This window comes from Acetobacter okinawensis JCM 25146, assembly GCF_000613865.1.
In the GTDB taxonomy this organism is placed as follows: domain Bacteria; phylum Pseudomonadota; class Alphaproteobacteria; order Acetobacterales; family Acetobacteraceae; genus Acetobacter; species Acetobacter okinawensis.
The window spans coordinates 1-57,671 of the sequence record NZ_BAJU01000007.1 but is presented as its reverse complement, the minus strand read 5'-3'; the positions used below and the strand labels follow the sequence as shown (position 1 = coordinate 57,671).

46 protein-coding genes, 1 tRNA gene, 13 pseudogenes and 1 riboswitch (1 of these 61 running past the window's edge) are annotated in these 57,671 nt (G+C 56.5%); of the genes and pseudogenes, 40 read left to right on the top strand and 20 right to left on the bottom strand.

The features are described from left to right. A protein-coding gene (locus JCM25146_RS05315) for an ankyrin repeat domain-containing protein (protein WP_025826412.1) crosses the window boundary here: on the bottom strand, positions 1–128 show its 5' portion. The gene continues 445 nt to the left of window position 1, outside the view; the window shows 128 of its 573 coding nt (coding positions 1–128); its start codon is at positions 126–128; the stop codon falls past the left edge of the window. Between the two features lie 299 nt (positions 129–427). On the opposite strand from JCM25146_RS05315, the pseudogene tkt reads away from it, so the two are divergent. The 8 genes and pseudogenes from tkt to JCM25146_RS05275 form a co-directional block, all read left to right on the top strand. Further along, a pseudogene (tkt, locus tag JCM25146_RS17425) lies at positions 428–2,520 on the top strand (transketolase); the annotation flags it as partial. Between the two features lie 98 nt (positions 2,521–2,618). Continuing rightward, positions 2,619–5,473: pseudogene (locus JCM25146_RS17420) on the top strand (bifunctional transaldolase/phosoglucose isomerase). Positions 5,474–5,500: 27 nt separating this feature from the next. Continuing rightward, positions 5,501–6,498 (top strand): annotated as a pseudogene (gene gnd, locus JCM25146_RS17415) (phosphogluconate dehydrogenase (NAD(+)-dependent, decarboxylating)). Between the two features lie 54 nt (positions 6,499–6,552). After that, the gene (locus tag JCM25146_RS05295) at positions 6,553–7,464 is read left to right on the top strand and encodes a Cof-type HAD-IIB family hydrolase (protein WP_025826410.1); all 912 of its coding nucleotides are present in this window, start codon (positions 6,553–6,555) and stop codon (positions 7,462–7,464) included. A gap of 17 nt (positions 7,465–7,481) precedes the next feature. Further along, positions 7,482–8,240, top strand: a complete 759-nt coding sequence (gene pgl / locus JCM25146_RS05290; RefSeq protein WP_025826408.1) for a 6-phosphogluconolactonase — start codon at positions 7,482–7,484, stop codon at positions 8,238–8,240. An 8-nt stretch (positions 8,241–8,248) separates the two neighbouring features. Next, a complete protein-coding gene (gene rpiA / locus JCM25146_RS05285) occupies positions 8,249–8,974 on the top strand; it encodes a ribose-5-phosphate isomerase RpiA (RefSeq protein WP_025826406.1) in 726 nt (241 codons plus the stop codon). Continuing rightward, positions 8,965–9,543 carry a gluconokinase gene (locus tag JCM25146_RS05280; protein WP_025826404.1) on the top strand — a complete coding sequence of 193 codons (579 nt, stop codon included), beginning with the start codon at positions 8,965–8,967 and terminating at the stop codon, positions 9,541–9,543. Before rpiA ends, JCM25146_RS05280 begins: the two co-directional genes overlap by 10 nt. A gap of 13 nt (positions 9,544–9,556) precedes the next feature. Continuing rightward, complete coding sequence (locus JCM25146_RS05275; RefSeq protein ID WP_025826402.1) at positions 9,557–9,784, top strand: hypothetical protein; 228 nt, start codon at positions 9,557–9,559, stop codon at positions 9,782–9,784. Positions 9,785–9,810: 26 nt separating this feature from the next. On the opposite strand, the gene JCM25146_RS05270 is transcribed toward JCM25146_RS05275, so the two are convergent. Continuing rightward, positions 9,811–10,023, bottom strand: coding sequence for a hypothetical protein (locus JCM25146_RS05270; protein WP_025826400.1), 213 nt, complete (start codon positions 10,021–10,023; stop codon positions 9,811–9,813). 104 nt (positions 10,024–10,127) lie between these two features. Between JCM25146_RS05270 and JCM25146_RS23505 the strand changes: the two genes are divergently transcribed. From JCM25146_RS23505 to JCM25146_RS05230, 9 genes and pseudogenes are all read left to right on the top strand, one after another. Then, entirely contained in the window at positions 10,128–10,529 is a 402-nt protein-coding gene (locus JCM25146_RS23505) for a TroA family protein (RefSeq protein ID WP_242400944.1), read from the top strand. Next, positions 10,484–11,164: a TroA family protein gene (locus JCM25146_RS17410; RefSeq protein WP_242400943.1), complete on the top strand. Its 681-nt coding sequence runs from the start codon at positions 10,484–10,486 to the stop codon at positions 11,162–11,164. Before JCM25146_RS23505 ends, JCM25146_RS17410 begins: the two co-directional genes overlap by 46 nt. A gap of 89 nt (positions 11,165–11,253) precedes the next feature. Further along, the gene (locus tag JCM25146_RS05260) at positions 11,254–13,023 is read left to right on the top strand and encodes a chloride channel protein (RefSeq protein WP_025826397.1); all 1,770 of its coding nucleotides are present in this window, start codon (positions 11,254–11,256) and stop codon (positions 13,021–13,023) included. A gap of 124 nt (positions 13,024–13,147) precedes the next feature. Continuing rightward, the gene (locus tag JCM25146_RS05255; RefSeq protein WP_025826395.1) at positions 13,148–14,173 is read left to right on the top strand and encodes an NAD(P)H-quinone oxidoreductase; all 1,026 of its coding nucleotides are present in this window, start codon (positions 13,148–13,150) and stop codon (positions 14,171–14,173) included. Between the two features lie 62 nt (positions 14,174–14,235). After that, on the top strand, positions 14,236–14,925 hold the full coding sequence (locus JCM25146_RS05250) for a YggS family pyridoxal phosphate-dependent enzyme (protein ID WP_025826393.1): 690 nt from the start codon (positions 14,236–14,238) through the stop codon (positions 14,923–14,925). 121 nt (positions 14,926–15,046) lie between these two features. Further along, on the top strand, positions 15,047–17,038 hold the full coding sequence (locus JCM25146_RS05245) for a potassium transporter Kup (RefSeq protein WP_025826391.1): 1,992 nt from the start codon (positions 15,047–15,049) through the stop codon (positions 17,036–17,038). A 4-nt stretch (positions 17,039–17,042) separates the two neighbouring features. Beyond that, complete coding sequence (hemW, locus tag JCM25146_RS05240) at positions 17,043–18,197, top strand: radical SAM family heme chaperone HemW (protein WP_025826389.1); 1,155 nt, start codon at positions 17,043–17,045, stop codon at positions 18,195–18,197. Between the two features lie 44 nt (positions 18,198–18,241). Beyond that, positions 18,242–18,672, top strand: a pseudogene (locus tag JCM25146_RS17405) (DUF1489 family protein). Between the two features lie 149 nt (positions 18,673–18,821). Beyond that, positions 18,822–18,897: transfer RNA gene (locus tag JCM25146_RS05230), tRNA-Glu, on the top strand. A gap of 418 nt (positions 18,898–19,315) precedes the next feature. On the opposite strand, the pseudogene JCM25146_RS17400 reads toward JCM25146_RS05230, so the two are convergent. The 5 genes and pseudogenes from JCM25146_RS17400 to JCM25146_RS05195 form a co-directional block, all read right to left on the bottom strand. Then, positions 19,316–20,549 (bottom strand): annotated as a pseudogene (locus JCM25146_RS17400) (MFS transporter). Between the two features lie 29 nt (positions 20,550–20,578). Next, positions 20,579–20,977 (bottom strand): GlcG/HbpS family heme-binding protein, encoded by a 399-nt coding sequence (locus JCM25146_RS05220; protein WP_025826387.1) that lies wholly within the window; start codon positions 20,975–20,977, stop codon positions 20,579–20,581. An 88-nt stretch (positions 20,978–21,065) separates the two neighbouring features. Then, positions 21,066–21,797, bottom strand: a complete 732-nt coding sequence (locus JCM25146_RS17395) for an IclR family transcriptional regulator (protein ID WP_035372025.1) — start codon at positions 21,795–21,797, stop codon at positions 21,066–21,068. 51 nt (positions 21,798–21,848) lie between these two features. After that, the gene (locus tag JCM25146_RS05200) at positions 21,849–22,493 is read right to left on the bottom strand and encodes a LysE family translocator (RefSeq protein ID WP_025826383.1); all 645 of its coding nucleotides are present in this window, start codon (positions 22,491–22,493) and stop codon (positions 21,849–21,851) included. Between the two features lie 120 nt (positions 22,494–22,613). After that, positions 22,614–23,387: a class I SAM-dependent methyltransferase gene (locus JCM25146_RS05195; protein ID WP_242400942.1), complete on the bottom strand. Its 774-nt coding sequence runs from the start codon at positions 23,385–23,387 to the stop codon at positions 22,614–22,616. Positions 23,388–23,472: 85 nt separating this feature from the next. On the opposite strand from JCM25146_RS05195, the gene JCM25146_RS05190 reads away from it, so the two are divergent. From JCM25146_RS05190 to JCM25146_RS05180, 3 genes are all read left to right on the top strand, one after another. After that, positions 23,473–24,282, top strand: coding sequence for a helix-turn-helix transcriptional regulator (locus tag JCM25146_RS05190; protein WP_025826379.1), 810 nt, complete (start codon positions 23,473–23,475; stop codon positions 24,280–24,282). Between the two features lie 148 nt (positions 24,283–24,430). Continuing rightward, on the top strand, positions 24,431–26,596 hold the full coding sequence (locus tag JCM25146_RS05185) for a TonB-dependent siderophore receptor (RefSeq protein WP_081774762.1): 2,166 nt from the start codon (positions 24,431–24,433) through the stop codon (positions 26,594–26,596). A 155-nt stretch (positions 26,597–26,751) separates the two neighbouring features. Beyond that, positions 26,752–27,378 (top strand): LysE family translocator, encoded by a 627-nt coding sequence (locus tag JCM25146_RS05180; protein ID WP_025826375.1) that lies wholly within the window; start codon positions 26,752–26,754, stop codon positions 27,376–27,378. 18 nt (positions 27,379–27,396) lie between these two features. On the opposite strand, the gene JCM25146_RS05175 is transcribed toward JCM25146_RS05180, so the two are convergent. From JCM25146_RS05175 to JCM25146_RS05165, 3 genes are all read right to left on the bottom strand, one after another. Further along, the gene (locus JCM25146_RS05175; RefSeq protein WP_025826373.1) at positions 27,397–28,293 is read right to left on the bottom strand and encodes an NAD(P)-dependent oxidoreductase; all 897 of its coding nucleotides are present in this window, start codon (positions 28,291–28,293) and stop codon (positions 27,397–27,399) included. Next, positions 28,290–28,733: a hypothetical protein gene (locus JCM25146_RS05170; protein ID WP_081774761.1), complete on the bottom strand. Its 444-nt coding sequence runs from the start codon at positions 28,731–28,733 to the stop codon at positions 28,290–28,292. The genes JCM25146_RS05175 and JCM25146_RS05170 overlap by 4 nt, the downstream gene beginning before the upstream one ends. Positions 28,734–28,770: 37 nt before the next feature. After that, positions 28,771–28,980: riboswitch (cobalamin riboswitch) on the bottom strand. A 48-nt stretch (positions 28,981–29,028) separates the two neighbouring features. After that, positions 29,029–29,685 (bottom strand): histidine phosphatase family protein, encoded by a 657-nt coding sequence (locus tag JCM25146_RS05165; protein WP_025826369.1) that lies wholly within the window; start codon positions 29,683–29,685, stop codon positions 29,029–29,031. A gap of 31 nt (positions 29,686–29,716) precedes the next feature. Between JCM25146_RS05165 and JCM25146_RS05160 the strand changes: the two genes are divergently transcribed. From JCM25146_RS05160 to bfr, 3 genes are all read left to right on the top strand, one after another. Next, positions 29,717–31,678, top strand: a complete 1,962-nt coding sequence (locus JCM25146_RS05160; RefSeq protein WP_051544042.1) for an esterase/lipase family protein — start codon at positions 29,717–29,719, stop codon at positions 31,676–31,678. Beyond that, on the top strand, positions 31,675–32,682 hold the full coding sequence (locus JCM25146_RS05155; protein ID WP_025826365.1) for an Lnb N-terminal periplasmic domain-containing protein: 1,008 nt from the start codon (positions 31,675–31,677) through the stop codon (positions 32,680–32,682). The genes JCM25146_RS05160 and JCM25146_RS05155 overlap by 4 nt, the downstream gene beginning before the upstream one ends. A gap of 166 nt (positions 32,683–32,848) precedes the next feature. After that, a complete protein-coding gene (gene bfr, locus JCM25146_RS05150) occupies positions 32,849–33,334 on the top strand; it encodes a bacterioferritin (protein ID WP_025826363.1) in 486 nt (161 codons plus the stop codon). Positions 33,335–33,391: 57 nt separating this feature from the next. On the opposite strand, the pseudogene JCM25146_RS22825 reads toward bfr, so the two are convergent. Beyond that, positions 33,392–33,750 (bottom strand): annotated as a pseudogene (locus JCM25146_RS22825) (ArsC family reductase). 15 nt (positions 33,751–33,765) lie between these two features. Next, positions 33,766–34,209, bottom strand: a pseudogene (locus tag JCM25146_RS24825) (HIT family protein); the annotation flags it as partial. 100 nt (positions 34,210–34,309) lie between these two features. Between JCM25146_RS24825 and JCM25146_RS05140 the strand changes: the two are divergent. From JCM25146_RS05140 to JCM25146_RS05125, 5 genes are all read left to right on the top strand, one after another. Further along, positions 34,310–34,621 carry a YtcA family lipoprotein gene (locus tag JCM25146_RS05140; protein WP_242400941.1) on the top strand — a complete coding sequence of 104 codons (312 nt, stop codon included), beginning with the start codon at positions 34,310–34,312 and terminating at the stop codon, positions 34,619–34,621. A gap of 3 nt (positions 34,622–34,624) precedes the next feature. Next, a complete protein-coding gene (gene mdtN, locus JCM25146_RS05135) occupies positions 34,625–35,674 on the top strand; it encodes a multidrug transporter subunit MdtN (RefSeq protein ID WP_025826357.1) in 1,050 nt (349 codons plus the stop codon). A 143-nt stretch (positions 35,675–35,817) separates the two neighbouring features. Then, positions 35,818–36,933, top strand: a complete 1,116-nt coding sequence (locus JCM25146_RS17385) for a hypothetical protein (RefSeq protein ID WP_148298980.1) — start codon at positions 35,818–35,820, stop codon at positions 36,931–36,933. An 8-nt stretch (positions 36,934–36,941) separates the two neighbouring features. Then, on the top strand, positions 36,942–37,451 hold the full coding sequence (locus JCM25146_RS20625; RefSeq protein ID WP_051544037.1) for an FUSC family protein: 510 nt from the start codon (positions 36,942–36,944) through the stop codon (positions 37,449–37,451). Then, the gene (locus tag JCM25146_RS05125; RefSeq protein WP_025826354.1) at positions 37,448–39,058 is read left to right on the top strand and encodes a TolC family protein; all 1,611 of its coding nucleotides are present in this window, start codon (positions 37,448–37,450) and stop codon (positions 39,056–39,058) included. Before JCM25146_RS20625 ends, JCM25146_RS05125 begins: the two co-directional genes overlap by 4 nt. Here the strand turns inward: JCM25146_RS05125 and JCM25146_RS17380 are convergent. The 3 genes and pseudogenes from JCM25146_RS17380 to JCM25146_RS05110 form a co-directional block, all read right to left on the bottom strand. Then, positions 39,031–39,611 (bottom strand): annotated as a pseudogene (locus JCM25146_RS17380) (DNA-3-methyladenine glycosylase I). The gene JCM25146_RS05125 and the pseudogene JCM25146_RS17380 overlap by 28 nt on opposite strands. A 33-nt stretch (positions 39,612–39,644) precedes the next feature. Then, positions 39,645–40,039, bottom strand: a pseudogene (locus tag JCM25146_RS17375) (ArsR/SmtB family transcription factor). Beyond that, positions 40,036–40,695, bottom strand: coding sequence for a peroxiredoxin (locus JCM25146_RS05110; RefSeq protein WP_025826353.1), 660 nt, complete (start codon positions 40,693–40,695; stop codon positions 40,036–40,038). The pseudogene JCM25146_RS17375 and the gene JCM25146_RS05110 overlap by 4 nt, the downstream one beginning before the upstream one ends. A 107-nt stretch (positions 40,696–40,802) precedes the next feature. On the opposite strand from JCM25146_RS05110, the gene JCM25146_RS05105 reads away from it, so the two are divergent. Together JCM25146_RS05105 and JCM25146_RS17370 are read left to right on the top strand one after the other, a co-directional pair. After that, the gene (locus JCM25146_RS05105) at positions 40,803–41,729 is read left to right on the top strand and encodes an MBL fold metallo-hydrolase (RefSeq protein ID WP_025826352.1); all 927 of its coding nucleotides are present in this window, start codon (positions 40,803–40,805) and stop codon (positions 41,727–41,729) included. 42 nt (positions 41,730–41,771) lie between these two features. Beyond that, positions 41,772–42,564: pseudogene (locus JCM25146_RS17370) on the top strand (sulfite exporter TauE/SafE family protein). A gap of 31 nt (positions 42,565–42,595) precedes the next feature. Here the strand turns inward: JCM25146_RS17370 and JCM25146_RS05095 are convergent. Next, complete coding sequence (locus tag JCM25146_RS05095; RefSeq protein WP_277909551.1) at positions 42,596–44,287, bottom strand: SulP family inorganic anion transporter; 1,692 nt, start codon at positions 44,285–44,287, stop codon at positions 42,596–42,598. 121 nt (positions 44,288–44,408) lie between these two features. Between JCM25146_RS05095 and arsC the strand changes: the two genes are divergently transcribed. Then, positions 44,409–44,759, top strand: a complete 351-nt coding sequence (gene arsC, locus JCM25146_RS05090; protein WP_025826350.1) for an arsenate reductase (glutaredoxin) — start codon at positions 44,409–44,411, stop codon at positions 44,757–44,759. A 94-nt stretch (positions 44,760–44,853) separates the two neighbouring features. Here arsC and JCM25146_RS05085 read toward each other — a convergent pair whose 3' ends face one another. Beyond that, positions 44,854–47,295: a membrane-bound PQQ-dependent dehydrogenase, glucose/quinate/shikimate family gene (locus JCM25146_RS05085; protein ID WP_035372020.1), complete on the bottom strand. Its 2,442-nt coding sequence runs from the start codon at positions 47,293–47,295 to the stop codon at positions 44,854–44,856. A 509-nt stretch (positions 47,296–47,804) separates the two neighbouring features. Here JCM25146_RS05085 and JCM25146_RS17365 point away from each other — a divergent pair. Beyond that, positions 47,805–49,480: pseudogene (locus JCM25146_RS17365) on the top strand (alpha-keto acid decarboxylase family protein). A 169-nt stretch (positions 49,481–49,649) separates the two neighbouring features. Here the strand turns inward: JCM25146_RS17365 and JCM25146_RS05075 are convergent. Continuing rightward, positions 49,650–49,985, bottom strand: coding sequence for an acyl-CoA thioesterase (locus tag JCM25146_RS05075; RefSeq protein ID WP_051544043.1), 336 nt, complete (start codon positions 49,983–49,985; stop codon positions 49,650–49,652). A 341-nt stretch (positions 49,986–50,326) separates the two neighbouring features. Here JCM25146_RS05075 and JCM25146_RS05070 point away from each other — a divergent pair, with 341 nt between their 5' ends. Together JCM25146_RS05070 and JCM25146_RS17360 are read left to right on the top strand one after the other, a co-directional pair. Beyond that, the gene (locus JCM25146_RS05070; protein ID WP_148298978.1) at positions 50,327–50,536 is read left to right on the top strand and encodes a hypothetical protein; all 210 of its coding nucleotides are present in this window, start codon (positions 50,327–50,329) and stop codon (positions 50,534–50,536) included. Between the two features lie 244 nt (positions 50,537–50,780). Continuing rightward, positions 50,781–52,156, top strand: a pseudogene (locus JCM25146_RS17360) (NRAMP family divalent metal transporter). A gap of 182 nt (positions 52,157–52,338) precedes the next feature. Here JCM25146_RS17360 and JCM25146_RS17355 read toward each other — a convergent pair. Continuing rightward, entirely contained in the window at positions 52,339–53,178 is an 840-nt protein-coding gene (locus JCM25146_RS17355) for a sulfite exporter TauE/SafE family protein (protein ID WP_081774760.1), read from the bottom strand. Between the two features lie 462 nt (positions 53,179–53,640). Between JCM25146_RS17355 and JCM25146_RS05050 the strand changes: the two genes are divergently transcribed. The 4 genes from JCM25146_RS05050 to JCM25146_RS24820 all read left to right on the top strand — a co-directional run bounded on the left by JCM25146_RS05050 (position 53,641) and on the right by JCM25146_RS24820 (position 56,352). Beyond that, entirely contained in the window at positions 53,641–54,339 is a 699-nt protein-coding gene (locus tag JCM25146_RS05050) for a response regulator transcription factor (protein WP_025826344.1), read from the top strand. A gap of 112 nt (positions 54,340–54,451) precedes the next feature. After that, on the top strand, positions 54,452–54,883 hold the full coding sequence (locus JCM25146_RS20620; RefSeq protein ID WP_148298977.1) for a hypothetical protein: 432 nt from the start codon (positions 54,452–54,454) through the stop codon (positions 54,881–54,883). Between the two features lie 14 nt (positions 54,884–54,897). Then, a complete protein-coding gene (locus JCM25146_RS17350) occupies positions 54,898–55,725 on the top strand; it encodes a sensor histidine kinase (RefSeq protein WP_051544030.1) in 828 nt (275 codons plus the stop codon). 279 nt (positions 55,726–56,004) lie between these two features. Further along, on the top strand, positions 56,005–56,352 hold the full coding sequence (locus JCM25146_RS24820; RefSeq protein ID WP_148298976.1) for a helix-turn-helix domain-containing protein: 348 nt from the start codon (positions 56,005–56,007) through the stop codon (positions 56,350–56,352). Here JCM25146_RS24820 and JCM25146_RS05040 read toward each other — a convergent pair. Further along, positions 56,303–56,863, bottom strand: coding sequence for a cytochrome b (locus tag JCM25146_RS05040; protein WP_025826342.1), 561 nt, complete (start codon positions 56,861–56,863; stop codon positions 56,303–56,305). The two genes, JCM25146_RS24820 and JCM25146_RS05040, sit on opposite strands and share 50 nt — an antisense overlap. Positions 56,864–57,057: 194 nt before the next feature. Between JCM25146_RS05040 and JCM25146_RS17345 the strand changes: the two are divergent. After that, positions 57,058–57,330: pseudogene (locus JCM25146_RS17345) on the top strand (VIT1/CCC1 transporter family protein); the annotation flags it as partial. 75 nt (positions 57,331–57,405) lie between these two features. Beyond that, positions 57,406–57,671, top strand: a 266-nt coding sequence (locus JCM25146_RS05030; protein ID WP_148298975.1) for a transposase, incomplete at its 3' end; no start/stop codon positions are given.

Below are 57,671 nucleotides of genomic sequence, written 5' to 3'. Positions count from 1 at the left end.
TCCCCTTCTCTGGCAGCGTTAATGAACAGAGCTTCCACCTGCTCGCGCGTAAAAGCCTGCCCGCCTGCTCCGGCTGCCGGATTGGCGGGGGCCTGCCCGGACTGTGTCCGTTGAGACTCTTCTGTCATGGCTGACCTCCGGAAAAACGGTTGATGTGGCAAAAAAGCGTAACCCTGCCACACACTCCAAACTGGCCTGATGGCATAAGGCCCGCGGGTGCACATGGCAGAAAAACAACTCTTTTGATATAATGGGTCCAACTGGATAACTCCGCAAGGGTTCCACTGCGGGCAAGCTCGTCTCTTGCCGAAAAACGCGGAACCGTGGAATTGTGCAAAAACTTCTTTTAACGGAGCCTCATACGCAGGCTCCGCCCTTATTATTTGCGGGCTTTGGCACTAAAGCCCAGCTGGAGGACAGGCCCGCTATGCGCGTTTCTTTTTCTACCCCCCTTCGTGCACCAGCCGGCGCACAGGCCGGTAGCGCAAACAACCCAGACACCCTGTGCATCAACACCATCCGCACACTGGTCATGGATGCCGTGCAGAACGCCAACTCCGGGCACCCCGGTGCTGCCATGTCCATGGCACCCATTGCCTACACCTTGTGGCAGAACGCCCTCAGCTACGACCCCACAGCCCCGCTGTGGCCTAACCGTGACCGTTTTGTGCTGTCCATCGGCCACGCCTCCATGCTGCTGTACGCACTGATCCATGTTGCAGGTATCCGGCAGGTTACGGACGGCAAAGTCACGGATGAACCGGCCCTGAGTGTGGAAGACCTCAAACAGTTCCGCCAGTTTGGCTCCAAAACCCCCGGCCACCCCGAATATGGCCACACCACGGGGGTAGAAACCACAACAGGCCCGCTGGGTGCTGGCTGTGGCAACTCTGTAGGCATGGCCATTGCCGAAAAATGGCTGGCCGCCCGCTACAACAAGCCCGGATTCACCCTGTTTGACCACCATGTGTACACGCTGTGTGGTGATGGGGACATGATGGAAGGGGTCTCCAGCGAGGCCGCATCCCTTGCCGCGCACCTTGAACTGGGCAACCTGACCTGGATTTACGATTCCAACCGCATTTCCATTGAAGGCTCGACCGAAGTCGCTTTTACCGAAAATGTGGCCGAACGCTTTGCGGCCTACGGCTGGCAGGTGCTCGAACTCAAGGACGCAAACGACACCACTACCTTTATGGACCTGCTGGCCAACGCCAAAGCGGAAACGCGTAAGCCGACCCTGATTATCGCACACTCGGTTATCGCATGGGGTGCGCCGCACAAGGCTGGCAAGGCCTCCGCCCACGGTGAACCGCTGGGTGCTGAAGAAGTGCGTGAGACCAAAAAATTCCTCAACTGGCCAGAAGACAGCAATTTTGCCGTGCCAGATGCCGTTCTGCCCCACATGCGCGCAGGACTTGGTGCGCGTGGCGCTGCGGCCCGCACCGCATGGGAAGCGCTGTTTGCCAGCTACCGCACGGCCCACCCGCATGAAGCGGGCGAATTGGACGCTATTTTCAGCGGCTCCCTGCCCGAAGGCTGGGACGCGGACATCCCGCTCTACCCTACCGATGCCAAAGGCACAGCCTCACGCGCAAGCTCTGGCGAGGTACTGAACGCGGTTGCTGGCCGCCTGCCATGGCTGCTGGGTGGCTCGGCCGATCTGGCCCCTTCCACCAAAACCCTGCTCAAGGGGGAAGAGAGTTTTCAGCCCGCCCAGTGGGGTGGCAGCTATGCCGGGCGCAACTTCCATTTTGGTGTTCGCGAACACGCCATGGGCGCTATAGTCAACGGCATGGCGCTGTATGGGCTGCGCCCGTACGGTGCAGGGTTCCTGATCTTCTCGGACTACATGAAGGCGCTATCCGCCTGTCCGCCCTGATGGGACTGCCGGTAACCTATATTTTCACCCACGATTCCATTGGCGTGGGGGAAGATGGCCCGACCCACCAGCCCATTGAACAGCTTGTGCAACTGCGCGCCACCCCCGGTCTGGTCACCCTGCGCCCTGCGGATGCCAACGAAGTAGCCGAAGCATGGCGCTACCTTGTTGCCAACCGTTCCGGCCCGGCCGCACTGGCGCTGAGCCGCCAGAACCTGCCCACGCTGGACCGCACGCGCTATGCACCCGCCTCCGGGCTGGCCAAGGGCGCGTATGTGCTGGCCAGCAGCGAACAGACCCCCAAGGTCATCCTGATCGCAACGGGGAGCGAGCTCTCCCTTGCTGTGGAAGCTTACGAAACCCTGAGTGCTCAGGGCGTGCCCGCCCGCGTAGTATCCATGCCAAGCTGGGAACTGTTTGAAGCACAGCCACAATCTTACCGCGAAAGCGTCCTACCCTCCATTGTAACGGGGCGCGTGGTAGTAGAAGCGGGCTCCCCCATTGGATGGGACCGTTACGCTGGCCCTACGGGCGCGATTATCGCCATGGGCGGGTTTGGTGCATCTGGCCCGGCGGGTCAGTTGCTCAAGCACTTTGGCTTTACGGTGGACGCCGTTCTCAACGCCGCCCGCAAACAGTTGGCTGAACCAGACAGCCCAATCTGGCGTAACGGTTACAGGATGAAGCCCGGCATGCTCCTTGGCAGAGAAGCCGGGCAGGATAAGGATATGCACGTATGACCGCCTCAGTGCCCACAGGCAGCAACCCATTACAGGCCCTGGCCACGGTTCATCAGTCCCCATGGCTGGACTTTATCCGCCGCGCATTTGTGGAGGACGGGTCACTGGCCCAACTGGTGAACAGTGGGGACATACGTGGCGTAACCTCCAACCCCGCCATTTTTGAAAAAGCCATGGGCGAAGGCACGGAATATGACCCGCAGATGCGCGATATTCTGGCGCATGAAACTCTCTCCCCCGGCGCCTTGTACGAGCGGCTGGCTGTTACCGACATTCAGGCCGCAGCCCGCGTTCTGGCCCCGGTTTATGAGCAGACCAAAGGACGGGACGGATTTGTCAGCCTTGAGGTCTCGCCCTACCTTGCACGGGACGAGGCAGGAACAGCGCATGAGGCCGCACGGCTGTGGGCAGATGTAAACGCCCCCAACCTGATGATAAAAATACCCGCCACACCGCAGAGCATTCCGGCTATCCGCCAGACAATTGCTGCGGGTATTAACGTCAACGTCACACTTATTTTCTCGCTCGCCGCCTACCGCGATGTGGTGGAAGCCTGGCTGAGCGGGCTGGAAGACCTCAAGGCCCGTGGGGGTGACCTGTCCCGCGTGGCGTCTGTTGCCTCGTTCTTTGTCAGCCGTATTGATGGCAAGATTGATGCCGCCATAGACCGCCGCATCAACGCCGGGGACAAGGACGCCCAGAGCCTGCGGGACCTGCGCGGCAAAGTCGCCATTGCCAATGCAAAAATGGCCTACGCTACTGGCAGGACATCATGCAGACCCCGCGCTGGAAAGCGCTGGAAGATGCCGGAGCACAGACCCAGCGCCTGCTGTGGGCCTCCACCGGCACCAAGGACAAAACCTACAGCGACGTCTTGTATGTAGACACGCTGATTGGCCCGCAGACCGTCAACACCCTGCCGCCCGCCACCATGGATGCCTTCCGTGACCACGGCACGGTCAGCGAGACCCTGACAAAAGGCGTAGCCGAAGCCCGCGCGGTCATGGAGAGTGCCGAACGCCTTGGGCTGGACCTGAACACCGTCACCACAACCTTGCTCAACAATGGCGTAAGCGCCTTTGAAGATGCCTTTGATGCGCTCCTGGGCTCGGTTGCTGCCAAGCAGATTGCTCTTATGGGCACCAAGCTGACCACCCTTAAAACCAGCCTGCCCTCCGACCTGCAATCCGCACTGGATGCCGGGCTGGAAGACTGGCGCAAGGCTGGCACCATCCGCCGCCTGTGGCGCAAAGACGCCGCAGTATGGACCAGCCAGTCAGAAGCAGACTGGGTCAACTGGCTGGATGTGGTGGACGAACGGCTGACCCATGTGGAAGAGCTAGAGGCTTTTCAGGCCGAAGTCCGCGCACGCGGTTTTCAGCAGGTGCTGCTCATGGGCATGGGCGGCTCCAGCATGGGGCCGGAAGTGCTGGCCATGACCTTTGGCAAGCACGAAGGGTTTGGCCACCTGTATGTGCTCGACAGCACGGACCCGCAGCAGGTTGCCGCCTTTGAACGCAAGATAGACCCCGCGCATACGCTGTTCATCGTTGCCTCCAAGTCCGGCACAACGCTTGAACCCAACATTATGCTGGCCTACTTCCACGATCTGGCCAAGCGCGCACTCAAGGACAAAGCAGGCGCGCATTTTGTGGCCATTACCGACCCCGGCTCCAAGCTGGAGGCTCTGGCCAAAGAAGAAGGGTTCTGGAAAATTTTTGCAGGCGACCCCAAAATTGGTGGCCGCTATTCCATTCTCTCCAACTTCGGGCTTGTACCTGCCGCAGCCGCTGGTGTGCCTGTACGCCTGTTTTTGGAAGATGCCCTACGTGGTGTCCGCCTGTGTGATGCCAGCGTGCCGCCAGCACTGAACCCCGGCGTACAGCTTGGCGCCCTTATGGGAGTTGCTGCTACACAACTGGGCCGCGACAAGCTCAGCATTATCGCCACACCGCAGATTGCGGATTTTGGCGCATGGCTGGAGCAGCTGGTGGCAGAATCCACCGGCAAGCACGGCAAGGGCATTATCCCCATTGATAACGAAACACTGGGCGGCCCCCACCGCTACGGCCACGACCGGCTGTTCGTTTACCTCCGCCTGAGCACCGAGCACCGCCATGAGCAGGATGAGGCCATTGCCACCCTGATTGCGGCAGGCCAGCCGGTTGTGACCATCAACCTGCACAGCAAACGCCAGATTGCGCAGGAGTTTTTCCGCTGGGAGGTCGCCACTGCTGTTGCGGGGGCTTTTTTGGGCATAGACCCGTTTGACCAGCCCGATGTGGAATCCACCAAGGTGGAAACCCGCAAGCTGACGGAAGCCTACGAAAAAACAGGCGCCCTGCCCACGCAGACCCCGTTTGCGGAATTTGGCCCCCTTGCCTTCTTTACCGACCCTGACAATGCTGCTGCGGTAAAGGCCGAAAGCGCGTCAGCCATCCTCAAAGCCCACTTTGACCGTGTCCAGCCCGGTGACTACGTGGCCCTGCTGGCCTTTATCGAGCGCAACCGCGAGACGGCGGAATGGCTCCAGCACACCCGCCTGCATGTGCGCAATGCCAAAACCATTGCCACCTCCACAGGTTTTGGGCCGCGCTTCCTCCACTCCACAGGTCAGGCCTACAAAGGAGGCCCCAACACCGGCGTGTTCCTCCAGATTACGGCGGACAATGCGCGGGACCTGCCCGTACCCGGCACCAGCTACACCTTTGGCGTGGTCGAGAGCGCACAGGCACGTGGTGATTTTGACGTGCTGAGCGAGCGCAAACGCCGTGCCCTGCGCGTGCATATCCGCGGCGATCTCAAGCAGGGACTTGCAGCACTTGCAGCCGCCCTGCATGACGCCGTGTAATCAGAGACTGAAGGCAAGAGAAACATCATGCAGATTGGCATTGTTGGGCTGGGCAGGATGGGGGGCAACATTGCCGTCCGCCTGACACGATTTGGGCACGACGTTGTTGTTTACGACAATGACAGCGCGGCGGTCGCAAAAACGGTAGAACGGGCAGAAACCGGGCACGCATCGGGGGCGAACAGTCTGGCCGATGTAGTAGCGCAGCTCCATGGCCCAAAAAAATCGTGTGGTCTATGCTACCCGCGGGTGAGATTACGGAGCAGACCGTCATGTCGCTCGCCGGGCTCATGGGGCGTGGGGATATTGTGATCGATGGTGGCAATACCTACTACAAGGACGACATCCGCCGCGCCGGAGTGCTGGCCGAAAAGGGGATTGATTACCTCGACATCGGCACATCAGGCGGGGTGTGGGGGCTAGAGCGCGGCTACTGCATGATGTACGGCGGCGCAAAAGAGGCTGCCGATCATATTGACCCCATTCTGGCAGCCCTTGCTCCGGGCATGGGGGATATTCCCCGCACACCCGGACGCGACCGGGACGGGCTGGACCCCCGTGCCGAGCAGGGTTACCTGTATTGCGGCCCTGCCGGGTCGGGCCATTTTGTCAAAATGGTGCATAACGGCATTGAATACGGCATGATGCAGGCGTTTGCCGAAGGGTTTGACGTGATGTACCGCAAGGACTCACCCCTGCTGGCGGAAGAGGAACGCTTCTCCCTCAACATGGCAGACATTGCCGAAGTCTGGCGGCGGGGGAGCGTGGTCTCCTCCTGGCTGCTGGACCTGACCGCACAGGCTCTGGCCAAAAATGGCGAATTGGCCAGCTTTAGCGGGGAAGTCAGTGATTCGGGCGAGGGACGCTGGACCATTGAGGCCGCCATTGAGGAGGCCGTGCCTGTGCCGGTCATGACAGCCGCACTGTTCACGCGCTTTCGCTCACGCAGCGACAATACCTTTGCCGAAAAAGTGCTCTCCGCCATGCGCTTTGGCTTTGGTGGCCACGTGGAAAACAAGGGCTGACACAAGCCGCATAGCCCTGCCAGCACACTGGCAGGGCCACACCGGGAGCACGCAATGGCAGGTTTAGGGCAGAACAGGCATGGTCCCGAACGCGCCCCAGCCCGCCACATTCGCCTTGTTGTGTCCGACATGGATGGCACGCTGCTCACCCCGGATAAGCAGGTCACAGACCAGAGCCTGTCCGCCATCCGTGCGCTGGAGCGGGCAGGAGTTCCACTCTGCCTTGTCAGCAGCCGCCCAGCTGGCGGCATGGAAATGTATTTTGACCAACTGGGGATCCGCACCCCTTATGGCGCTCTCAACGGGGGAACGCTCTTTAACCCCGACAGAAGCATACGCTCTAGCCTGTCTCTGGACCCGCAAACGGTGCTAGAAGCGCTGAACATGCTGGAACGCCAGAATGTGGATGCATGGTTGTTCCGTGGCCATGACTGGCTTGTACGCAACGCGCAGGACCCTCTAGTGCTGGCAGAAAGCCGAACCGTACAAACCATACCCACGCAGGTCGCTGACCTAAGCACATGCGTGCAAAACATTGGCAAGGTTGCGGGCTCAACCGCTAACCACGCCGCATTGCAGGCACAGGAAGCAGACATTGCCCGCAAACTGGCCGGGCGGGCCTGTGTGGCGCTGTCCAGCAAATGGTTTTTGGATATTACACCCCTGCACGCCAACAAGGGGCATGCGGTGCGCCAACTGGCAGACTACTACAACATAAGCGTGGATGAAGTAGCCTGCATTGGGGATATGAACAACGATATTCCCATGCTGTCCATTGCCGGGCTGTCTATTGCCATGGGGCAGGCCACCCCCGATGTGCAGGCCTGCGCGCATTTTGTAACCAGCGCCAATACGCAGGAGGGATGGGCCCGCGCCATAACGGACGTTGTGCTACCACGCACCACTCCGGCGGGTAACATGCCACACCCCAGCCCAGCCACACCCGGCGCGCCCTGCCCCCAATGACCACAAAGGAGCCAAACATGCCCGGACAGACAACCGCCACCGGCACCATGCGCGTTTTTCCCACGCGGGAGGCGCTGATCACAGGGCTGGCGGACTGGATGCTTGCCCGCAGCCTTGCCAAAGCCCCCCACACACCATTCCGGCTAGCACTCAGCGGTGGCTCCACCCCCCAGCACCTGTATGCCCTTATGGCCAGCGCACCTTATGTGGAGCGTTTTCCGTGGCATAATATGCAGTTCTTTATTGGGGATGACAGGTTTGTGCCGCACGATCACGCGGACAGTAATTTTGGCATGATGCAGCGCCTGCTGTTTTCCAAAGCGCCCATTCCGGCTTCCAACATTTTTCCCATGCCTGACCATGGCACGGCAGAAGATGCTGCCAGAACATACGAACACACGCTCAAAACCCTTTATGGCGCACCAGAGTTTGTGCCCGAGAGGCCTTTTTTTGATGTTCAGCTCCTCGGCATTGGCACCGATGGGCATACCGCATCGCTCTTTCCCGGCCAGCCGGTGCTGCACAACCATACGGCATGGGTTGCCCCCTGCGTGCCCCCTGCCGCACCCCATACCCGCCTGACGCTTACCTACCCTGCTATCCACGCCAGCCAGCATGTTGTTTTTCTGGTGGAAGGTGCCGCCAAACGGGATATTCTCGCCCGTATTCGCGCGCAGGACCCGAACTGCCCCGCCAGTGCCATTACCGCGCAGGGCGATCTGACATGGTTTACAGACCAGGCCGCCGCGCCATTGGTGCAACAAGAACAAGGATAAACAGACGAATGACCGCCACACAGCCCGACCCCGCAGCCGCATTTAAGCAGCAATCCGCCATTCAGGCTGCGTCCTTGGTGCAGACCGGCATGGCCGTGGGCCTTGGCACCGGCTCCACCGCCAAATTTGTCGTGGCTGAACTGGGCCGCCGCATCCGCGAGGAAGGGCTGCGCATTACGGCCATTCCCACCTCCATCGTAACCGAAAAACAGGCGCGCGAGGAGGGTATCCCCCTCACCACCTTCGGCCAGCAGCCCGAGTTGGATATTGCCATTGATGGCGCGGATGAAATTGAACCCACAACCCTTAACCTGATCAAAGGGCTTGGTGGCGCCCTGCTATGGGAAAAAATTGTGGCAGCAGCAGCAGCTCAGTTTGTTGTGGTAGCAGATGCCAGCAAATACGTGGACCATCTGGGCCTGCGTTGCCCACTGCCTGTGGAGGTCATTCCCTTTGGTTGGGAAAACGCCGCGCGCAAGCTGGGCCATTTAGGCGCACAGGTTACACCGCGGCGCATACGCGATGGGTCTTTTTTCCTCACGGATGAAAAAAACCTTATTCTGGACTGCGTTTTCCCGGCCATTATGGAGCCGGAAAAACTCAGCGCTGACCTGCACGCCATTGTTGGCGTGGTGGAGCATGGCCTGTTCCTGCACATGGCAACCCAGACCATTACAGCAGGGCCGGAGGGCATTCGTGTGCTCACACCCCAAGGAGGGCGGGCATGCCCCTGAACAGCTCCTCTTTTCCACCCGACCATGCGCTCCCCGCCCAGCCTGCCGCACACGGCATTACCCGGCAGCTTGTAGTGGTTATGGGGGTCTGCGGCAGTGGCAAAACAACCATTGCCGAGGGTCTGCACAACGAACTGGGCTGGCCATGGCTGGATGCGGACACACTGCATGAGCCAGCCAGCATTGCCAAAATGCGCGATGGCATTCCCCTGACCGATGCAGACCGCAGCGCGTGGCTGGAGCGCTGCCACGCGTGGCTTCGCGGCTGCGCTGAACGGAACACGGGAGGCATTCTGGCCTGTTCAGCCCTCAAACACGCCTACCGCAACCGGCTACGGGCGCAGGGACTGGCTGTGCAGTTCGTGTATTTACATGCGGATGAAAACATCCTGCATACGCGGGTAGAGGCGCGCACGGGGCATTTCATGCCCTCCTCCCAGCTCCCCAATCAGCTGGAAACACTTGAACCCCCGCACCCGGACGAGGCTGCATGGTCCCTTTCAACCCTGCACCAGCCAGCGGAAACCATTGCCCAGATCATGGGGCTGCTCAAAGCCAAAAAAAGCTGAAAGACTGGCAGATATGGGTCATAATTACGCCAAACCCCTTACCACCGGGCAAAAAATGGAGCGCCTGCTCGGGCGCATTCCTCCATCATGGCATGTGACTGTCGAGCGGCAGGCTGGGGAGGCACTCTGGCGTGCCCTGACCCACGCCCCCGGCCAGAGCGGTGCATGGAGTGACCCGCACCCCGACCCGGCCGATGCGCTGGAAGATAGCTGGCGGCGTAACCGCACGGTTACGGTCTGAACTTAACATTCCGCCCGCGTGGTGGGTTACGGCGCGCGCCTGCCCGTGCTCGGCCTGTTATAGGGCTGTCCGGTCAACGGGTTCATGCGCACCTTGCGCGCCGGGCGGGGTGTCTGGTCAGGCACGACATACGCATCCATCCCCTCCGCCCTGCGTGCCTGCGCAAAACGCTTGGCGTGTGAGAGCTGTGCTGCGTAATACAACACCCTGCTCCCCACCATCACACTATGTTTTCGCATATCCCCTCCTGTGCTTGAGCGCAGGGCCTGTGCACTCCGTGTTGCCAATCCGCCTTGCAAGCACTCTGTCCATATTTTAATATATATAAAATTAGGATGACCGCATGACCCTCCCTCACCCCCGACGTTCTGGCCTGCAGCACCTTGTGGCGGGTGTGACCGCTGGTCTTCTACTATGCGCTGCGCCGCTGCATGCGCAGGCACGCCTTGTAACGGATATGAGCGGCGCAACTGTCGAGATCAAGGATGATGCGCCCCCCATTGCGGACCTGTGGTATGCGCATAACGAAATCAGCGTGATGCTGGGTGCCGCCCCACGCATACGGGTTACGGCAGAAAATGCGGCAGATAACCCATGGCTTTTTAAAATTGCACCGGTTCTGTACATGGCGCATATGGCGTCAAGCCTGATACGGTCAGTGCGGAATACCTGCTGGCCAACAAAATTGGGCTTGTGTTTGTGCCGACCGCCGCCAAAGCGCAGGAACTGCGACGCGCCGGTGTAACCGCCCTTGCAGCCGAATACATGACCATGCCGGACATGCTGGCATCGCTGGACATGAGTGCGGAGGCCATTGGCACGCTGGAGGCGCACAATACCGCCAAACGCTACCATCAGGAAATGGAGCGGGTGCTGGAACTGCTCAAATTCCGCACCGCACAGCTCCACGAAACGGAGCGCCCGCGTGTGCTCCATATCGCGCGCTTCTCCCCCCTGCAGGTCGATGGCGAAAAAACCCTGATTGATGCATGGATTCAGGCTGCGGGGGGCACCAATGCCGCCAGAGTTACCGGCAACCACAGACCCGTTAGCTTTGAGCAGATTGCAGTCTGGAACCCCGATGTGGTGATTGTGGACTCCTCCGCCGGAGAACTCCCCGCCACCTCCCCCCTGCGGACACTCAGCGCCTTCAAACAGCAAAAGTGGTGGATCAACCCCAAGGGCGTTTTTGCATGGGACCGCTATGGCTGCGAGGAGCTGCTGCAAGTCCAGTGGGCTGCCAAAATGCTCCACCCCACGCTGTTCGCTGATCTGGATATACGGACAGCCATGCGCAATTTTTACAATATCTTCTTCCATTACCACCTGAGCGAGGATGACATCTCGCGCATTCTGGCAGCAAAACCACCGGCACCCTGACCTCTGGCAAGGCACGCCCTCTCCATAAACAGTATGACATTCATACAACATGTTGGACGGCCTGCCCCCTTGCTGATATGCCATAAAGCATGACAGCGCTGCTGGAACACCTGCGTACCCATAAGACACCGGCCCGGTGGCTTGCGGCCCTGAGGGCACTGGTACGTACGGATTCCCTGTGGTTGATTGTACTGGCAGCCGTAACCGGCATACTGGCCGGGCTGGCAGTCAGCCTGATTACCTTTACCACCCTGCTGGCCCACAACCTGCTGGCCCCCGGTTACAAACGCCTGTCCGGGCTGGAGCACGTAGCGCCATGGCGCGCTTTGCTGGTGCCCGCCATGGGTGGGCTGCTGCTGGGTCTGTGGCACTTTTATTTGCAACGCCACAACCGCCACCGCCCTGTTGACCCGATTGAGGCCAATGCCCTGCATGGCGGGCGCATGTCCCTACGCGACAGCCTGATTGTCACGGGGCAGACCATTCTTTCCAACGGATGTGGCATTTCTCTTGGGCTGGAGGCCGGGTTCAGCCAGATTGGTGCGGCATTTGGCTCGCGTATTGGCCGCAACCTGCGCATGCACCGGGCCGATGTGCGCCTGCTGGTCGGCTGTGGCGCCGCAGGGGCTATTGGCGCTGCTTTTGACGCACCGCTGGCCGGAGCATTTTACGCATTTGAACTGATTATTGGCTCCTATGCTTTTCCCCTCCTCGCACCTGTTGCATGCGCATCCCTTTGTGCGCTGGCGGTTGTGCATCTGAGTGGGGAAACCCTGCCCGCCATCGCAGTGCCCCTCCCCCAAAGCGTGCCGGTGCTGGCTTACCCCTTGCTGGCGGTGCTGGGGGGGCTTTGTGCCCTGATAGGCGTCTCACTCATGAAAAGTGCGGCCTATATGGAGCAGGTTTTTGCCACCTGCATAAAACCCGTGTGGCTGCGCCCAATGGTTGGCGGCCTGCTGGTGGGCGGGCTTGCCATTATCTCCCCCACCGTTTTGTCCTCGGGTCATATTGCCATGCGCGAAGGACTGGTTAGCCCCCCACTGCTAGGTGCTGCTCTGGGACTGCTGGTGCTCAAGGCGGCGGCCTCTACCTTGTCCATTGGTTCGGGGTTCAGGGGGGGGCTGTTCTTTGCGTCTCTTTATCTGGGCGTGCTGGGCGGTGCGGCCTTTGCCAGCCTGGTTGCCCCTATTATGGACCTGCCTCTGGGCCTTTGCACGGTAGCGGGCATGTGCGCACTGGCCACTGCCATTATTGGCGGCCCCCTAACCATGATCCTGCTGACACTGGAGACAACGCACAGCGCCAACCTGACCGCAGCCGTCGCCCTGACAGCCCTTGTGGCCTCCTTTACGGTCAAACGTATTTTTGGCTACTCCTTTGCCACATGGCGCTTCCACCTTCGGGGGGAAAACATTCGCTCAGGCGTGGATGTAGGCTGGATGCGTACCTTGACCGTAGGCCGCATGATGCGCACGGAACTGGACATCCTGCCCGCAGACACAACCGTTGCCTCTGCCCGTACAACCTTTGCCGGACGCATGCCCCGCTACATTGTGCTGCACGATAACCAGAACCATTATGCCGGTCTACTGGAAAGCAACCTGATCCAGTCCATTACCATTGCCCCCGACCAGCCCCTGTCCGCTCTGGTGGACACAAACATGGAGGTGCTGGCCGCTGATTTTTCCATAGGGCATGCGGTGGCCGCCTTTGAACGCACAGCCCGGCCCGCCCTTGCCGTAACCGACAGGAACAACCACGTATTGGGCATTCTGAGCGAGCGCTACGTGCTACGCCGCTACGCAGAAGAGCTTGAACGCACCCGCCGTGAACTGGCCGGGGAGAAGCACGGCCGGTAACACCTTAGCGCGCTCGCTCCTTCCGCCTTGTAGCACGGACGTGATCGCCCGCCCTCTTTTACCCCTTTGCCACACACGCCATAATCAGAGCCTGTGTTCTCCATCCCAAATACGGCGGTGTCCCATGACTGCTGCACCTGTTGTTCCCTCTTCCATGCAAGCCGTATGTTTTACCGAACCTGGCGGCCCGGACGTGCTGCATCTGGAATCCCTCCAGGTTCCCCAACCCGGTCGGGGGGAGGTGCTGGTACGGGTTATGGCTGCAGGCGTTAACCGCCCCGACCTTATGCAGCGCAAGGGGCTTTACCCCCCTCCACCGGGCGCATGCCCCCGGCTGGGTCTGGAAGTGGCGGGGGAGGTCGTAGCCTGTGGTCTGCCACAGGAGGGTACGCCCATGCCCCAACCGGGTACGCGCGTATGTGCGCTGACCAATGGAGGGGGCTATGCGGAGTATTGCCTTGTCCCTGCCGGTCAGTGCCTGCCATGGCCCAAGGGCTTTACTGCCGAGCAGGCCGCCGCCCTGCCGGAGACCTATTTTACGGTATGGTCCAACCTGTTCATGCCCACGCCCCCACCTGCGGGCGCGCGGGTGCTGATCCATGGTGGCACCAGCGGTATTGGCACAACAGCCATACAGCTTGTCCAAGCATTTGGCGGGCAAGCCTTTGCCACCGCAGGCACGGCTGAAAAATGTGCATTATGCGAGGAGTTGGGGGCCACAGCCATCAACTACCGCACCGAAGATTTTTTAACCCGTATCCGCGAGCTGACACACGACAAGGGTGTCAATATCATTCTGGACATGATCGGGGGGGCATACTTCAACCGTAACCTCAAATCCCTTACCCTTGATGGCAAGCTGATCATTATTGCCCTGCAAGGCGGGGCCAAGGCGGAACAGGCCGATCTGGCCCGGATCATGACCCGCCGCCTGACCGTAACCGGCAGCAGCCTACGTCCAAGGGATAGCGCCAACAAAGCCCGCATCGCACACGAACTGCATGAACGTGTGTGGCCCCTGCTGGATACGGGGCGCATCCGCCCCCTTATCCACGCGACTTTCCCTCTGGCCCAAGCAGCACAGGCCCATACCACGCTGGAAGATGGCAACCACATTGGCAAAATTGTCTTAACCGTCTCCCCCGCCTAAAAGACTATGGAACACTGGCAGGGGTCGCCCTGCTCTTCGTCTTTTCAGAATATCGGGGCTTCATGGATACGTCTCTCTCCTCCAGCATCGCAGAACGGCTGCACGCCGTCCGGACCAGCATGCAGGCCGCCGCACTGGCCGCCGGGCGTGACCCGGCCAGCGTGTCCTTGGTTGCGGTCTCCAAATTCCATCCGCTCCAGAGCGTGCAGGAGGCCCTTGCCGCCAACCAGTGTGTGTTTGGTGAAAACAGGGTGCAGGAGGCCGCCGCCAAATTCCCGCCCCTGCGCGCCACCCACCCAGCCCTGCGCCTGCACCTGATTGGTGGGCTACAAACCAACAAGGCGCGCGAAGCCGTACGCATTGCCGACATGATTGAAAGCCTTGACCGCCCCGCTCTGGTGGACGCCATAGCCCGCGCGGCAGATGCGGAAGGCCGCCTGCCCGACCTGCTGGTGGAGGTCAACACCGGGGACGAACCCCAGAAATTTGGCGTACCCAAAGAACAGGCTGATGCCTTTATCCGCCTTTGCCAGCAGCGTTTTGGGGCGTCCCTGCGGGGGCTGATGTGCATCCCCCCTGCGGAGCAGAATCCAGTGCCGCATTTTCAGCTCCTGCGCAGCATGGCGCAGACTCATGGCCTGCCGGTGCTGTCCATGGGTATGTCGGCTGATTTTGAGCAAGCTATTGCGCAGGGTGCGACCCTTGTGCGGGTTGGCAGTGCCATATTTGGCCCCCGCCCGGCACTAGCCTGAATAGCCTATTCTCAATAATGGTAGCCGGTATGCCTTGCCTCTGGCACGCTGTGCACTTTATGCAGGGCATCCTAGACTTTCTTTTTTCTTCTTCTGCCCCTGACCCGGAGCCAGAAATGCCATGACCGACGCCGACAGTACACCGCCCACAGGTTCCGCCCCCACCCTGGGTGAGACGCACCAGACGCCCGTAGCAGCAGAACCACGGCGTATTGCCGAGTTCGACGCCGATCAGCCGCAACACGCTCTGGCCCCCGTAGGCTTTGCTGCGCTCCTGAGCGTGCTCGGCGTTGTGTACGGAGACATTGGCACAAGCCCGCTTTACGCCTTCCGCTCCACGGTGGAGGTTATCTCCGACCACCATTCTGCTGCACCGTGGGAGATCATGGGGGTTGCCAGCCTTATCTTCTGGACCCTGATTCTGATCGTGACCATCAAATATGTGCTGCTCATCATGCGGGCGGACCATAATGGCGAGGGCGGCATTCTGGCCATTATGTCCCTTGCCCAGCGGGTGACCACCAGTGCGCGAACGCGGCTGGTACTTGGTATGGTCGGTATTATAGGGACCTGTCTGTTTTTTGGAGATGGTATTATTACCCCCGCCATCTCCGTGCTCTCGGCTATCGAGGGGGTGGAAGTCAGTATTCCCGCGGCACATGAGGTGGTCATTCCAGTAGCCATACTGGTGATTATCAGCCTGTTTAGCGTGCAGTGGGTGGGTACGGGCCGTGTGGGCACCATATTTGGCCCGATCATGCTGCTCTGGTTTGGCACGCTGGGTGTGCTCGGGGTTATCCAGATCCTGCATCACCCCCATATTCTGCTCGCGCTCTCGCCCACCTATGCGCTGGAGTTTGTGTTTTATCACGGCAAACTCTCTTTTCTTGCACTTGGGGCAGTTGTGCTGTGCGTCACCGGGGCGGAAGCGCTCTATGCCGATATGGGGCATTTTGGCCGGGCCCCCATCCGCTACGCATGGCTGTTTTTTGTGCTGCCCATGCTGGTGCTGAACTACTTTGGGCAGGCGGCACTGGTCATTGCCGACCCCAAGGCGCTGGCCAACCCGTTCTTCCTGCTCTGCCCGCACTGGATGCAGGGGCCTATGGTCATCCTGTCCACGCTGGCCACGGTTATTGCCAGTCAGGCCGGGATTTCCGGCGGGTTCTCCCTATGCCGCCAGCTTATCCAGCTTGGCTACATGCCGCGTCTGCGCATTACCCACACCAATGCGGAGGAAGAAGGGCAGATCTACCTGCCAGACTTCAACCGTTTTCTGGCCGTGGGGGCCGTGCTGCTGGTTGTCGCCTTCCGCAGTTCGGATGCTCTGGCCTCCGCTTACGGTATTGCCGTAACAGGCACATTCATCTGCACCTCCGTGCTAGCCATTGCGGTCTTTCGCAAGCACTTCAACTGGCCCGCATGGAAGGTGGGCGTGGTCTTTGGGGGCTTTTTGCTGCTTGATGGCACGTTCTTTACTGCCAATGCGCTCAAAATCCCCGACGGCGGCTGGGTCCCCGTCATGCTTGGCTGCGTGCTGACCCTGATGATGACAACGTGGAAGAAGGGGCGCGGCCTTATTATTGCCCGCCAGCGGCAGGACAGCCTGCCCATGGGCTCCTTTATCGCCCGCCTGCCCCAGTCGCGCACCATCATCCGCGTACCGGGCATGGCGGTGTTCATGACCAGCACGCCCGACTTTGTACCCCCCTGCCTTTTGCACAACATGCGCCACAACAAGATCCTGCATGACCATGTGCTGTTTGTAACCGTACAGAACCTAGACCAGCCCGAGGCCGAGCGTGGCCACCGCGTAACGGTGGAAGAGCTGGCCCCCGATGTGTACCGCGTTATCCTGCGCTACGGCTTTATGGAAATGCCCAACATCCCCCGCGCGCTGGAAGAGCTCAAGGCCAACGGTGTGGACTTTGATGCCCTTCAGGCCTCGTACTTCACATCGCGCGAGCTGGTCACACGGTCCTCGGTGCCGCGTATGTCGCGGTGGCGTATGTCCATCTTCTTGTTCATGCTGCGGAACTCGACCTCCAGCATGGAATTCTTCCGTATTCCGCCAGACCGCACGGTGGAACTGGGCGTGAAGGTCGCCATCTGAGCGCGTGCAGAACGAACCACTTGCCCTGTATATCCACTGGCCGTTCTGTCTGGCCAAGTGCCCGTACTGCGACTTTAACTCCCATGTGCGGGACACCATTCCACAGGCCCGGTTTGCAAAAGCACTCCGGGCCGAGTTGGCTCATGACGCTGCACGTCTGGGCCGACGCAAGCTGACATCCATCTTTTTTGGCGGCGGCACGCCGTCCCTTATGGCGCCAGAAACCGTGGCCGCCCTGATAGAAGACGCCAGAACCCTGTTTGATGCGGCCCCGGAGCTGGAAATCACACTGGAAGCCAACCCGACCAGTGTGGAGGCCGGGCGCCTGCACCAGTTCCGTCAGGCGGGTGTAAACCGTGTCTCCCTTGGCATTCAGGCGCTGGATGACCGCGCACTGGCTTTTCTGGGTCGCGAGCATTCGGCAGCACAGGCCCGTGCGGCACTGGAGACTGCGCGCGGTCTGTTCCCCCGCCTGACCTTTGACCTGATCTACGCCCGACCAGAACAAAGCCTTGTCGCATGGCGGGAGGAACTGACAACAGCTCTGCAACTGGCAGATGATCACCTCTCGCTTTATCAGCTGACAATCGAGCCCGGCACACGGTTTGAGTCCCTGTACCGTAAAGGTGCCTTTACCCTGCCAGATGATGACACCGCCGCCACCCTGTACGAAGCCACGGCGGACTTAACTCAGGCCCATGGCATGGCCGCGTACGAAGTCTCCAACTACGCGCGGCCCGGTAGCGAGAGCCAGCATAACCTGACCTACTGGCGCTATGCCGATTATCTGGGCATTGGGCCGGGTGCGCATGGCCGCCTGAGCTTTGGCAATGCGCTTGTAGCCACCCGCCGCCACCGCGCGCCCGAACCATGGGCCGAGCGGGTAGAGCGCACAGGCACCGGCCAGACACAGGAAGAAGAGCTAACCCCACACGACCGTGCGCAGGAAATGCTGCTTATGGGCCTGCGGGTGTATGAGGGCATTAACCTGTCCCGCTTTTATGCCCGCACAGGCATAAGGCTGGAAGATGCGGTGGACCAGAGTGTGCTGGCTCAGGCCCTACAGGAAGGCTACCTGAACCTGAGCGCACAGACATTGCGTGCAACGCCAGAAGGACGGTTGCGGCTGGAGGCTCTTCTGGCGGCTCTTGTGCTCTAAGCAAAAGTGTTGTCGCCACAACCTGCCAACCCCACGTGACTGACATGATGAACCTGATCAAACTTGTTGTTGGCGTATCCTCCCTGGAAGAACTGGTGGAGCGCCAGCACCTGCCCATCAACCAGCGCGCGCACCCGACCAGTGGCACCATGCTGCCTGTTGTGCGCACACGCACTTTTCCCAAACAGGCGGAAACCGTGCTGCAAGGGGGGTCACTGTACCGGGTTATTGCCGGGCTCATTTTGTGCCGCCAGCGTCTGCTAGACATTCTGCCCGAGGTCCGGGCTGATGGCACAGATGGCACCCTGTTTTTTCTAGACCCCACAATCATCCGGGTGGAAGCACGCGCCTGCGTCCTTTTCAGGGTTGGCGATACCTGCGCCCGGCCGACGCCCCACCTGACCTGAGCACCACTTTAGGGCACAACAGCCTGCCCCCTGCCCTGCAAAAGGAACTGGCCCTGCTCGGCCTGTAACACGCACGCTCCATACATGCCTTGCGACCCATGCCTTAAGCCTCAGCCGCACCAAGCTAAAACCGCGTTTGAAAAAAAATGCACAAATGCAATTTAGTCGCTTGACGCCCCCCGGTTTCCCCACTAAATAACGCCTCAACAACGCCTCTGTCCCGTTCGTCTAGAGGCCTAGGACACTGCCCTTTCACGGCGGCAACACGGGTTCGAATCCCGTACGGGATACCATCATTTTTGGCGTTACATATCCAAAAAATATCAGATTTTTAGCAACGCGCTGAATGTTGTCATCTTCTTTTGTAACAGAAGATCATAACACTCTGGCGTAGTTTGCCGTTGTGCAGACGCACGGCATCTCGCACAGGCAAATCTTTGGCAGCGTTTTAATGAAGTCATTGTGATTCATTTTTTCAAGCCGCAAACATAATTCTTAATCCTGATAAATTCTGAACACATCAATGTTGTTACAAAACTTGTCAGTGAAAAACGCGAGCAGCTAACAGGATAACTCCGGCAAGACGTCGTGCATAACGAACGCTCGCAGCCACCATATATACATCTGCACGATAGCATCCATCTTGCATAACCTTGATGCACACCGCCCTGCTATTTTTCACTCACAAGCGGTGTGCTGTCAGTCGCCCTATTATATTATGGGCTGGCGTTCTTCTGCTACGCCACTTTTTTTGAGAATGAACAGCGCCAGCAGATAAACCAGCAGCCCACCAATGGATAGCAAAGCACCACCAATGCCCAGTGCGCCATAACCAAACTGTTGCCCCAGCAAAACACTGCCTAACGATGCCCCCAGCGCATTGGCAATATTGAATGCTGAATGGTTAAGGGAGGCCGCAAGGGTTTGCGCATCCCCTGCAAAATCCATCAACCGTGTTTGCAAAGCTGGCCCCAGAGCGTTGACGCAGGCCGGGATCAGGAACACATCGAGCATCAGCTACGCTGTTATGTAAAACCCCGGCAAAAACCAGCATGGCCAGCGCACTCCCAGCCAGAGCAAAAATGGCAGCCAGATTGATATTACGGTCCACCAACCATGCCCCGATATTGGCACCTGCCAGCATACCCACACCCCAGACCACCATGTACAGCATGACCTGCCACTCGGGAACATGGGTTACATTTTGCAAAACACTTGTCAGGTAAGTGTAGATTGCAAACATGCCACCAAACCCAATGGCAGCACTCAACAATGTGAGCAACACCTGTGCATTGCACAATGCCGTAACCTCCCTGAGCGGAGAGTTGGTGCGGTTTGGTGCATCAGCCGGGATAAAGCGCCACACACCCACAAAGGTTAAAAACCCGAACAGCGCAATAATCAGATAAGCCACACGCCAGCCAAAATGATTGGCCGCAAAAGTGGAAAATGGCGCGCCCACCAAAGTAGAGATGGCAATACCCGATAAAACGCGCCCCACAGCCCACCCTCTGCGGGTCCGCTCTACCATGGACGCTGCGACCAAAGCCGATACGCCAAAAATAGCACCATGCGGCAGCCCGGTCATAAAACGCGCGACTTCCACCAGTCCGGGTGTGGGCATGGCAACACTGAGCAGATTGCCAAATCCAAACAGAAGCAGCAGCACAAGTAGCAGTTCCCGTCGCGAAAGGCGGGCTCCTAAAATGGTAATCAGGGGAGCCCCTACCACGACCCCGAGCGCGTAAGCCGTAATGGCATGCCCCGCATCTGCCGTGGACAGGTGAAGCGATGCGGCAAACTCCGGCAGCATGCCCATAATGGCAAACTCACCTGTACCAACAACAAAAGCGCCAAATGTCAGCACAAGCAATGCAGCCCCCCTGCCTGCGGGTGAGGCCATTGGGGCCGGGCCACCCGATGGGGGTATGGTCTGTGTTGTCATGTAGTGTTTTCTCTACCCAAAAAATCCTGTCAGGCCAAAAGGGTGGCTGCACCAACACGGGCTATGGCGATGTCATCTTCCGTGCTTGCACCAGACACGCCAATCGCTCCCAGCAGCGTGCCATCTGCCGCCCTAAGCACCAGACCACCACCAAAACTGGTCATCCCGCCATTGGTGTTTTCCAGCGTGTAAGCCCCACCATCGGGGTGACCGATTTTGGCAAAATCGGCACTATCCATCTGAAACAGTGCAGCCGTACGGGCTTTTTTGTTGGCAACATCAATTGCCCCCAGAATGGTACCCTCCATACGCAGGAAGGCAACAGGCCAAGCGGCAGCATCAACGATTGAAATACAGACCTTAACACCAAGCCGCTGCGCCTCGGCATGAGCAGCGTCCAGCATAGTCGTAACAGCAGTATCTTGCATGGTGAGAACATCCCTGTGTACGTAAAGGCCCGTAGTTAATCACACAGGTGGGGAAAGGAACGTTCAAAATAACGTAAACCCCATTTGTTCAATATTGCTGAATATTTTGCGGCTCTACAGCACGCATCATCATCCATGCAAGCCGGATCAGGCGGTGGCGGGGGAAGCTGTCTGGCGGGCCTGTCAGGCACAGACTGGCCCGGACCTCTCCATTGTCACGCCATGGAATGGCAACGCCATTCAAACCCGGCCTGTATGCCTCCAGATCCAGCGCATATCCTTTGATGCGGACATCTTCTATTCGGCTCAGCACATCATCATCCAGCGCATTGGCGCGCGTTGCCAGAACCCGCTTGCCCAAGCCCGGCACACAGGCCAGAAAGACCCAGCCCACAGCAGACCCTTCCAGGTTTTCACGCTGCGGCATGGCGGGCAGCCCTGCACAAAACCCCTTGGGGTCCACAATATCCAGATAAGTTGCCTGATCCCCGCTGGGCACGGCCAACCACGCCGTAGCACCACTTTTACGCGCGATACTCTCCAGCACCGGGCGCAGGCGGGCACGCAGCATGTTGTCATCCCCTGCAATCCGCGCGATATTGAGGATGCGCCCTCCCAAATGGTAGCGCATGTCCCCCGCGCGGCGCTGCACGTAGCCCAGATGGTCCAGAGTTTGCAAAATATTGTGCACTGTTGTTTTGCCAATACCAGAAATACTGGCAATCTGCTGCAAGCGCGCGCCCCCACCCTGCTGGGCAATAATTTCCAAAATAGCGGCAGAACGCTCTATGGACTGAATAAGCTTGGGTGTTTTGCGCATCGCCTCTCAATCCATCATGGCTGAACCTTTAAGCCACAGCGCCCCGACGCGTCAGGCGGGAAGGCCACTCAGGACCAGCCTGAACGCAAAATAGAGAAAAACCACACCCGTCAGCATATCCAGCGCGCGCACCACTTTGGGGCTGGACAGAACACGACCGAGCGAAAATGCCAGACAGGCCAGCACCGCGTACCACACGACAGCCATAACCACCTGCACCCCGGCAAGCAGCAGAGAGTAGCTGACCCGCTCAACACCTGCTGGAATGAACTGCGCAAAGGCCGTCAGGTCAAAGACACCCACCAGCGGGTTCAGGCACGTTGTGAGCAGACCACGCTGGTACCCCGTACCCATGCCCGCAACCCAGCGGGCCTGCACATCTGCCTGAGCCTGATCATTGGCCCCGGTAGAGGGTCTAAGCAGTCTGATACCCAAAAAAGCCAGATAAATGGCCCCTGCCCATTGCAACGTCAGATACAGCGTGGGGGAGGCCGCAACCAGCGCACTGACCCCAAACGCAGTGCCTACGCCCCAAAGAGCAAGCCCAGTGCCCGTACCCAGTGCCGCCCCCAGTGCCGCAGAACGCCCGACATTCATGCCCAGACGGATAACAAGCGCCGTTTCGGTCCCTGGTGTCAGCACCAGAACGCCCCATGCGGCGGCAAAGGTCAGTATGGGTAACAACATATCCGGCATGCTTTAATCCTGCTCTGCAACATCGGGCAATACACTCCACAATGCAGGCAAACACAACCTGCGCGGAAACACGATTGCGCCAAAAAAGAACAGGCAACACAAAAAACACTGACTCACAGGCTACCGGACAACTTTGCTCCATGCCACGATTGAAATGGGGAAATAAAAGCGGATCCCGTCCGCACTCTCCCACGCTCCCATGCCCAGACGATCCTCACCGCCTGCAATATCCTCTGCAAACAGTGCCTGCAGAGCACTCCAATCCTCCGGCGCGACCTGATCGTGCAAACGGGACTCAAGGCGATACTGGCGCATCATAACCGGAGACAGCCCTGCTTCAGCACCCAACGACAGTAACTGATCCAGTGTCAGGGCACTGGTATGCGAAGGATCCCGGAGTGTTTCCGCCCGGTCATAGTTTTTCTGGCATTCCGGAGCTGGAGTGGCGTCAATGACAATAATCCGGCCACCGGGACGGCAAACACGCACCATTTCCGCCAAAACTTTCTGGGGCTCCAGCATGTGGTGCAAGCTGTAGCGTGTCACCACCCGGTCAAAACTCTCGGCCTGAAACGGTAAATGCAGCGCAGAGCCAATATGATATGCAACTGTCACACCCATATTGTTCGCACGTTGGCGGGCCTGCTCAATCATGGCGGGTGTCAGGTCAAGAGCTGTAACCTGTGCTCCGGCACGCGCCAGTTCACAGGCGACAATCCCGGGGCCGCAGGCAACATCCAGCACGGGCATGTCGGAGCACACAGCACAGGCGGCGAGCGTCTGCGCCAAGCTGTCTGCCTCTGCGTGAATAGCCAGTTCAGCAAACGGTTTTGCCCAACGTGTGAACTGCGCAACAATCCGAGCATCGTGAGATGTACGAGCAACAGACATCATGATTCCTTTCCTTGTTGGTTCAAGGTAAGGTATGGGCAATTGGCCGTCTAACGCTATCCGGCCATAAACAACCGGATATCGGCCAATGAAAACTCTGACAGCCACGGAAACACACAGCGTTCTTGTCGCGAACAGACTGGACACTTCAGCAAAGCCCGGTTTTGCCTTCCGCAATCCGTCTTGCGCCATATTTTACGACTGGCACGCCCACCCGTGCCACCAGATTACTTACGCAAGACGTGGAACAACACAGGTTGAAGGCCCGGATGGTCATCACCTTCTGCCCACGGCTCACGCTATCTGGATTCCAGCACAAACACGGCACCGAACCATGATCTGTGATCTGGATGGTGTTTCCGTTTATTTTGACCCGGCCTGTTTTCCACATGTCCAGACAGAGCATGTGCAGATATTCCCCATAACGACCATGCTACAGGAGATGTTGCTCCATACTCTGCGCTGGCAAGCTGGGGCAGCCGAGCAGTCCCCCATTGCCCAGAGTTTTTTCCACACTCTTGGCCTGCTCTGTGTGGAGCAGATGCAGGCGAAAACTAACCGACTTTTTACGTTACCACGGGCAACCCACCCGTCTTTGGTGCGCGCCATGGATGCGGCCCTTGCCAACCTCGGCCTTGCAAACCTGACTGGAGCGCTGCAACAGGCTGGCATGTCAGAACGGAGTTTCCGCCGTCATTTTCAGGAAGAAACAGGAATGACATGGCAGGACTGGATTACGCAGGCGCGCCTCTTCCGCGCGGCAGGCCTGCTGGCTGAAGGCCATCGGGTTACTGATGTCGCGGCCAATGTCGGTTACGCATCGCTGAGTGCATTTGCAAAAGCATTTACAAACCTGATGGGTTTATCGCCCGTCCATTTCCGGAATTTGCAAACATAGGGTCAGATGGCAAGACGTGGTGCCAATAAGCCACAGGCACGATGACATTATAGGGGATGCCCGCCGCCAACGCGCAGGATTATATTGATAATGATTATCAAATGCACTATTGGAGGCCATCAACATTTATGATGAGCACTCTACGTTCATGCAGCACTCCGTCCGCACAGTTTTACTTGCGTCTTCGTTTTTGCTGCTTCTGGCAACACATGCCTTTGCAACAACACCGCAGGCTCCGCAGGATAAACCCACCAAAGTCAAACAGCCCGTCCCCCAGGACAAAACCAGCAAAGACGAAACAATCGACGTCTCGGCATTACGGCACGGCCTGCTGGCGCGTAACGGGTTTTCCGCCACCAAAACAGATACACCCATCGAGCAGACACCCCAGAACATTACCGTGATTACTCAGGAACGGATGGCAATCCTGAACTCGCGCAGTGTTTCGGAAGCCGTGCGCTATGCGGCTGGTGTTTCTGACTACGGGTCCAAGGACGATCCCAGAGGGTATTTTGGTACGATCCGGGGGTTTTCGCCCGACATCTATCTGGATGGCACGCGCACGCCGGATGCAACATCCTCCCAGTCTTTCAGTATCGAACCATGGGGGCTGGAGGAAATGGACGTGCTCCGCGGCGCAACATCCGCCCTTTATGGGTCAGGGCAACTTGGCGGCATTATTAACGCGGTGAGCAAACGCCCGAATGCAGGACAAAAAAACGAGATCAATTTTCAAACAGGGTCCTACAGCCGGGTTCAGGGGGCGGCCGATATTGGTGGCGCGGTCAACCCCTCCAAAACACTGTTATGGCGTTTTAATGGTCTGATCCGCAAATCAAACACCTATGCAAACAACATCAAAAACAATGAGATTTACGTGGCTCCATCCCTAAGATGGAAGCCGGACGACAAAACTGATTTTACCATACTCGCCAGTTTTGAGCAGTTGGATGCGGGCTCTACAGCACAGTTCCTGCCTGCTGCGGGCACAATTACCGCAACAAAATATGGACGCATCGCACGCGACTTCTTATCCAGCGATGCCAATTATGACGTGTATTCCAAACGGCAGGCTGCCATTGGCTATAGCCTGACACGCCGTATTCTGCCCAACTGGAGCATTACCCAAAATATGCGTTATGCCCATTTGGACTTGGACTACCGCTTTGTAACAACCAAAGCGCTTTCCAGCGACCAGCGCACCATTACGCGTCAGGCACTCCGCCAATCTGCCAATTACAACAATGTCACGCTTGATACGCGCTCCGACCTCAAACTTACAACTGGTCCCGTCAAGCATGAACTGCTTGTGGGCGTTGATTTCCGCAGTGATTTTCTGGCAAACCGTCGTGGGCAGGGTAATGCGCCCTCGCTGGATCTTTATAATCCGGTGTACCGCGCCATTACATGGCCATCATATGGCACCACAACCAATACAAACGAGACAGAAAGCCAGACCGGACTTTACGCGCAGGAACAGGCTGACTGGCATAATTTCCATTTAACGCTTTCAGGACGAGGGGATTTTACCCAGAGCCTGACTGTAAACAACCTCACCGGTTTGCAGACACCACAAAAAAACAATGCGTTTACCGGCCGCGCAGGTCTGCTTTACACAGCACCTTTGGGGTTCGCACCATATGTGGCGTATTCAACATCATTCCAGCCTCAGGTTGGCACCACACGCCTGAATACCCCTTTTCTGCCAACCCGTGGGAAGCAGATTGAAGCCGGGTTAAAATACAAGCCATTGCCGGGTACGCCGTGGGGCGAACACCTGATGCTGACAGCCGATTTTTTTGATCTGGTTGAAACCAATATCCTCACCCCGGACCCAGCGGATTCAACTTATGATATTCAGGCAGGTGAACAACGGACCAAAGGCTTTGAGTTCGAAGGTATGGGTCGCCTGCCGGGGAAAATAGATTTTCTGGCTTCTTTTACCTATCAGGACCCCAGAATAACAAAATCCACAACCACCTCGCAAATCAATCAGCGGCCTGTTGCCGTGCCATCCCACATGGCCTCGCTCTTCCTTAAACGGGACATCCATATCCTGCATGACCTTATCTTCGGTGCGGGGGTCGGTTTACGTTACACGGGCAACACGGCTGGCTCTCTACCGGAGACATTTGCCGTTCCCAGCCAGTTGGTATGGGATATTGTTGCGCATGTTGATTACAGACGCACATCTATCCAGCTTAACGGAACCAACATAACGGACCGCCGATATGTTGCGGTCTGCACCCGCAATGTCGCATGCGCATGGGCGCCGGGGCGCGCCATGTTCGTGACTTTGGCCTATCGCTGGTAAACTACATACGCATTGGCTACCGGGGCGGACACCATCTGCTCTGGGCTGCCTGCGGCACATCCGCGAGTTATGGTATGCAGGATTTCATGCCCCTTTGTTGAGCAACTTTGGGTGTGCCCCATGCCTGCGCATGATTGATGTGTTAAGATCGTGCGATGATTGATATCCCCCTACTCCTCGCCTTTACGCTGGCAGCGTTTGTTCTGACGATCACACCGGGTGTAGACACTGCTTTGGTGCTGCGCACAGCAACAGTTGACGGGCAACGCCCTGCCATGCTGGCAGCATCCGGTATTGCGCTGGGGTGCCTGATCTGGGGCGCGGCTGTATCGTTCGGGTTGGGCACGTTATTACGTGCTTCTGCGTTAGCCTATACTGTGCTTAAATTTGCTGGAGCACTCTACCTTATCTGGCTTGGAGGCAAACTCCTTTTTAAGCCCAGAACGACCTTACAGACCGAAAGCTGTTCGCCCTCCTCCAGAGGTTCGAGTGCTTTTTTGCGTGGCTTCCTGACTGATCTTCTCAATCCCAAAATGGGAGTTTTTTATATTACGTTTCTGCCGCAGTTCGTGCCTGCCGGAGCATCAGTCGCGCGATACAGCTTTTTTCTGGCCTGCCTGCATGTGGTCATCACACTCATCTGGTTTGCAGTGCTGATTACCGCAACAGCATCCTTGAGCCGCCTTTTGCGCCAGCCCAAGGCTGTTCAAATCCTCGACCGTATGACCGGTTTTGTATTTATTGCTTTCGGGTTAAAGCTGGCCACATCCAGAATACCCTAACGGCTGGAGAGTCTTGGCCTATTTTTTGCTGTCCTGCTTTAAGCCACTCTCCTGCCGGACGCGTTCCTGTATAACAACAAAATCTCGCTCCGCATCACCCGCACTGATAGCGCTCAGTAAACGGTCACGCACGACAGATGCGTAAGGGAGTGGCACACCATAATCCCCTCCCGCGCTCATGAACATGCCGACATCCTTCAGCCCGAGTGTAACGGGCGCTCCGGGATGGTCATACTCCTGATCAACCATCAGCTTGCCATAGTTCTTGTGAACCGGTGCATTGTAGAAGCTCCCGGTCATGATCTCAAAAATTGTATGTGGGTCTGTTCCGGCTTTTTCATTCAGGGCAAATACCTCTGCCATTTGCTCTATGGTCGAATAGATCATGAAATTCAAAGACAGTTTTACAAGATTAGCCTGCACCGAGTCATCACCCACCCGAAAAATCTTTGGGCCAAAGCACTGGAGCACTGGTTCCAGCCGGCCCAGCACATCAGCCTGCCCTGCGGCCATGACAAATAACTCTCCCGCCTCCGCTGCGGGAGGACGCCCCAGAACACTGGCGCTAACATAGGTTTGCCCACGCTCGGCATGGCCATCTCTTAACCGGCGTGCCTGAGCGAGAGAAATTGTGCTGCAACAGACGTGCACAGCATGGGGTGACAACCCTGCGGCTATCCCGTTTTGGCCGAATGTTGCATCCTGAGTAGCGGCATCATCCAACAGCATTGAAAAAACAATATCAACGTCGTGGGCGACCGCAGCGGGTGTTGCGCCCACAACCGCACCTTGCGCGACCAGGTCATCAGCTTTTGCGGCTGTGCGATTATAGACAACAAGAGCATGCCCCGCCTTGAGAAGACGCTTTGCCATAGGGTGGCCCATTGCCCCAAGACCGATAAATCCGATTTTCATGAGCATGTTCCTTTGCTGTTATACAAATCCATGGCTCTGCACTGCGCACCAATCACATGTTGCGCGGCCACATAGGCCATAATCAGGGCCTGCCGGGTGGTGTCCGTCTGCTGCGGACCCTGTTCGTGCATAAAGCGGGCCTTGTGGGCCAAATCAAGCGCATGCTCGAGCATCATACGGAACAGGTCTTCCAGCCTCTGCCCTTTCTCTCCGTAAGAACGTGGCAGGTTCTGCGCAAAAACTTCCAGCATCTGCCCCCCGGCATATCGCAGAGCCTCTTCCTCCGCGACAGGAGCATTCTCCCCAACAAAGGCTAGCAGTTCTGTTCGTTTGGGTGCCAGACTGAGCAGACGATGCAGGACAGGGTGCACTCCCGCTCCCGCCGTGGAAAAACATGCAAAAGAATACGGGTTGGAACCCGGCAGAAAATACCGTGACATCACACATCCCCGCCCCCGGTCCGTCCCGCCCGGTGGCATGGCTTGCAAGACAAAGGCAGGTCTCCTGACTTGCAGATGCGCACTCCACCCTGCCTTCCCGGCATGCACCAGTGGCTGCCCCTTATGGGGCAACGGGTGGCAGGCTACTGCCTACAGTTGCGGGCACAGTCTCCGACTTGCTCCTGAGCAGAGCTTACGGTGTTCCCTTTTCATCCGTTTGCACGGAACCTTTGACCGACAGCTTAAACCTATAGCGGCAAGCCCAGAGCACCGCGAGCAAAAAAGGGGAGCGCCTTTACATCGGGGCTGACAGCATAGCCACGCGCCACCGGCCTGCGTGGCAGCTCAGCAGACTGTAACTATTGGACAAGACATCCACACGGGCAGCATGGGCCATGCTCACCGGGTTTTCTCCCGGATACAGCACGCGCAGGATCAGGTTACGCACGCACGCTGGCCGCGCCAGCACCAAAGCGGCTGGCACCGTCTGCTCCAAAACATCCAGCCAGTGGGCCATTCTTTGGTAGCTGGCGGCAAAGCTCTCGCCCCCCGGTGGAGCAAACGCCACATCGGACAAAAAGGATAACTGCTCCTCCGGCCCTACATCCCGCAAATTCCGCCCTGCCCACAGGCCATAATCCCTGTCACGCAGAGCATTTTGCGAGCACAGAAAAGGCCCGTCCACATCGGGGGCCGCAACATCGGGGGCATAATGGAGTGTTAAGCGGCTGGTCGCTGGCAGGTAAGCCGCCGCTTTTTGCAGGTCAAAACCGGTTGCCAGCACGTCTGCCCCTCCGGGCAGTTCGCCCCGGCTGACAGCCAGAGGCAACGCAGATGCACAGCAAAGCAACCTCAACCCAGACATCTCCCCCATTGGCCCGCACCCATAGGACATGCCCATGGCCGCACAGGATTTGCCAGCATGGCGCGGACACCCTACACCATCAATCATTATTTGACCGCGATTTAAAATCGAGACTCGGATGCCCGCCCCCACCTCCACGCTCTCTCGCACGCTGCGCTCACGTTTTTCGTGTGTTGTCCTGTGTCTGGCCGTTTCAGGCTGTGCTGCCCCCGTTACGGTGCAACGCCTGAGCCTGACGGACAGCTACAAGGAGCGCAGCCAGAGCACGCTGAGCGGGCGCACACTCAGCAACACCACACGCATTGTGCTGGAACGCCAGAACCTGCTGCCGTTATGGAAAAAGAAACCAGCACAGGCGATTGCCACATTACGGGCAAGCACACAGGCCCAGTTTTACACACCAGACCTACAGGACCAGTTATTTGCCCTTGCAGAGCTGAATTACCTGCTTGCCCGCCAGAACTCCGACCGCGCTGCCTATATGGCCACGGCCCTGTACGCCTATGCCTACCTTAACCCCACCGGGCCGGACGACGCAAAACCCAACCCATATGACGTGCATTTTCGCCAAGCATGCGACCTGTACATGTTTGGCCTGACCGAAGCCATGGGCAACCCCGTGGACATAACACCACAGCGCTGGACGCTCCCCTTTGCCACACTGGACCTGTCCACCACACCTGAACAGAAACAGTGGTATGGGTACACCCTAACCGACTTCCGCCCCACGGCGCGTCTGTCGGTCCGTGGGATCAAGAATATTTACCGCAGGGCCGGGCTGGGCGAACCTCTCGCAGCGGTACCGCAGCCCCCAGCCAATAGCCAGATTTCCTTTTCCATTACCGACAAGCTACGTATTCCCGTTAATTTATTTATGGAAATACCCAACCCACGCCAGCAGATTTTTACCGACCACATCCATGCGCGCCTGACACTGGCCACCATTGACCAAACGACTGCCCTGCCCACAACAGAGGGGGTTATTCCCCTGCAATATGACCAGACGGCATCACGCGCGATCAGCCTGAACAATGCCGTAGACTGGTCAGTTGAATACAAGGGTTTTCTGGACGGAAACATCTTCAATAAACGTGCCCAGCTTATTGCCATGGAGCCCCACCAGTATGGCCATATGCCTGTGGTTCTGATTCATGGCACGGCCTCCAGCCCCGGACGCTGGGCGGATATGGTCAATGACCTGCTGGAAGACCCGGAAATACGCGCCCATTTTGAATTCTGGTTTTTCTCCTATGCAACGGGCAACCCCATCCCCTATTCCGCCCTGCAACTCCGCGATGCATTAAACCGCACCATCCGCGACCTCGGGGGCACACAGGCAGACCCTGCGCTGGGCCAGATCACCCTGATCGGCCACAGTCAGGGGGGACTTTTGGCAAAAATGCTGGCCATTGACCCGCATGATGCACTGTGGAACGAACTGACCCCACGTCCCTTATCCAGCCTGACCCTGTCTGCCAATGTAAGGCAGTTACTGGAGCAGGCCCTTTTTCCCACTCCCATGCCCGACGTCAAAAGTGTTGTTTTTATTTCCACACCACAGCATGGCAGTTATCTGGCCGATTTTTCCATCGCCCATCTGATCGGGCGCATGGTCACCTTTCCCGCAGCGATTACGGAAGTGACCCAGCAGATCCTTCAGGGCAATGCGGGGGCTCTTAAGGTGGACATGAGCCCCAGCCGCCTTGGCAGCGTTTATGGCATGTCGCCCCGCAGTACGTTCATACAGGCTCTAGCCTCCATTCCTGTAGCCCCACAGGTGCAAAGCCACTCCATTATTCCCGTATTGGGCGATGGGCCACTCAGCACGGCGGATGATGGTGTTGTTGCTTACACCAGCGCACATGACCCAAGAGTGCAAAGCGAACTGATTGTGCGCAACTCGGGGCATTCCACACAGGCCAACCCGATAACCATAGCCGAAGTCCGCCGCATTCTGCTGCAACAACTGGCCGGAACCCTACCCGACACGCCCATGAAGGGGGACATGAACCACACCAACATTACCCGTATTGGTGGGGATTACACACTCCCCACATCATGGGCAAAACCCGCTCCATGACCACCTCACAACACGCCAGAACCCAACGTCGCAACAAACTCTTACTTTGTGTTGTGACCTGTCTTTTTGCATTTTATGCCTGTGCGGCTCTCTACTATTCCACGCTTGAACCAGACGCCCTGCGCCTTGGGGCGGTCGGCCTGTGCGCCCTGTTGTGCGCAGCCACCCTGCGCATCCGCCACACACTGCACCGATTTGGCGCATTGTGTGGCCTGTGCGCATGCTTTGCCATCTGGCTTTACACGGACCACCCGAGCAACAACCGCGAGTGGGCGGGCGAATACGCCATTCTGGCAGACGCCATACAGGACGGCCGCATGGTGCATGTCCGTAACATCCGCGATTTTACCTACAGAACCGAAACCGACTACACACCGCATTACTACAATGCCGATTTTAATCTCGACCACCTAGCAAGCATTGACCTGATTACATCCTACTGGGGGGGAGACAGCATTGCCCATGTGTTTTTGTCTTTCGGGTTTGATGATGGCAGACATCTTGCCGTATCCATTGAAACGCGACGCCAGAAAAAATTTTCCTATTCCACCATTGCCGGTTTTTTCCACCATTACGAACTGACATACGTCACAGCAGACGAACGGGACCTGATTGGCGTGCGCACCGATATTCGCAAGGAGCGGGTCTATCTTTACCGTCTGGACCTGTCTGCCCAGACGCGTGAAGCAGTTTTTAAAAACTACCTGGCACAGATCCACCAGCTCACCATACAACCGCGCTGGTACAATACGCTCATGGACAACTGCACAACCGAAATTCTGGCCCGTGCCAACGCCCGCACCCGCTACAGACTGGACTGGCGTGTTTTGCTGAGCGGTTACACAGCCTCCCTCGCCTATGATCTGGGGTTACTGAACACAGAGTATGACTTTGCAACGCTGCGCAGGCTCAGCCGGATCATACGACCAGAAAATGCCACACCAGATGCGAATTACTCTAATGAAATACGCGAACACCTACCACTCGCACTTGCGAATAAATAAAAATAATGCTGAATACATGCATATCACTCGCAACTGAAAGAACGGATGTTGCAAGTGATAATTATTTATTCAAAAGCATTTGATTTTTCACATTTTTTTGTTTGCGAAGGACCAAACTCTATAGTAGTATCCCTTCCAGTCATTCCTGTTATTGCGAGTAAGCCCCATGGTTAAAGACCCCAAGGTTATTGAACACCTGAACATCCAGCTCACCAACGAGCTGACCGCCATCAACCAGTATTTTCTGCATGCCCGCACCCTGCGCCACTGGGGCGTGACCCTGCTGGGCAAAAAAGAATACGAAGAATCCATTGAGGAAATGCGTCACGCCGACTGGCTGATCGAACGCATTCTGTATCTGGGTGGCCTGCCCAACGTGCAGCGCCTGAACACGATTCTGATCGGTCAGGACGTCAAGGAAATCCTTGAATGCGACATGAAGCTGGAAGAAAAGGCCATGAGCGACCTGCGCGAAGGCATTGCCTATTGCGAGAGCGTGCGTGACTTTGTGTCCCGCGACCTGCTGCTCAAGATCCTCTCCAATGAAGAAGAACATGAAGACTTCATTGACCGTCAGTTCGACCTGATCAAGCAGATTGGCGTTGAGCGTTACATCCAGCTCAACTCTGCCTCCGCTCCCGAGCAGGAATAACATGCTCCCTGCCGCTATGCCCTTATCCGGGCGTGGCGGCAGGTCGGCCTGAATAGCCTAGTTTTTGCCCAAGGCTGCAGCGTAAAGGTCGGGTTTAAAACCCACCAGCAGACCTTGCGGTGTATTCAGCACCGGTCGCTTTATCAGCGTTGGCTGGGCGAGCATAAGGCTATGGCCCGTTTTTCCGTCAGGTCGGTTTTATCCGCATCTGGCAGTTTCCTGAACGTCGTACCGGCTTTGTTCAGAAGTTTTTCCCACCCCACCTGTGCTGCCCACTCTTCCAGCCTCTGCGTGGTAACACCAGCCAGTTTGTAATCGTGGAAGACATACGCAACATCATGCTCTTCCAGCCAGTTACGGGCCTTGCGCACGGTATCGCAGTTTTTAATGCCATATAAGGTCAGGCAGGTCGGCACGTCTTGATCCTCCACTGGTGAAATACCCAGAATAACACGCATTTTTTGCATGAACTCAGCATCCACACATGCATCAAACGCCCGTGCCTGCGCAATATCATAAGCCACGCAAAGCGGGGACAGACGCTTGTCCGCACGTTCGGTTGTATACCGTGGAACAATATGGGTATGCAGCGATGGTGCCTGATTGCACCATGTCTCATAATTAATGCGGGCAGCCCCTGTTGCTTTGAGCAACGCATCCCCCACCCGCACAATATCTTGCAGGTAATCCAGCCGTTGCTGGCCGTGCAGGTCATTTACGCTGGGCACGACCGGATCTGCCAGCAAAATGCAGTATCCCGGCACGGGCTGTGTATCCGCCATGACCAGCCAGCCAGATGCCATACGACCGATAACCTTGGGAAATGCCCCCCTGCGCGCCAGCTCAACGCGCTGTTGTATGACATTGTCTGCCATGACTTGATCTGTCCCTTCACAAAATAAGTTAGTATAACCTTAACAATGGAGCTTTGTTCTCAAAAACTGTTCCATAAATACCAATACTGGCTGCATTTTCTTGACAGTAAAAGCGCGATCACGTCCTAATGCCCCGACCATGCGCTACCGTCCTTTCCTGCGCGCCATACCTGTTGTGTTTCTGCCACTGGCAGGTTGCAAGGTTGCGGGCGCTCCCTCTTTTCCAATCGCCGGGGCGTACTTCCCCAGTTGGATGTTATGCGGCGTTATTGGCATTGTTGTGGCCGTGGGGTTGCGCGTGCTCTTCCTTGCCACAGACATTGACGCCATGCTCCGCCTGCGTCTGTTCACCTATGTCTCGCTTGGCACCATAACGGCACTGCTGTTCTGGCTTTTGGCTTTTGGGCCGTAACGCATGAAAAAAATACCCCTCTCCACACGCAGCCCCCTTGGCATGACCATTGCCATTGTCTGTATTGCTGCCGCGTCCGCCCTTGGCATTTATGTCATGGGGAAAGACGAATCCTACCCCTCGTCCGATACTGGCACGGTGGATGCAGAAGTCGTGCATATTGCCTCCACTGTTGGCGGGCGGTTGCAAACCCTGCATGTCCACGTCAACCAGTCGGTCAAAAAAGGGGATCTGCTGTACCAACTCGACCCGGAGCCGTATAATCTGGCCGTCCAGCAGGCCATAGCCGGACTGGCACTCACTCAGGCAGGGGTAGAACAGCAGCAGCGTCTGGTTGCGGTGGAAGCGGCCAATGCTGACATTGCCAAAAATCAGGCATTACGTGCCAAGACCAACCAGGAGCTTGCCGCACGCACTGTGGAGCGCCTGCGCCCACTTGCCAGCAAATCCTACATTCCATGGCAGCAGTACGATCAGGCGCAGGTTGCCCTACATGATTCGGGCATAACACTGGACCAGAGCCACCTACAGGCAAATGCCGCTCAGGTTGCGGTAGGCGACCTTAACAGCTCCATTGCAGCGCGGCAGGTGGCTGAGGCCACACTGGCGCAGGCACGCTACGCGCTGCGCCAGACCACGGTTACGGCCCCGGCAGACGGCTATGTCACCAGTCTGCGAGTCATACCGGGGGAGGTGCTGATGCCGTCACAGGTCCTGTTCACCCTGATTGCCGATGACGCATGGTTTGTAACCGCCAATATGCGCGAAGGCACGCTACACGCCATTCATCCGGGTGACTGTGCCACGGTTTACTCCATGATCAACCGGGACACCCCCATACGCGGCCATGTGGAAAGTATTGGCTGGGGTGTTTTTTCTGCCGATTCTGCAGGGTTGAGCCGCACGCTCCCCATTGTCCCGCGGGAGATGGACTGGGTCCATGTTGCCCAGCGCTTTCCTGTCCGGATCAGGCTGGAGCATGCCAACCCGCAACTGCTGCGGCTCGGGGCCACGGCCACAGTGGAAATACGCCATGGCGCTGCCTGCGACTGACACAGGCGATAGCACTCTGGCACGGTTATGGTGGCTGATCCGCGCCCCTTTGCCGGGGCGGGGTGGCCACAGCCTGCGGATGGCTGCGGCATGTACCATAGTGGTGCTGATAGGGGAGATATGGCAGATCCCCCGATCTGGCCGTGCCCGCCCTGTGCACAATGGCGCTCTGGCAAAAGGACCGCACGACCAACCTGCTGGCAGGTGTTGCAGTCAATGTGCTGATCGTCCTTATTCTGTCCCTTCTTTTTGTGCTGATTCACCTCACGCTGGACCACCCGTTTACTCTGGTCGTAGCTATTATGCTGCTGTCCTTCGCATTCTTTTTTCTGGCTTCGGCCAGCAAGCTCAAGCCTATCTCCTATCTTTTGGGGTTGATTGTTGTGTTTGCGCTGATCGTTGCAGATCAGGCTCCCATTGGTGAGTTAGCAACCCGCGCTCTGCTGTACGCCGATCTGTTCATTCTGGTGCCCGGCGCGGTCATGATCGTATGTGGCCCACTCATCTGCCCCTCGCCTGCCACACTTCTGATGCGCGAGGTTGCAGCGCGCCTGCGTCTGTGCGCCACCTTGCTCGAACAGCCTGACCGCTACCAGCTCGACTACGCCCGCACGACATTACGCGCCGGCACCAGCGGCATGCTCAAACTGCTGAAAATGGCCCGGCTGGAAAAAATCCTAAGCAAGGACCATCTGGCCCATCTGGAGCAGGCCGCCTACTCCAGTGCCGCAGCCCTTGCACTGACCCACACAGCCTTCCGTCATGGGGAGATACCACCAGAAGGGCAGGATTTTCCGCAAACCCTGCGCAACATGGCAGAAATTTTCTCGCATAACGGCTACACGCAGGATGTGCCTCTCCTGCATGCTTCCCCCAGCACACCGGCTCTGGCCGAACTTGCGGCCCTGCTCCACGTCTTTACCATCCCGGCTGAACCCGCCGCACAAAACACCCGCACGCCCGAAGCAAAATCGGGATTTTTTGTGCCCGATGCGTTCAGCAACCCCGAACATGTCCGCTTTGCCGTCAAGGGCACGGCAGCGGTGTTGATCAGCTATTTTATTTTCACCATTCTTTTCTGGCCGGGCATACACACCTGCATTATCACCTGCTTTATTGTCGCCCTACCCACCGTGGGAGAAATGACAACAAAGCTCCGGCTGCGTATTAGCGGTGCACTGGTAGGGGGCAGCATTGGCATTGCTCCATTATTTTCATCCTGCCACATCTTTACAATATTGCTGCTTTTCTACTGCTGATTTTTGTTGTGTCCCTGTTTGCCTCATGGATCAAAAATGGTGACGAGCGCATAGCCTATGCAGGCTTCCAGATCGGGCTTGCCTTTTTTCTGAGCGACCTCAAAGGGTATGGCCCCACCGCAGACATGACCACGGCCCGCGACCGTATTATTGGCATTCTGCTAGGCAATTTTATTACTTATGCCGTTTTTGTTACGTTCTGGCCCACCAGCGCCTATGCCCCGATTGCACAACGGTGGCATACCCTGCTGGATAGCCTGAAAAAACTGACAACAACCACAGATCCCGCCGAACAGGTCCGGCTGGCCTCCACCGTGCAGGAGGACCTGTCCGATGCGGAGCGGGCACTGGAACTGGCCGAGGCCGAACCGCAGCACATGCGCGCCCACATGCCGCTCCTGCCCACCTACGCCATTTTAACACGACAGACGGCCATTGCGGTCGAGGACGGGCTTTTACCCGCCCAACGTCAGACCGTGCAGCACCAGATACAGGATATGGAACAGGCTCTGACATGATAGACCGCGCACAGACCCGGATCCTGCTTGCCATACCCAGCCTGCTACTGAGCCTGTCAGGCTGTGCCACACAGGCCCTGAACAGCGCACCCGCGCGGCCGGATATGCCGTGGCAGCCCAATGTTGCCGCCAATGGCGAACTCCTGCCCGGCAAGGCGGGACGGCGGGGGCTTATGCTGCCCCCCGGTTATGTGCTGCCAGCTAACCACGCCATAACGCCCCGTGCGCCGGATAGTGCGATAGACCCTGCACACCCATACTCGCTCCCCGAGCTGATCGACATTGCCCAGTCCAACAACCCCAGCACCCGCAGGGCGTGGGATGCGGCACGCAATGCGGCACTTACAGTAGGCATTGCGCGCACCGCTTATGTACCCCACCTGAGTGCTTCCATTGTTGGCGGCTATGGCACCCGGCACAATAACAGCGACCTTACTGTTGAAAATGGCGGGCTGCCGGGCAGTATCATCAACAACATCGACACCCCCAGAACCCACAACAACGGGCATGGGGAGGTGCAGACGCTGAACATGGAATGGCTGCTGTTCGACTTTGGCAAGCGCGAGGCCATGATTGATGCGGCATCCCAATTGCAACTGGCCAGCAATGTGCTGTTTACCGCCGCCCATCAGAAGGTCATTTATGGCGTAACACTGGCTTTTTACACCCACGCCGCAGCCGTTGCCCGTGCCGGGCTGGTCGCGCAGTCCCTCCGCAATGCCCAGACCATACAGGCTGCAGCAGAAGCACGCCTGCATCAGGGACAAGGCACTGTAGTGGATGTTGCCCAGACCCAGCAGATGACCGCTCAGGCAGAGTTACGCCTTGTTCAGGCCCAGAACGGAATTGAAAATACCTATCTGGAACTCATGACCGCCATGGGCATTGCCCCTGCCACGCGCCTGCACACGCAGGATGTCTCCGGGCGGGTGCTGAACATAGACGACATGCGCATGACGGACGAGATGATCCGCACTGCCGTATCGCAGCGCCCCGACGTGCTGGCTGCCTATGCCGCAGCAAAAGCCGCGCGCAGCAATGTTACCGCTGCCAAAGCCGAGTTCCTGCCCAAAGTGTTTGTAACCGGCAATGTCGCCTACACCACCGGGCATCTGGCACTCTCCTCCGTGCCCGGAGCCGGGACCGATTCATCCCCCACCCTCAACCTGTCTTCCAACAACTTCAGCAGCCTTGTGCTGGGCGGTATTTCTGTCCCCATTTTTGATGGCGGGATGCGTGCTGCCGTGCTCAGGCAGGCCCAAAGTCGGGCAGACAGCACGCAGGTCACGCTGGAGCAGACAGTAGACGACTCTGCCAAGCAGATTGTTGCCGCACAAAACGGCCTACATACGGGCCTGAGCGCCTACCGGGCAGCCACCAAGCTGGAGGCTGCCGCCCAGACCAGTTTTGACGCAGCCTTTGCGGCCTATCGCAGTGGTGTTGGTTCCATAACACCCGCAACACTGGCCCAGAGCGGGCTGGTTGATGCACAACTCGCCCGCTCGGATGCCTATTACGCAGCCCTTATTGCTGCTGCCAGCCTTGGCTTTGCAACCGGCGCACTGGGCCAAGCCCCGGCTCAGGGTCTGGAAGAGGCACCCCGGTAGCAAAAACACGCAGCCTCGTGCCCATCCAGCATACCAACCGCCTGCATCCACGCCTGCGCGGTTGTGGAGCCAACAAAGCGGAAGCCCTTGTGCTTGAGGGCTTTTGCAACCCTGCCCGACAAAGGGGTTTGTGCCTCCAACCCTGTGCCGCGCTCGTGCGCCTGCGCTGCGTGCACCATGCCCCATGCAAATGCGGCAAAATCCTCTCCTGCGTTGTGCATGGCCAGCCAAGCCTGTGCATTAGCAATGGTCGCAGCAATTTTGGCACGGGAGCGGATAATACCGGCATTTTCCATCAACCGCGCCTGATCATCGGGGGTAAAGGCCGCAACCCTGTGCGGGTCAAAACCACAGAATGCGGCGCGGAAGTTCTCACGTTTTGCAAAACCGTATTCCACGACAACCCGGCCTGAAATGTTTCCAGCACCAGCGCCTCCCACAGGGCGCGGCTTTGCGTAACGGGTTGCCCCCATTCCCGGTCATGGTAGGTGCGGAGCAGGTCATTGGCCTCGGCCCAGTCACAGCGGACCAGCGCGCCGGTGCCACCCGGCACCACGTCAGGAACGGGGCGTGTCACTGGTGCGGATCAGGGCGAACTGGGCACCACCTTCCGCCTCCCGCTGGGCGGTGGTGCGATTGCTGGCCGCATAACGCTCGGAGACAGCACGCAGGCTGGCAGGGCCGCACGGTCCCCCCGTAGCAGGCCAATCAGTGCACGCGCACGCAGGGCCTCCTCCTCGCTGGCAAGGCTGTAGTGGATGGTGCGGGATTCGCGCCGTGGCACCACAATTTCGGCCCGCCGGAGCGCGCCCAACTGCTGGCTCAGGGTTGGCTGGCCAATACCTGTGCAAGTTTCCAGCTCTCCCACGGCCAGAGAGCTGTGCTCCAGCAGAGCATCCAAAATCATCAGCGTTGTGGCTGGGCAAACAGCTTCATACGTTCGACAAGCTGCCGTGCTTCCTCAACGCACAGAGCGCTCATGCCTCGTCATCCGGCTGCATGTTCATGAACCAGTCCGGGCCTGCAGCCATGACCTCATCATACGTCTGGCCTGCGGGCAGCACCACATCGGCACCCGGCATCCAGCCTTCCGGGGTCATGACATCGCCACGCTCCACCCGTTGCAGGGCGCGCAGGACACGGAGCATCTCGGCCACGGAGCGGCCAACTGTTGCGGGGTACCATGTGATGACCCGCACAATACCGCGCGGGTCAATAAAATATGCCGCACGTACGGTCGCACTATTGCGCGCATCCAGATCCAGCATGCCATAGGCGCGGGCAATAGCCAGAGACGGGTCCTCAATCACGGGGAAAGGGATGGTCACGCCAAAGCGGGCGCGTATGGCCTCCAGCCATGCCAGATGGGCTGGCAGACTATCCACCGACAGACCGACAAGGGCGCAATCCATGGATTCAAACTGTGGTACGGCACGGGCCATGGCAATAAATTCGCTGGTGCAGACCGGGGTAAAATCAGCCGGATGCGAAAACAGGATCACCCACCGCCCGCGCAGACTGCTAAGCGTGAAGTCACCCTGAGTGGTCCGGGCCGTAAAATCTGGGGCCTCGTCTCCGATCTTGAGGGAGGAGGAAAGAGGCACCAGGGGACAGGCATCTGCTATGCGATCATTCATGGCAGTTTCCTTTACGCGAAATCCCGATCTTGACGCAAGATGGTTTCATATTTAGTGAAATCAAATATACAATGTTACAGTAAGTTATAAATGATTGGAGTCTTCGCATGTCGGATACCGCCATCACAGCAGCTACGGCCCAGATTATGATGATGCTGCGCCACCCGCAGGACCGGCCCGTCGTGCGGAGCTTTTTTGACCCTGCGACCTTTACCGCAAGCCATGTTGTGCATGACCCCGCCACAGGGCAGGCCGCAGTCATAGACAGCGTGTTGGATTATGACCCCGCATCTGGCCGCACCAACTATGCATCTGCCCAGCAGATCGTGGACTATGTGCTGGAGCAGAAGCTGCACGTAGTCTGGCAGTTGGAAACCCACGCCCATGCCGACCACCTTTCCGCCGCTCCATGGTTGCAGGAGCAGCTTGGTGGCCAATTGGCCATTGGGGCAGATATTGTGCGGGTTCAGGAGGTTTTTGGCAAAATATTCAACGCCGGAACAGAGTTCGCGCGCGATGGCTCCCAGTTCAACCATCTATTCAGGGATGGTGAGGGCTTCAAGCTCGGTCATCTGGAGTGTATTGCCCTGCATGTACCCGGCCACACACCCGCAGATATGGCCTTTGTCATAGGGGACGCCGCTTTTATTGGCGATACGCTGTTCATGCCCGATTATGGCACCGCCCGCGCCGATTTTCCCGGTGGGGATGCACGCATGCTGTACCACTCGATCCGCCGCCTGCTGAGCCTGCCCGTGCAGACCCGCCTGTTCCTGTGCCACGACTACAAAGCCCCCGGGCGCGATACATTTGCGTGGGAAACAACGGTAGGGGCCGAACGCGAGCATAATATTCATGTTCATGATGGCGTGGAGGAAGATGCATTTGTCAGCATGCGCACCACGCGTGATGCAAGCCTGAGCCTGCCAAACCTGATCATGCCATCCGTGCAGGTCAATATCCGCGGCGGACATATACCTGAGCCTGAGGACAATGGCGTCAGCTATATCAAAATTCCCGTTAATCGCCTGTAAACCTCGCGTGCATACCCAGACCACCCTGATTGCGGAGAGCCCATGTTAACGCCCCACATCCTGCATATCGCGCTGGAAATTGCCTCTGGCGGCATTGTGGGGTTTACCCTCGGGCTGGTTGGGGGGGGGCGGCTCCATTCTGGCCGTCCCACTTATGGTGTATCTGGTGGGTGTGCCCAATGCCCATGTGGCTATTGGCACCAGTGCGCTCTCTGTCTCCATCAACGCGCTGGTCGGGCTGGCACATCACGCACGCAATAAAACCGTAAAATGGCGCTGTGCAGGAATTTTTGCCCTTTGCGGCGTTGGTGGCGCTTTTCTGGGAGCATCACTTGGCAAGGCCATGGACGGCAAACACCTGCTGCTGCTGTTCGCCATCCTTATGATCGGGGTTGGGGTTCTGATGATCCGTGGACGCCACAATACAGGCTGCCCCGGCGCAAGCTGCAACCGGCAGAACGCACCCAAGGTCATGGGATACGGGTTTGGCACTGGTGTGCTTTCCGGCTTTTTTGGCATTGGTGGGGGGTTTTTGATTGTACCCGGCCTTATGGCCTCGACCAGCATGCCTATCCTTAACGCGGTTGGCACATCCTTGGTGGCTGTTGCAGCATTTGGGCTGAGCACGACCTTGAGCTATATGCTCTCCGGTTACGTCAACTGGCAACTGGCCGGAATGTTTATTCTGGGTGGCGCCATAGGGTGCAGCATCGGCACCAAGGCATCCCGCGCGCTGGCAGGGTCCACGGGCAGGCTGACCTCTGTTTTTGCCGGCCTAATCTTTGTCGTGGCTGCGTATATGATCTGGCAGGGCGTCCACCAGCTTATGGGTTAAGCACCTCCGGGTCTTACGCGAACGTATTTTTTTACAGGCTGTCCGCAACACGGCTGTTCGGTTCCGGCTGCGCCAGTGTCTGCCGCGCACTGGCCATGGCCTGATGAAGCTGGGCATAAATATTCCCCTCCCCCAGAGCCGCAGCAATATGGTGGCGCTCCATATCGGCCAGCGCATAAGAGGCTACCCTGCCAAAAATCACCCTTACCCCACGCATCTGCAAGCGGAACAGCACATCACGCACCACGCTGGCAGCAGAGTAATCGATATCCGTAATAGCGCTGCAATCAACCACCACGCAGCGCACCGGAGTGGGCGGGTTGCACAGCAGTAAATCAATATCCTCCGCAAACAGCGAGCAGTTCGCGTAAAACAGGTCAGCGCAAAAGCGATAGATCACAAGCCCCGGCTCCGTCTGCATACCGGCGCGCACGGGGCTTGCCTCCAGCTCATGCGTTACGGGGTCGGGCCTGAGCACCATGGTATGGGGCCGGTAACTATGCCGCACATGCCGGAACAAGGAGAGGGCAATGGCAATAAAAATCCCCTGCTCCACCCCAATACTGACCACGGTCGCCAGCGTAACCAGCGCCAGACGGAACTCCCCCGGACTCTCCTTGCGGATATGGTTAAGGGCTGCCACATCAATCATGCCCACAGCAACACAGAACACCACAGAGCCCAGAATACAGCGGGGCAAATACTGGAGTGGCCCGGTAAAAAACAGCAGTACGCACAAGGTGACTGCGGCAAATACAAGCTGCGCCCGCTGGCTTGTCGCCCCGGCCTGCACGGCCATGGCGGTCTGGGTCGGGCTGCCATTGACCGTAAACGTGCCACTCAGCCCCGCCACGGCATTGGCGGCACACAGGCCTACAATATCGGCATTTGCATCGACCGTCTCATGCAGCCGGTAGGCAAATGCGTGTGATGTCGCCGCACTTTGCGCAATAATGACAAACACGCAGGAAGCCGAAACGGGCAAAAGCGCCAAAAACTGGTGCCATGAAACTACGGGCACCAGAAAATGCGGCAGCCCCCCCTGCATAGGCCCCAGAACAGTTACACCATAGCGCGCAAGCCCCAACAGCCAGCTCAGGCCAAGTGCACCCAGCACAACCACCAGCGCCACAGGCCGACCGGGCAGAAAGCGGCCACCACACAGCAAAAGCGCGCAGGCCGCGCAGGAAATGGCAAGCGAAAGCAGGTGTACATGCGCCACAGCCTGCACAAGCCCGACAAACTGGGCCACAGTATTGTGTGACCCTGCCTCCAGCCCCACCATGTCGTATAACATGCTCATGCTGACTTGCACGCCAACACCGGCCAAAAAACCAACCAACACCGTGCGGGACAAAAAATCCGACAAAAAACCCAACCGACACAGGCGAGCAACCAGCAAAAACACCGCATTAAGCAGGGCAACCGCGCTGACCAGCCGCATGTAGGCAGCACTCCCCACCGGCTCTATTTCCGATAAAGCGCTGGAGAAAATAGCAGCGGTAGCAGAATCAGCCGCAACCACCAGATGGCGCGATGAGCCAAACAGGGCAAAAGCCACCAGCGGAAAAAGCACCGTGTACAAACCAGTTACCGTGGGCATGCCCGCAATACGCGCATACCCCAGAACCTGCGGAATGTTCATGGATGCCAGAGACAGCCCCGCCCACACATTTTTGCTTATGGTCAACGGTTTTTGCCACCAGCCGGTCACTGTACGCACGTGGCACCTGCTCCTTTTTTGCCTCAACCGTGGTCTGCCGCAGCCCCTACCGGACAACCCCGGCCCTTGCCAGCCTTGCAGAACATGCAACAATTACGCCTTTATAAAAGGGGCATGTAACATGACTGTAACAGTTTACCACAATCCATCCTGCGGCACGTCGCGTTCCGTGCTGGAACTGGTGCGTAACGCAGGGATAGAACCCGAAGTGGTGCTTTACCTGAAAAACCCTCCCAGCCGTAAACAGCTTGAAGAAATTGCCCGCCAAGACCCGCAGGGCGCACGCGATCTTTTGCGCACAAAAGAAAAACTATGCGCAGAACTCGGGCTGGACAAGGCAGACGTGACAGATGCCCAGATCCTGGATGCCATTGCCGAGCACCCCGCACTGCTCAACCGCCCTGTTGTTGTCACCCCCAAAGGCGCCAGAGCCTGCCGCCCAGCCGATACGGTGCTGGCACTTCTGCCATAATCCTGAACCTGCACAACACAGGGAACACCGGCACAAAAAAGGGCATTGTCCGGCTTATGACAAACCGGACAATGCCCCCATATTTTAACGCAGCTTATTCGTGCGTGCTTACACCCTCGGGCAGAGCATAGGCGATGATGTAATCCCCCACATCAGGCGAATGGCTGGCACCGCCTGCGGAAATAACCACATATTCCCGCCCTGTTTTGGGTGAGCGGTAAATAAGGGGGGCCGCCACGGCACCCACTGGCAGGCGCTGCTTCCACACCTCCTGCCCGGTCCGCGCGTTCAGGGCGCGCAGGTAATAATCCTGCGTGCCTGCAAAAAAGACCAGACCCGATGCCGTAGAGGTCGGTCCACCCAATGTGGGCATGCCAATGGGGACGGGCAGATGGGTCTTGATCCCCAGCGGCCCCAGATCCTCCACCGTACCCATGGGAACCTGCCACACAATTTTTTTGCTGTGCAGGTCAATAGCCGTCATGGTGCCAAACGGTGGCGTGCTGCACGGCACCGCCAGAGGGGATTGCAGGATATCAATCTTTACCCCGCCATAAGGGCCAGCAAGCTGCGGGCGTATGGTACCCATAAAGCCCGGCACCTCGTCCGTTGAGACCTTGAACTTTTTGGCGTTCTCCCGCGTGACCAGCGACATCCGCAAAGGCATACGCATGTCGTTGACAAACATAAGTCCACTGTTCTCATCAATGGAAATGCCACCCCAGTTCATCCCGCCCAGAAGACTGGGCCATTCAATGTACGGTTTTTCGCCCGGTGGTGTAAACGGCCCTTCGTACACCGAATTTTTGAACATGATCCGGCAATAAAGCTGGTCAAACGTGCTGATGCCCCACATAGCACTTTCGCTCAGCGGGTCTGCGCCAATGGTCGGCATGCCAACAGAAAACGGCTGGGTGAGGGAGAGTTGCTCACCCTGCCCTGCGGGCGATGTGGGCACCGGCTTTTCCACCACCTCTGTCACGGGTTTACCTGTGCGGCGGTCCAGCACAAAAATATGCCCGGTCTTGGTGGTCTGAATCAGCGAGGGAATACGCTCGCCCTGCGCGTTGGTGACATCATACAGCACTGGCTGGGACGGCAGGTCATAATCCCACACGTCGTGGTGAATCAACTGGGAGACCCAACGGGTCTGGCCTGTAGCCGCATCTACCGCCACAACCGCCGAGCCAAACCGGTTGTTGGCCGCACTACGATCTCCAGCCCAGTAATCTGGCGGTCCGTTGCCCGTAGGCAGGTAAACAAGGTTCAGTTCCTTGTCATATGTCGGCACGGTCCAGACATTGGGGGTGGAAAGCGTATAGGTCTGGTCGGGGGCGGGTGCATGCGTGTTATCCGGGTTCCCTACATCCCACGCCCAGGCAAGCGAGCCGTCACGCACGTCAAACGCACGCACAACGCCCGAAGGCTCACCGGGCATAATGTCACGCACCCAGCCACCGATAACAACCAGATGCCCCATAACCACGGGAACCGCGGTGGGGTGGTAGCGCTTGCTGTTTTCGGTCGGCCCCATCTGCTTTTTAAGGTCTACAAACCCTGCATCGCCAAAGCTTTTGCAAAGCGCGCCACTGTGGGCGTCCAGCGCAAACAGGCGCGCATCAACAGAGGAGACCAGAATACGCTGGCGGCATTCCGAGTTGGGGGAGCTGGCCTTCGGCTCCTGCGTCAGGCTGGTATCCGCGTCCTGATCGTAATACCCGATACCACGGCAGCTTACATGCTCGGCCGTTCTTGCTCCGGGGTTAAAAGCCCAGATTTTCTGCCCCGTATCGGCATCAATAGCCGTAATCAGGTTTTCCGGTGTGCAGGAATACAGCACATTCCCAATCTGCTGAGGCGTATTCTCATCCGTACCAAAACCACTCCCGCTTATGCGGCGACCAGTACGGTAAACCCATGCAACCTTGAGCTGGCTGACATTAGCGGGCGTAATCTGGTTATAGGGCGCAAAGCGTGTGCCTGCGGCATTACGGCCATAGAACTCCCAGTTCTGCGGCGCATCGGCCCGACCGGCCTGCGCAACGGTGGCCTCTGCACTCAACGCACTGGGGTTGGCTATACGGCCATGCGGGTAAAACGCTGCAACCAGCGTGCCCACCAGGGCCGCCAGCACAGCCAGACCACCCAGAGCGCTCCAGCGCCGCACAACTGCACGGATATTGGGGAACAGAGCTGCCAGCCAAAGACCAAGTGCCAGCAGAATGGCAGGCACAACCAGACGCGGCAGCAGCTCCCAGTAACCAATATGGGGCGTATCGTACAAAGCCCATACGCATGTCGCCGCAAATACGGCGACGCTGGCAGGCAAAGCGCTGCTTTTACGCAGGAAAAACAGCGCTGCCAGCCCAATATAGGCAAGCCCTGCCAGCAGGTAATATGCTGAGCCCCCCAAAGCCAGCAACTGTCCACCACCATAGGTGAGGGCAAGCCCAACCCCGGCACTGAGCAACGCAAAAAGAACCCGGTACACATTGGTCAATGTGACCCAAGCTCCCGTCCTGAGCGGTTGATCCATTTTTTTCTCCCAATACCCTAAACTTCCAGAGACCTCAGTGCCGCAGACCTGGATAAACCGCCCTGACTGATCCACACCCCGCCATTCCTTGGAAAGATGGAGGTCTGTGTTCCATTACCTTCAATTCTGTCAATAATAATTCAGTGTTTTTAAATCACGACCAGTCGCTTTCAAGCAGACGCTAGCTTTTTTCCGCAACATTACAGCGTCTCATCCCGCCCTGTATCACGTTGCGGTGAACCTGAGCACGCCCCGCCAGATAGACAAAACCAAGCCTGCCTCTGAGGCCAGACTGGTGCAAACCCCGAAATAATTCACAAACCATTGAATTACAACAATTTATAAAATTCTTCCGATATTAAAAGAGCTGCTTAGCCCCCAACAATCCATACTGGTTACGTATGGGTTATAACAGATTCATATATTGGACATTCCCCCAGCATCGCGCGTTTACTTACCGCAAAACCCGTCCACGCAGGGTTCTATTTTTTGAGGAATGCACACCCATCATGACCTATACAGTTGGAATGTATCTGGCCGAGCGTCTGGCACAGATCGGTCTCAAACATCATTTTGCCGTGGCGGGGGATTACAATCTGGTTCTGCTGGACCAACTCCTGCTCAACAAGGACATGCAGCAGATCTACTGTTGCAACGAACTGAACTGCGGCTTTAGTGCTGAAGGTTACGCACGCGCCCATGGTGCCGCTGCAGCGGTTGTCACCTTTAGCGTGGGTGCCATTTCCGCCATGAACGCCATTGGCGGTGCCTATGCGGAAAACCTGCCTGTAATCCTGATCTCCGGCTCGCCTAACAGTAATGACTATGGCAGCGGCCATGTACTGCACCACACACTGGGCAATACCGATTATGGCTACCAGTTGGAAATGGTGCGGCATGTAACCTGCGCTGCGGAAAGCATTACCGATGCCGCCTCCGCCCCCGCGAAGATCGACCACGTCATCCGCACCGCCCTACGTGAGCGCAAACCGGCCTATCTGGAAATTGCCTGCAACGTATCCTCCGCCGAGTGCGTACGCCCCGGCCCTGTGACCGCCCTGCTGGCAGAACTGACACCCGACACCACAAGCCTGAACGCCGCTGTGGATGCTGCCGTGGCCCTGCTGGAAAAATCCGAGCGGGCCGTCATGCTGGTTGGCACCAAAGCCCGTTCCGCCCATGCGTTGAGCGAAACCGAAGCACTGGCCGACCGTATTGCTGCGCCGTAACCATTATGGCTGCCGCCAAAGGGCTGTTCCCCGAGGACCATGCCAACTTCCGTGGCCTTTACTGGGGAGAAGTCTCAGCCCCCGGTACGCAGGAACTGGTGGAAAAAGCTGATGCCGTGCTGTGCATTGCTCCCGTGTTCAACGACTACTCAACCGTTGGCTGGACCGCATGGCCAAAAGGTGAGAACGTGCTGGTCGCTGACCCCAACCGCGTAACCGTGGGTGGGCAGACGTTTGAGGGCTTTACCCTGCGCGAATTCCTGAGCGCACTGGCCAAAAAAGCCCCCTCACGCCCGGCCAGCGCACGGGAGTCACACTACACGCCGACCAAAATTGCCCCTGCCACCCCGGATGCACGCCTGACGAATGACGAAATGACCCGTCAGATCAACGGTATGCTCACGTCCAAGACCACCCTTGTGGCCGAAACGGGTGATTCCTGGTTCAACGCCATGCGCATGCACCTGCCACGCCACGCACGCGTGGAAACGGAAATGCAGTGGGGCCATATTGGCTGGTCTGTTCCTTCCTCCTTCGGGAATGCCATGGGGTCACAGGAGCGCGAACACATTGTCATGGTGGGGGATGGCTCCTTCCAGCTGACGGCGCAAGAAGTCGCCCAGATGGTGCGTTACGAACTGCCGGTCATTATCTTCCTGGTGAACAATCGTGGTTACGTCATTGAAATTGCCATCCATGACGGGCCTTACAACTATATCAAGAACTGGGATTATGCCGGTCTGATGAACGTGTTCAACGCGGGTGAGGGCCATGGTCTGGGCATGACCGTCACAACCGGTGCGGAACTGGCCGAAGCCATTAAAAAGGCGCAGGCCAACCACCGCGGCCCAACCATTATCGAATGCCAGATTGAACGGACGGACTGCACCGAGATGCTGGTGCAGTGGGGCAAGCGCGTAGCGTCTGCCAATGCCCGCAAACCTCAGATTTCATAACCGACAACACATATTCCATGTGAAAAACGCTCCGGATTTATATCCGGGGCGTTTTTTATGCATGCAACTATGCACTCCCCACTACATGCTTGAAATCACATGATTTTATAATCACTATTTAAAAATAATGTTGCGCAAAATCCACTTTTGCTTTTCCTAAAGTCCATGCTCAGATCTGACGCAGGGTTTGTGGTCGCCCATCCTCCCCCACAGCAACAAAAACAAAATTGCCTGATGTAACCTTCTGCCGAATATTAGTGCGCCGGATACGCCGCACGGACTCCGCACAGATGGTAATGGAGGTGCGGCCGACCTTAACAATACGCGTATATACATTCAGCTCATCCCCCACCGCCATGGGGTGATGGAAGACCATGCCGTTAATGGCCACTGTCACACATTTGCATCCGGCAAACCCTTCCGCCGCCGTGCTGGCGGCAAGGTCCATCTGTGCGGCAACCCAGCCGCCAAAAATATCGCCCGCCGCATTGGTATCCCGCCGCATGGCAACAACCCTGACGGCCAGATTCTCATCCGTTGCCCAGTCACTCGGCTCAGTATTACCCACGTTCACCCCTTCTGCTCACGCTGGTCCATTATGGGGTCATGTTTCTCCATTCCCTGCAAAACATACAGAGAAATCTGCACACCTCCGCCATGCCTGTACCAAACGTGAAAAAATCCTGCTCACAACCGTAATTCAGTGTTGCCAGAAATCACGCAATTGTTATAAAAAATGTCAAATTATTGCTTCCTCATATCGAATTTTGTTTTACACGAATCTAAAAATACAGGCATATTCGCGCCATGGAGGGGTAAGTTATGTACAGATACGCTGTTTCTTTTGTGGATCAGGCATATACCAATATCCGGGACAATATGATTCCGACCACCAGCAATAATAATGCAGATAGTATTCAGGCAACGGTCAGCGGATCTGGCGAAGTTTACGCCAATGATCTGAAGGAAGCCCGCGTGAATGCTAACGAAAAATTTGTGGACAAAACGATTGAAAACATCATGAAAGAAAAAAATTCCGGGGCTTTTTACGCGTAGATACATCCTTTCTTCTACGCAAAATCTCTATTTAAATATCAACATTCTTCCGCATATTTTTATTTTTGAAATAATTTAACACAACATACTTGTATAAATACCACTCATTAGAGACGTCCACTTTGTAAGGCTTAGCCAGAGACCTGCCGAGTGGATGTGAGTCTACATTTCTATTTAATTTTTCTGCGCTTCAAACTGCCTTATGGTCTGGCCATAAAGTCATTTTAGCAGAATTGAACTCCCCATGGCAGCGCCCCAGATCTTCCGTTGCAGCAAAAGCGACAAACTCATCCTGTCGCCTGAACATATTGAAAAAACTGTACTTTTTTCTGACCATGACCCGGAGACACCAAGCCCGGCAGTCGGGGCTAGCCGCCCTCGCCTGTTCCATGTTCTTGGGCCCGGGCTCATTACCGGTGCGTCAGATGATGACCCAAGCGGCATAGCAACCTATTCACAGGTCGGGGCGCAGTTTTCCTATGGTCTGTCATGGACGCTTCTCGTCACATATCCGCTCATGGTTGCCATACAGACAATCAGCGCCCGCATCGGGCGTACAACTGGGTACGGGCTGGCGGGTGTGCTGCGGCTGCATTGTCCGCCGTGGCTGGTTAGCAGTGTTATCGTGCTACTTCTGGTTGCAAACATCATCAATCTTGGCGCAGACCTTGGCGCAATGGCAGATGCGTTGCACCTGCTGCTTCCCGTACATCGTGCACTTTACGTTCTACTTTTTGCCACCATTTCAATTTCCATGCAGGTGTTCTTGCAGTACACTCGCTACGTAGCCGTGCTCAAATGGCTTACACTGGCCTTATTCTCGTATTTTGCTGCACTGGCCTATGTGCATGTTCATTGGCACACGCTGGCATGGTCTCTGGTCTGGCCTGACCATGCCCTTACGTCGGACTACCTGACCGCTCTGGTAGCAATTCTCGGCACCACAATCAGCCTTATCTCTTTTTCTGGCAGGCCTCGCAGGAAGTGGAGGACATGCACGTCCACCCCCGCCGCACACGGCTGATTGATGCGCCAGCCCAGGGAAAAGACGCCCTGCGCCGTATCAGAATTGACACTTTGGTTGGCATGGGTTTTTCCAACCTTGTTGCATTGGCCATTCTGATTACTACAGCCGCAACCCTGAACGTGAGCGGCATTACAGATATTCAGACATCAGCTCAGGCCGCAGAGGCCCTCAGGCCTATTGCAGGCAATTTTGCATCTCTTATTTTCACTCTTGGCATTATTGGCACAGGCCTTCTGGCTGTTCCGGTGCTGGCAGGCTCCGCCGCTTACGCCGTGGGGGAGGCACGCCAATGGCCCACCGGTCTTAAACGCCGCCCAAAGGAAGCGCAGGCATTTTATGCAACGCTGGTCATTGCAACCCTAGTTGGCATGATCCTGAATTTTGTACCAATAGACCCCATAAAAGCCTTGTTCTGGAGCGCAGTGCTCAATGGCGTAGCGGCTGTTCCCGTCATGGTCATCATCATGCTTGTCTCTGCCCGCAAAGACATTATGGGAAATTTTATTGTTCAGGGCTGGTTAAAATGGCTGGGATGGACAGCAACCCTTCTTATGGCAGGGGTTGTTATGGCTATGTTGGGAGCTTTTTTATAACCAGCAGTAAAGCATAGACGAAAACCCGCCTCTCTATTCAGAACGCGTCATATACGCCCCTTGTAATGGTGAAATATGCAAAATGGCATGCCGAACATCATGCCATTGAGCATTAGAGTGCGGGGCAACACCGTGCGAGATCAAACTGTGCCGCACCTCCAGTTCGATTGGCGCTTCCACTTCTACGGACAGGCGATGCTGCTCCAGTCGACGGTCATGCCCAAGGCGTGAACGTGGCGCGTGTACTGTATTGCCAGCTGGTCCTGCGCAACAACATGCTGGCCCGCCATCACCATCATTGCCACACCAGCCGCTACCGCAGCCCCATGCCCGACCTGTTTGAACATATGATCGGGAATACAATGTAAAAACTGCTTCATACCAAATGAGGATACCAGAGCAGCCAAGGCGACAAAACCACCAGCCAGTAATGTTGCCTGACTGACCATGCCGTAGCTTACGTAAAGTGTAACTTTAACAAAATGCAAAAGCACATCATTCGCCGCACGCGTTGCAACAATTTCGGATTTATCCAAGCCTAGCTTGTGGTAGAACTGATTGAAAAGCAAACCGACAGCACCGGTAAAACCGGAAATAAACCCCGCCATAATACCAATAATGGGCAACCAGACCATGCCATGGGCTCCATCGTCCGCGCTATTTTTTGCTCCACGCTCACTACGTAGCATAAGCGGGAGATTTCCCAATAAAAACAGGCCGAGCAACAGGCTCAGATAAGCAGGCTGCATTTGCCTGAGCAGCATCACACCTCCCCAAGCTGCGGGAAGCGCCAATGGCACAAACCGAAACACAATAGACCATCGGATATTTCGGAAAAAAAATGCAATACGGGATATAGAGCTTACAGAAGTTCCAATAGACAGAGCCGCAGGAACGTTCTCAGGCGCAAGTATCAACCCCAGTATTGGCATAAGCACCAATCCGGCACCGCCCCCGGACACAGCACTCAAGGCAAATGCCACCACCGCGGTTGCGAATAGAACACTCCAAACAATCATCATTAAGCACTCCGCAGCACTGGTGTGCTCCCAAGTTACCAAAATGCCTCAGGCAGGCGTTATTTTAGACGCAGCCAATCTGAAAAATGACGCATGTAACAAAGAGTCTGTATAAATAACCTATGAAATATATTCATCGCACGAACCTGAACACACTTGATGTATGAGGGGGGGGGTTATTCTCAGCCAATACCCTCAAAAGGAGTTCTACTCCTGCATGCATACCCATAGCATTAAATATGCCAACATTGGGATTTTTATATTTCATGAAGTTCAATTTTTTGCCATGTTCCTTTATAAACAAAAATCAACATAAATTCCGGAAATTAAACGCGTAACAAAGAAGAAATATCTAGAATTTCCTCATTCACAATAGAATTTTTTCGTATAATCGATCAGTAATCACATCATACTTTAGACAAAACAATCTCTTATATACCCCGATACATCACCCGGAGCCCTAGTATGAACGTGGACGTACCCTGCCCTGCCGTATCAATCCTTCTGGTCGAAGATGATGAAAAAACAGTTTCTTATATAGAAAAGTTTTTTGAAAAATCACATATTCGCATAACCAGTGCATGTCACGGCGCTTATGGTCAGGAGTTGGCAGAATCTGGGTCATGGGATTGCATTATTCTTGACCGCCGCCTCCCCGGCATAGACGGTCTGACCATCCTCACCCACCTGAGGGCAAAAAATATACAGACTCCCGTTCTGTTCCTCACCACGATGGATGGTATTCATGACCGGGTCCGTGGTTTGCGCAGTGGTGGAGACGATTACCTTGTCAAACCGTTTGCCCTGACCGAACTCTCCGCAAGAATAGAAAGCCTGTTACGGCGCCACAAGGAACCTCTGAATACTACCCGTCTGGTTTTTGAAGATGTAGAAATTGACCTGTTGAACAGGGAAGTCTGGCGCGCAGGGTCAAAACTTTATATACAGCCTCAGGAATTAAAACTCCTTGAATATTTTATGCGGAACCCTTTTGCCCTTCTCTCACGCGAGATGCTTCTCCAAGCGGTATGGGAGATTGATTTTCCAATTCATACCAATCTTGTTGAAACTCATATCAGCCGTCTCCGGGAGCGGCTTGGCCGTCATGCTTCCCCATTGATCCATACCGTCAAAGGGCAAGGCTACATGTTACGGAACCAGTGAAATGAAGCGGCATACACGCCCCAGCGCTTACCAGTTCTCGATTTTCAAAAGTTCATCATTCCGGATTATGTCTATATTTACGGGATGTTTTGTCATAAGTGGTCTTTGTGTTATGGCCATTTCAGGATACCATAGCCTGTCCCTTTTAACCCGGCAGATGCAAAAAACTGTATCAGACGAACGGGAGGAGGCACTCTCCCAGGCTGGTATCCATGATATTGCCCACATGCGCCCAGTCATGACCGAACTGGTCAGGAATGGTCCAGGCTTTTACTACCTGCTACAAGATGCACAGGAACATATTGTTGTGGGCAATATGCTGCATCTTAAACCCACACAAGGCTGGCGGAACCTTACATGGACACACCGCTCCCTCCCGCCCGAGCACCGGCCAGTCATCGGGTATGGTTTAACCCTGCAAGATGGAGGTTATCTGTTTGTCGGGATCGATGCTGAACCCGTCCAGACCCTGCGCCGTGACCTCTGGTTTACATTTATCTGGGGTATGGCTGGCTTTATTATTATCGGTGCAGGTGGCGGCTGATTGTCAGCCACTTTGTGCTCGGTAAGATCGAAACAATCAGCCAGACAGCCCGCGACATCATGCACGGAGATATGTCCAGAAGGCTCGCATTGAATACAAGCGGCGATGAATTTGACCATCTTGCCACCAGCCTGAACGCCATGCTGGAAAAAAACGAATGCCTGATTACAAGTCTGCATCAGGTCACAGATGATATTGCCCATGATATGCGACGGCCCCTTGCCCATCTTGGTCAACATCTTGATGAAGCAATGCAGCAACCTCACTCGCCCTCTCAGGCAGATGCATTAAGCCACGCCAAAACCAACCTTAATGAAGCTCTGGAAATTTTTTCTTCCCTACTCAAACTCGCCCAGATGGAAGCGGGTGCAGACATTCCGGACAATCAAAATGTTTCTCTGCGGGGTATTCTGCTCTCCATTACAGATATTTATCGCCCCATAATGGAAGAGAAACAACAAACACTGAGCGTATATCTTGCTCAAAATGAAATGACCTGTTCAGGCAATAAAGTTCTACTGGTGCAAATGTTCTCCAATCTTCTGGAAAACGCCACAAATCACTGTCCTGCTGGCAGCACTATTGTCGTTTCATCCTTTATGTCAGACACAACAAATACGATCATCATTGCCGACAACGGCCCCGGCATTCCTGAACATGAGCGTGAACGTGTATTTGAAAAAATGGTCAGACTGGACCATAGCCGCTCAATTCCGGGTACGGGGCTTGGCCTAAGCCTAGTAAAGGCCATTGTTCGGTTACATCATGGCCGCATCACATTATTGGACAATGCACCTGGGTTATGCTGTAAAATTCAGTTGCCTTACCACAGCAAAAAATAATCCACCCTGACAGAACAAAACGGCTGTGAGTATACACACGGTGTTGGCATGACTCTGCATGTAAAACCACAGCACGCCACCTTGGGGATTTTATGCAGACTGGAATCAGCCATGCTGGAGCGCATCATATTCAACTTCACCACAAATAACTACTTATAATAGTGTTAAATTTTATATCCACAATTCATGCCATTGAAATTGCATAATTTTTCATATATTCAAATTTAATCGTATTATGTGGAGCATAAAAATTATCACCATGCGGGAAAGTTTGAAGCCATGATGCAGCTACAATCTCTTAAACCACGCCCTTTGGCAGCCCGAAAAAATGAGGGAACTCAAGCCATTGCGCGCGCATTCCAGATTCTGAGATTTGTGGCAGAACACCCCGAGCAGGACGTCCGCCTGAGAGATATTGCCGCGATGATTAACCTGCCCTCAGCCACCATTCATCGCATTTTGCAGGCATTACGCCGGGAAGGGGCATTAGAGCAGAATCTGGCAACCCGACGTTACAAAATCGGTAACAGCTATATTACTATGCTTGAGGAGATATCCAAAACGCGGTCTACAAGCCCTACCCACCAGAACGTCCGGGTAGCATACGCTCAAGAACGTGGTCCTTGAGGATCAAGTGGTGAAAAAGGGCAGCCAGACCATGACCTGTTGCAAGAATAATGATCAACCATGCATTCCAATCATGCAGACTGTGAATCCACAAAAGTGATGCTTTTTGAAAATGCGCGAATGGAGCGGGAAACAGCACCCCAAAAAAGCTCATTGGCTGCCCCCCGCCCCATCGCCACAGATAACCGAGCACAATTTCTGCCAAAATCAACGCATAAAGCGTGTATTCCACCCCAAGCGCTAACACTCTGCTCATCGGTTGCAGATGATTGGGTAGGTGCCGCCCTTTTGTAAGTCTCCAGACAACACGGAATACCATGATAACACTCAGTATTATTCCCGCTGTCAGATGTGTAACGACCATCAGATGATGCACAGGTTTTGTTGGCCAACTCCAGCACTCAGCCAACACAAACTGCAACAGCACCAAAAATGCCGTCATCCAGTGCAGGACAATGCTTGGCCCATCATAACGCTGGAATACTCTGGTGGCTGGAGTTGAATAAGTCATACATGTCCTGAAAAAATGGAGTCTGGCCTATAGTTCCTATCATACTGCCATGACACGAAGATGAACAAAGTATATTTTCCAAAAAATGAAAATTATTGAAAATTACTCGCAGTATCATAATAAAATATATATTGCAGCGGCATGCAAGACCTTGTTAGTCCTGAGTTACATTGACCTCGGCAGCAGGAAACCTCATGTCGCGCCTTCCCCCCCTGACCGAACGCCATGCTGTTGAAAAACTCGGCTGGTTACGAGCAGCCGTTCTCGGGGCCAATGACGGAACCCTGTCAACAGGTAGTCTTATTGTTGGGGTCGCCAGTGCGCATGCCACACACACCAGTATTCTGGTTGCCGGATTATCTGCACTTGTCGCAGGTGCCCTGTCCATGGCTGCGGGGGAATATGTCTCGGTCAGTTCTCAGGCAGATTCCGAGCATGCTGATATTGCCCGAGAAAAACACGAACTTAGGCTCAGGACCTATTAATGTATTGAACTGAGTGCACGGTTGTGATTCACAGGCTTACCGATGGAGGGTGGGCCTGTGAATGATGTGTTTATGCTGTCTGAGAGCCAGATGGGGCGGATTGAGCCATTTTTTCCACTGGCGCACGGAGTGCCACGCGTGGATGACCGGCGTGTTCTGAGCGGTATCGTTTATGTGATCCGCAACGGTCTTCAGTGGAAAGACGCTCCGAAAGCGTATGGTCCGCACAAGACCTTATATAATCGATTCATCCGGTGGAGCCGTCTGGGTGTCTTTGACAGGATCTTTGTCGCCCTGACAGAACAGGCTGGCCGTTCGAAGCA

What these genes read in the sequence shown, in the direction of transcription:
- JCM25146_RS05295 (WP_025826410.1), top strand. Translation starts at nt 6,553, where the DNA reads ATGGCAGGTTTAGGGCAGAACAGGCATGGTCCCGAACGCGCCCCAGCC.
- pgl (WP_025826408.1), top strand. Translation starts at nt 7,482, where the DNA reads ATGCCCGGACAGACAACCGCCACCGGCACCATGCGCGTTTTTCCCACG.
- rpiA (WP_025826406.1), top strand. Translation starts at nt 8,249, where the DNA reads ATGACCGCCACACAGCCCGACCCCGCAGCCGCATTTAAGCAGCAATCC.
- JCM25146_RS05280 (WP_025826404.1), top strand. Translation starts at nt 8,965, where the DNA reads ATGCCCCTGAACAGCTCCTCTTTTCCACCCGACCATGCGCTCCCCGCC.
- JCM25146_RS05275 (WP_025826402.1), top strand. Translation starts at nt 9,557, where the DNA reads ATGGGTCATAATTACGCCAAACCCCTTACCACCGGGCAAAAAATGGAG.
- JCM25146_RS05270 (WP_025826400.1), bottom strand. Translation starts at nt 10,023, where the DNA reads ATGCGAAAACATAGTGTGATGGTGGGGAGCAGGGTGTTGTATTACGCA.
- JCM25146_RS23505 (WP_242400944.1), top strand. Translation starts at nt 10,128, where the DNA reads ATGACCCTCCCTCACCCCCGACGTTCTGGCCTGCAGCACCTTGTGGCG.
- JCM25146_RS05260 (WP_025826397.1), top strand. Translation starts at nt 11,254, where the DNA reads ATGACAGCGCTGCTGGAACACCTGCGTACCCATAAGACACCGGCCCGG.
- JCM25146_RS05255 (WP_025826395.1), top strand. Translation starts at nt 13,148, where the DNA reads ATGACTGCTGCACCTGTTGTTCCCTCTTCCATGCAAGCCGTATGTTTT.
- JCM25146_RS05250 (WP_025826393.1), top strand. Translation starts at nt 14,236, where the DNA reads ATGGATACGTCTCTCTCCTCCAGCATCGCAGAACGGCTGCACGCCGTC.
- JCM25146_RS05245 (WP_025826391.1), top strand. Translation starts at nt 15,047, where the DNA reads ATGACCGACGCCGACAGTACACCGCCCACAGGTTCCGCCCCCACCCTG.
- JCM25146_RS05220 (WP_025826387.1), bottom strand. Translation starts at nt 20,977, where the DNA reads ATGCAAGATACTGCTGTTACGACTATGCTGGACGCTGCTCATGCCGAG.
- JCM25146_RS17395 (WP_035372025.1), bottom strand. Translation starts at nt 21,797, where the DNA reads ATGCGCAAAACACCCAAGCTTATTCAGTCCATAGAGCGTTCTGCCGCT.
- JCM25146_RS05200 (WP_025826383.1), bottom strand. Translation starts at nt 22,493, where the DNA reads ATGCCGGATATGTTGTTACCCATACTGACCTTTGCCGCCGCATGGGGC.
- JCM25146_RS05195 (WP_242400942.1), bottom strand. Translation starts at nt 23,387, where the DNA reads ATGATGTCTGTTGCTCGTACATCTCACGATGCTCGGATTGTTGCGCAG.
- JCM25146_RS05190 (WP_025826379.1), top strand. Translation starts at nt 23,473, where the DNA reads ATGAAAACTCTGACAGCCACGGAAACACACAGCGTTCTTGTCGCGAAC.
- JCM25146_RS05185 (WP_081774762.1), top strand. Translation starts at nt 24,431, where the DNA reads ATGCAGCACTCCGTCCGCACAGTTTTACTTGCGTCTTCGTTTTTGCTG.
- JCM25146_RS05180 (WP_025826375.1), top strand. Translation starts at nt 26,752, where the DNA reads ATGATTGATATCCCCCTACTCCTCGCCTTTACGCTGGCAGCGTTTGTT.
- JCM25146_RS05175 (WP_025826373.1), bottom strand. Translation starts at nt 28,293, where the DNA reads ATGAAAATCGGATTTATCGGTCTTGGGGCAATGGGCCACCCTATGGCA.
- JCM25146_RS05170 (WP_081774761.1), bottom strand. Translation starts at nt 28,733, where the DNA reads ATGTCACGGTATTTTCTGCCGGGTTCCAACCCGTATTCTTTTGCATGT.
- JCM25146_RS05165 (WP_025826369.1), bottom strand. Translation starts at nt 29,685, where the DNA reads ATGATTGATGGTGTAGGGTGTCCGCGCCATGCTGGCAAATCCTGTGCG.
- JCM25146_RS05160 (WP_051544042.1), top strand. Translation starts at nt 29,717, where the DNA reads ATGCCCGCCCCCACCTCCACGCTCTCTCGCACGCTGCGCTCACGTTTT.
- JCM25146_RS05155 (WP_025826365.1), top strand. Translation starts at nt 31,675, where the DNA reads ATGACCACCTCACAACACGCCAGAACCCAACGTCGCAACAAACTCTTA.
- bfr (WP_025826363.1), top strand. Translation starts at nt 32,849, where the DNA reads ATGGTTAAAGACCCCAAGGTTATTGAACACCTGAACATCCAGCTCACC.
- mdtN (WP_025826357.1), top strand. Translation starts at nt 34,625, where the DNA reads ATGAAAAAAATACCCCTCTCCACACGCAGCCCCCTTGGCATGACCATT.
- JCM25146_RS05125 (WP_025826354.1), top strand. Translation starts at nt 37,448, where the DNA reads ATGATAGACCGCGCACAGACCCGGATCCTGCTTGCCATACCCAGCCTG.
- JCM25146_RS05110 (WP_025826353.1), bottom strand. Translation starts at nt 40,695, where the DNA reads ATGAATGATCGCATAGCAGATGCCTGTCCCCTGGTGCCTCTTTCCTCC.
- JCM25146_RS05105 (WP_025826352.1), top strand. Translation starts at nt 40,803, where the DNA reads ATGTCGGATACCGCCATCACAGCAGCTACGGCCCAGATTATGATGATG.
- arsC (WP_025826350.1), top strand. Translation starts at nt 44,409, where the DNA reads ATGACTGTAACAGTTTACCACAATCCATCCTGCGGCACGTCGCGTTCC.
- JCM25146_RS05085 (WP_035372020.1), bottom strand. Translation starts at nt 47,295, where the DNA reads ATGGATCAACCGCTCAGGACGGGAGCTTGGGTCACATTGACCAATGTG.
- JCM25146_RS05075 (WP_051544043.1), bottom strand. Translation starts at nt 49,985, where the DNA reads ATGCGGCGGGATACCAATGCGGCGGGCGATATTTTTGGCGGCTGGGTT.
- JCM25146_RS17355 (WP_081774760.1), bottom strand. Translation starts at nt 53,178, where the DNA reads ATGATGATTGTTTGGAGTGTTCTATTCGCAACCGCGGTGGTGGCATTT.
- JCM25146_RS05050 (WP_025826344.1), top strand. Translation starts at nt 53,641, where the DNA reads ATGAACGTGGACGTACCCTGCCCTGCCGTATCAATCCTTCTGGTCGAA.
- JCM25146_RS20620 (WP_148298977.1), top strand. Translation starts at nt 54,452, where the DNA reads ATGGCCATTTCAGGATACCATAGCCTGTCCCTTTTAACCCGGCAGATG.
- JCM25146_RS24820 (WP_148298976.1), top strand. Translation starts at nt 56,005, where the DNA reads ATGATGCAGCTACAATCTCTTAAACCACGCCCTTTGGCAGCCCGAAAA.
- JCM25146_RS05040 (WP_025826342.1), bottom strand. Translation starts at nt 56,863, where the DNA reads ATGACTTATTCAACTCCAGCCACCAGAGTATTCCAGCGTTATGATGGG.